At 68.8% G+C, this 47,727-nt stretch carries 45 protein-coding genes; 17 read left to right on the top strand and 28 right to left on the bottom strand.

Annotated features, from left to right (window positions below):
* Positions 1-167: 167 nt before the first annotated feature.
* A complete protein-coding gene (gene amiA, locus ACFVDI_RS21070) occupies positions 168-266 on the bottom strand; it encodes a streptamidine family RiPP (protein WP_246321463.1) in 99 nt (32 codons plus the stop codon).
* 110 nt (positions 267-376) lie between these two features.
* On the opposite strand from amiA, the gene ACFVDI_RS21065 reads away from it, so the two are divergent.
* From ACFVDI_RS21065 to ACFVDI_RS21045, 5 genes are read left to right on the top strand one after another with little or no spacing between them, the layout of a single operon-like run.
* The gene (locus tag ACFVDI_RS21065; protein ID WP_378909590.1) at positions 377-1,579 is read left to right on the top strand and encodes a hypothetical protein; all 1,203 of its coding nucleotides are present in this window, start codon (positions 377-379) and stop codon (positions 1,577-1,579) included.
* Positions 1,576-3,252, top strand: a complete 1,677-nt coding sequence (locus ACFVDI_RS21060; RefSeq protein ID WP_378909587.1) for a prolyl oligopeptidase family serine peptidase — start codon at positions 1,576-1,578, stop codon at positions 3,250-3,252. Before ACFVDI_RS21065 ends, ACFVDI_RS21060 begins: the two co-directional genes overlap by 4 nt.
* On the top strand, positions 3,252-4,388 hold the full coding sequence (locus ACFVDI_RS21055; protein WP_378909584.1) for a FecCD family ABC transporter permease: 1,137 nt from the start codon (positions 3,252-3,254) through the stop codon (positions 4,386-4,388). Before ACFVDI_RS21060 ends, ACFVDI_RS21055 begins: the two co-directional genes overlap by 1 nt.
* On the top strand, positions 4,385-5,176 hold the full coding sequence (locus ACFVDI_RS21050) for an ABC transporter ATP-binding protein (RefSeq protein ID WP_378909579.1): 792 nt from the start codon (positions 4,385-4,387) through the stop codon (positions 5,174-5,176). The genes ACFVDI_RS21055 and ACFVDI_RS21050 overlap by 4 nt, the downstream gene beginning before the upstream one ends.
* Positions 5,173-6,186, top strand: coding sequence for an ABC transporter substrate-binding protein (locus ACFVDI_RS21045; RefSeq protein WP_378909575.1), 1,014 nt, complete (start codon positions 5,173-5,175; stop codon positions 6,184-6,186). The genes ACFVDI_RS21050 and ACFVDI_RS21045 overlap by 4 nt, the downstream gene beginning before the upstream one ends.
* 54 nt (positions 6,187-6,240) lie before the next feature.
* Here the strand turns inward: ACFVDI_RS21045 and ACFVDI_RS21040 are convergent, their stop codons facing one another.
* The 4 genes from ACFVDI_RS21040 to ACFVDI_RS21025 all read right to left on the bottom strand — a co-directional run bounded on the left by ACFVDI_RS21040 (position 6,241) and on the right by ACFVDI_RS21025 (position 11,214).
* A complete protein-coding gene (locus ACFVDI_RS21040) occupies positions 6,241-7,983 on the bottom strand; it encodes an ABC transporter ATP-binding protein (RefSeq protein WP_378909572.1) in 1,743 nt (580 codons plus the stop codon).
* A 76-nt stretch (positions 7,984-8,059) separates the two neighbouring features.
* Positions 8,060-9,760 (bottom strand): ABC transporter ATP-binding protein, encoded by a 1,701-nt coding sequence (locus tag ACFVDI_RS21035; protein ID WP_378909564.1) that lies wholly within the window; start codon positions 9,758-9,760, stop codon positions 8,060-8,062.
* Between the two features lie 120 nt (positions 9,761-9,880).
* Entirely contained in the window at positions 9,881-10,552 is a 672-nt protein-coding gene (locus tag ACFVDI_RS21030; protein ID WP_378909559.1) for a potassium channel family protein, read from the bottom strand.
* On the bottom strand, positions 10,552-11,214 hold the full coding sequence (locus tag ACFVDI_RS21025; protein WP_378909556.1) for a potassium channel family protein: 663 nt from the start codon (positions 11,212-11,214) through the stop codon (positions 10,552-10,554). Before ACFVDI_RS21025 ends, ACFVDI_RS21030 begins: the two co-directional genes overlap by 1 nt.
* Positions 11,215-11,335: 121 nt before the next feature.
* Between ACFVDI_RS21025 and ACFVDI_RS21020 the strand changes: the two genes are divergently transcribed.
* The 3 genes from ACFVDI_RS21020 to ACFVDI_RS21010 all read left to right on the top strand — a co-directional run bounded on the left by ACFVDI_RS21020 (position 11,336) and on the right by ACFVDI_RS21010 (position 16,207).
* Positions 11,336-13,348, top strand: coding sequence for an APC family permease (locus ACFVDI_RS21020; RefSeq protein WP_378909553.1), 2,013 nt, complete (start codon positions 11,336-11,338; stop codon positions 13,346-13,348).
* Entirely contained in the window at positions 13,345-14,535 is a 1,191-nt protein-coding gene (locus ACFVDI_RS21015) for a class I SAM-dependent RNA methyltransferase (RefSeq protein ID WP_378909550.1), read from the top strand. The genes ACFVDI_RS21020 and ACFVDI_RS21015 overlap by 4 nt, the downstream gene beginning before the upstream one ends.
* A gap of 448 nt (positions 14,536-14,983) precedes the next feature.
* Complete coding sequence (locus ACFVDI_RS21010) at positions 14,984-16,207, top strand: IS256 family transposase (protein ID WP_378909548.1); 1,224 nt, start codon at positions 14,984-14,986, stop codon at positions 16,205-16,207.
* Between the two features lie 511 nt (positions 16,208-16,718).
* Here ACFVDI_RS21010 and ACFVDI_RS21005 read toward each other — a convergent pair.
* The 8 genes from ACFVDI_RS21005 to ACFVDI_RS20970 form a co-directional block, all read right to left on the bottom strand.
* Entirely contained in the window at positions 16,719-17,156 is a 438-nt protein-coding gene (locus tag ACFVDI_RS21005) for a MaoC family dehydratase (protein WP_378909544.1), read from the bottom strand.
* Positions 17,153-17,599, bottom strand: a complete 447-nt coding sequence (locus ACFVDI_RS21000; protein ID WP_378909541.1) for a hypothetical protein — start codon at positions 17,597-17,599, stop codon at positions 17,153-17,155. The genes ACFVDI_RS21005 and ACFVDI_RS21000 overlap by 4 nt, the downstream gene beginning before the upstream one ends.
* A 2-nt stretch (positions 17,600-17,601) precedes the next feature.
* Positions 17,602-18,783 carry an acyl-CoA dehydrogenase family protein gene (locus ACFVDI_RS20995; RefSeq protein WP_378909539.1) on the bottom strand — a complete coding sequence of 394 codons (1,182 nt, stop codon included), beginning with the start codon at positions 18,781-18,783 and terminating at the stop codon, positions 17,602-17,604.
* A gap of 38 nt (positions 18,784-18,821) precedes the next feature.
* A complete protein-coding gene (locus ACFVDI_RS20990) occupies positions 18,822-19,445 on the bottom strand; it encodes a TetR/AcrR family transcriptional regulator (protein ID WP_378909537.1) in 624 nt (207 codons plus the stop codon).
* 81 nt (positions 19,446-19,526) lie between these two features.
* Positions 19,527-20,267, bottom strand: coding sequence for an SDR family oxidoreductase (locus ACFVDI_RS20985; RefSeq protein ID WP_378909534.1), 741 nt, complete (start codon positions 20,265-20,267; stop codon positions 19,527-19,529).
* Positions 20,264-21,445 (bottom strand): thiolase family protein, encoded by a 1,182-nt coding sequence (locus ACFVDI_RS20980; protein WP_378909531.1) that lies wholly within the window; start codon positions 21,443-21,445, stop codon positions 20,264-20,266. Before ACFVDI_RS20980 ends, ACFVDI_RS20985 begins: the two co-directional genes overlap by 4 nt.
* 116 nt (positions 21,446-21,561) lie before the next feature.
* Positions 21,562-22,293: an SDR family NAD(P)-dependent oxidoreductase gene (locus ACFVDI_RS20975; RefSeq protein ID WP_378909527.1), complete on the bottom strand. Its 732-nt coding sequence runs from the start codon at positions 22,291-22,293 to the stop codon at positions 21,562-21,564.
* Positions 22,290-23,051, bottom strand: a complete 762-nt coding sequence (locus ACFVDI_RS20970) for an SDR family NAD(P)-dependent oxidoreductase (protein ID WP_378909525.1) — start codon at positions 23,049-23,051, stop codon at positions 22,290-22,292. The genes ACFVDI_RS20975 and ACFVDI_RS20970 overlap by 4 nt, the downstream gene beginning before the upstream one ends.
* A 322-nt stretch (positions 23,052-23,373) precedes the next feature.
* Here ACFVDI_RS20970 and ACFVDI_RS20965 point away from each other — a divergent pair, with 322 nt between their 5' ends.
* Complete coding sequence (locus tag ACFVDI_RS20965; protein ID WP_378909521.1) at positions 23,374-24,120, top strand: SDR family NAD(P)-dependent oxidoreductase; 747 nt, start codon at positions 23,374-23,376, stop codon at positions 24,118-24,120.
* 5 nt (positions 24,121-24,125) lie between these two features.
* On the opposite strand, the gene ACFVDI_RS20960 is transcribed toward ACFVDI_RS20965, so the two are convergent.
* The 4 genes from ACFVDI_RS20960 to ACFVDI_RS20945 form a co-directional block, all read right to left on the bottom strand.
* On the bottom strand, positions 24,126-25,619 hold the full coding sequence (locus ACFVDI_RS20960) for a helix-turn-helix domain-containing protein (protein WP_378909517.1): 1,494 nt from the start codon (positions 25,617-25,619) through the stop codon (positions 24,126-24,128).
* A gap of 360 nt (positions 25,620-25,979) precedes the next feature.
* Positions 25,980-26,459, bottom strand: a complete 480-nt coding sequence (locus tag ACFVDI_RS20955; RefSeq protein WP_378909514.1) for a Zn-ribbon domain-containing OB-fold protein — start codon at positions 26,457-26,459, stop codon at positions 25,980-25,982.
* Between the two features lies 1 nt (position 26,460).
* Positions 26,461-27,642 (bottom strand): thiolase family protein, encoded by a 1,182-nt coding sequence (locus ACFVDI_RS20950; protein WP_378909512.1) that lies wholly within the window; start codon positions 27,640-27,642, stop codon positions 26,461-26,463.
* Positions 27,642-28,775: a hypothetical protein gene (locus tag ACFVDI_RS20945; protein WP_378909510.1), complete on the bottom strand. Its 1,134-nt coding sequence runs from the start codon at positions 28,773-28,775 to the stop codon at positions 27,642-27,644. The genes ACFVDI_RS20950 and ACFVDI_RS20945 overlap by 1 nt, the downstream gene beginning before the upstream one ends.
* Before the next feature lie 137 nt (positions 28,776-28,912).
* On the opposite strand from ACFVDI_RS20945, the gene ACFVDI_RS20940 reads away from it, so the two are divergent.
* From ACFVDI_RS20940 to ACFVDI_RS20920, 5 genes are all read left to right on the top strand, one after another.
* A complete protein-coding gene (locus tag ACFVDI_RS20940) occupies positions 28,913-30,097 on the top strand; it encodes an acyl-CoA dehydrogenase family protein (protein ID WP_378909507.1) in 1,185 nt (394 codons plus the stop codon).
* Between the two features lie 5 nt (positions 30,098-30,102).
* A complete protein-coding gene (locus tag ACFVDI_RS20935) occupies positions 30,103-31,203 on the top strand; it encodes an acyl-CoA dehydrogenase family protein (protein ID WP_378909595.1) in 1,101 nt (366 codons plus the stop codon).
* A gap of 2 nt (positions 31,204-31,205) precedes the next feature.
* Positions 31,206-31,958 (top strand): SDR family NAD(P)-dependent oxidoreductase, encoded by a 753-nt coding sequence (locus ACFVDI_RS20930; RefSeq protein WP_378909503.1) that lies wholly within the window; start codon positions 31,206-31,208, stop codon positions 31,956-31,958.
* A gap of 135 nt (positions 31,959-32,093) precedes the next feature.
* A complete protein-coding gene (locus ACFVDI_RS20925) occupies positions 32,094-32,930 on the top strand; it encodes a PaaI family thioesterase (protein ID WP_378909499.1) in 837 nt (278 codons plus the stop codon).
* On the top strand, positions 32,927-33,385 hold the full coding sequence (locus ACFVDI_RS20920) for a MaoC family dehydratase (protein ID WP_378909497.1): 459 nt from the start codon (positions 32,927-32,929) through the stop codon (positions 33,383-33,385). The genes ACFVDI_RS20925 and ACFVDI_RS20920 overlap by 4 nt, the downstream gene beginning before the upstream one ends.
* Before the next feature lie 115 nt (positions 33,386-33,500).
* Here the strand turns inward: ACFVDI_RS20920 and ACFVDI_RS20915 are convergent, their stop codons facing one another.
* The 9 genes from ACFVDI_RS20915 to ACFVDI_RS20875 all read right to left on the bottom strand — a co-directional run bounded on the left by ACFVDI_RS20915 (position 33,501) and on the right by ACFVDI_RS20875 (position 42,335).
* On the bottom strand, positions 33,501-34,664 hold the full coding sequence (locus ACFVDI_RS20915; RefSeq protein ID WP_378909495.1) for a flavin reductase: 1,164 nt from the start codon (positions 34,662-34,664) through the stop codon (positions 33,501-33,503).
* 40 nt (positions 34,665-34,704) lie between these two features.
* On the bottom strand, positions 34,705-36,225 hold the full coding sequence (locus ACFVDI_RS20910) for a class I adenylate-forming enzyme family protein (RefSeq protein WP_378909493.1): 1,521 nt from the start codon (positions 36,223-36,225) through the stop codon (positions 34,705-34,707).
* A 140-nt stretch (positions 36,226-36,365) separates the two neighbouring features.
* On the bottom strand, positions 36,366-37,544 hold the full coding sequence (locus ACFVDI_RS20905) for an acyl-CoA dehydrogenase family protein (RefSeq protein ID WP_378909490.1): 1,179 nt from the start codon (positions 37,542-37,544) through the stop codon (positions 36,366-36,368).
* A 7-nt stretch (positions 37,545-37,551) separates the two neighbouring features.
* A complete protein-coding gene (locus ACFVDI_RS20900) occupies positions 37,552-38,343 on the bottom strand; it encodes an enoyl-CoA hydratase/isomerase family protein (RefSeq protein ID WP_378909487.1) in 792 nt (263 codons plus the stop codon).
* Positions 38,344-38,436: 93 nt separating this feature from the next.
* Complete coding sequence (locus ACFVDI_RS20895; RefSeq protein WP_378909484.1) at positions 38,437-39,486, bottom strand: alcohol dehydrogenase catalytic domain-containing protein; 1,050 nt, start codon at positions 39,484-39,486, stop codon at positions 38,437-38,439.
* 53 nt (positions 39,487-39,539) lie between these two features.
* Positions 39,540-39,866: a putative quinol monooxygenase gene (locus tag ACFVDI_RS20890; RefSeq protein WP_378909481.1), complete on the bottom strand. Its 327-nt coding sequence runs from the start codon at positions 39,864-39,866 to the stop codon at positions 39,540-39,542.
* A 78-nt stretch (positions 39,867-39,944) separates the two neighbouring features.
* Positions 39,945-40,835 carry an alpha/beta hydrolase gene (locus ACFVDI_RS20885; protein WP_378909479.1) on the bottom strand — a complete coding sequence of 297 codons (891 nt, stop codon included), beginning with the start codon at positions 40,833-40,835 and terminating at the stop codon, positions 39,945-39,947.
* Between the two features lie 46 nt (positions 40,836-40,881).
* Positions 40,882-41,937: an LLM class flavin-dependent oxidoreductase gene (locus tag ACFVDI_RS20880; RefSeq protein ID WP_378909477.1), complete on the bottom strand. Its 1,056-nt coding sequence runs from the start codon at positions 41,935-41,937 to the stop codon at positions 40,882-40,884.
* Between the two features lie 185 nt (positions 41,938-42,122).
* Positions 42,123-42,335, bottom strand: a complete 213-nt coding sequence (locus ACFVDI_RS20875) for a dodecin (protein ID WP_378909474.1) — start codon at positions 42,333-42,335, stop codon at positions 42,123-42,125.
* Between the two features lie 199 nt (positions 42,336-42,534).
* On the opposite strand from ACFVDI_RS20875, the gene ACFVDI_RS20870 reads away from it, so the two are divergent.
* Both ACFVDI_RS20870 and ACFVDI_RS20865 read left to right on the top strand, forming a co-directional pair.
* A complete protein-coding gene (locus tag ACFVDI_RS20870) occupies positions 42,535-43,740 on the top strand; it encodes an acyl-CoA dehydrogenase family protein (RefSeq protein ID WP_378909471.1) in 1,206 nt (401 codons plus the stop codon).
* A complete protein-coding gene (locus ACFVDI_RS20865) occupies positions 43,737-44,762 on the top strand; it encodes a phosphotransferase family protein (RefSeq protein ID WP_378909468.1) in 1,026 nt (341 codons plus the stop codon). Before ACFVDI_RS20870 ends, ACFVDI_RS20865 begins: the two co-directional genes overlap by 4 nt.
* 129 nt (positions 44,763-44,891) lie before the next feature.
* Here ACFVDI_RS20865 and ACFVDI_RS20860 read toward each other — a convergent pair whose 3' ends face one another.
* Entirely contained in the window at positions 44,892-45,509 is a 618-nt protein-coding gene (locus tag ACFVDI_RS20860) for a VWA domain-containing protein (protein WP_378909464.1), read from the bottom strand.
* A 347-nt stretch (positions 45,510-45,856) separates the two neighbouring features.
* The gene (locus ACFVDI_RS20855; protein ID WP_378909462.1) at positions 45,857-46,750 is read right to left on the bottom strand and encodes an AAA family ATPase; all 894 of its coding nucleotides are present in this window, start codon (positions 46,748-46,750) and stop codon (positions 45,857-45,859) included.
* Between the two features lie 110 nt (positions 46,751-46,860).
* Between ACFVDI_RS20855 and ACFVDI_RS20850 the strand changes: the two genes are divergently transcribed.
* Positions 46,861-47,700 carry a mycofactocin-coupled SDR family oxidoreductase gene (locus ACFVDI_RS20850; protein ID WP_378909593.1) on the top strand — a complete coding sequence of 280 codons (840 nt, stop codon included), beginning with the start codon at positions 46,861-46,863 and terminating at the stop codon, positions 47,698-47,700.
* Positions 47,701-47,727 lie beyond the last annotated feature (27 nt).

Here is a 47,727-nt window from a genome sequence, read left to right as displayed (position 1 = left end):
GGGGGGTTGTGGCCCCCTGTGTTGTGTGGGTTACTGGGGGGCTGGGGGGGGCTGGGTGGTCGTGGGTGGGGGTGGGGCGGGGGGCGCCGGGCTCGTCAGCCCGGCGCCCCCGCGATCAGACGGTGGCCAGCTCGCCCGAACGGCACGTGGTGCTCACCCGTCTGCGATCAGTCGAAGGGGTTCTCGACCAGCGCGTTCGAGTGGGAGGCGGACAGGTGCGCCAGCTGCTCGGTGTCCTCGATCTCGCTCACGATGTCGTTGTTCATCGGTTTCTCCTCTGTCGGATCGTTTCGACCCGGCATCGCCGGGGCCCGCTGGTGCGGACAGCGGCAAAACGTATATGAGAATCATTCCCAATACCAGTAGTGTTCCGCCCATGAACCCCACACTGGTCCTCGCAGACCACCGCGCCGGCCGCTGGCGGACCTTCGATCCCGGCGCGTTGCCCGGCCCCTGGGCGAGCGCCACGCTGGCCGAGCACGCGGGCATCCTGACGCTCCCGGCGGGCGCCCCCGGGGGCGCCCGGGCGGTGTTCGCCGACGACGCCCTCGGCACGCTGGTGGTGCTCGACGGCGCAGGTCAGGCCCGCAGAGTGCCGATCGCGATCCCCGCCGAGCACCTCGCCTGCGACCCGACCGGTCGCTACGTCGTGGTCACCACCGGCCTCGGCGCCTCGTGGGAGCCGTGGAGCGATCTGGTCACGGTCGTCGACCTGGCCGATGCGAGCGGCACGACCGCGGTGCGGTCGCGGGTCCGCACCGGCGAGCCCGGCGTCGTGATCGTTCCGGATACCGGAACAGGCGAGCCCATGGTCGTGCTGCGGCACCGCGAGCCGGGCGAGGCTGAGGTGATCGCGCTGAGCGACCTGCTCCGGGCCGGCCCGCACTGCCCGGTCGTACGCGGCGAACGCCTGAAGCTGGCCGGAGACCTCGGCCACGGCGACGCAGCCGACCACCGGTCCGGCGTGGTCCACCTGTCCACCGAGGCAGGCATCGAGCGGCTCCGGGTCGCCGGAGGACGGCCCGAGCGTCTGGAGACCTGGCCGTGGCCGGTGCCGGGGCGCGCCTACTTCCTCCGTCTCGACCCGGCCGCGGGGATCGTCGCCGCGGTCCGTGGTGCCGACGCGGACGCGGCGCAGTGGCACACCTGGACGAACCACCTGGTGCGCTGGAGCCCGGACGGCTCCGCCGAGGTGACCCGGACCGGTGACGGTCTGGTGTTCCGGCCGGACGCGCTCGAGGGCACGCTCGCCTGGACGATCGTGCACCCCGACGGAGACCGGCTGGCGATGCTCGCCGACGGCCGGCTCAGCGAGGTCGAGCTGCCCCCGATGAGCGCCGCACCGCGGCCCGGGGTCGCGCCCTGGGACCCGGTCGGCGACAGGTCCGCGCAGCGACGCGCGCTCGCGCTGGTCTCGCGCGACCTGGCCGCGGTCACCCGCGGGGGCGACGGCCAGCTCCATCTCGTCCGTGGCTCGGGCATCGAGTCGACCCTGGAGCTGGGATCTGCTTTCGACGAGGGCGGCCACCTGGGCGTCATCAGGGCGCCCGAGGCACAGGTCGACGGGGTCGGCCGGTGACCCGCGCGAGCGTGCATGATGCGCTGCGTCGTGCCGAGCGGGTGGGGCGCCCGGGGCTGCCGCTGGGCCCGTTCCGGCTCTCGCGGCGCCCTGGTGACCTGCTGCCGGTCCTGGTGGACGAGGAGGGCGCGGTCGTGTTCGACCCGGATGCTCGGATCCAGGGCGCGGCACCGTCGCCGGACGGGCGCCTGATCGCCGTCGAGATCAGCGACGACGGCTCCGAGAACGGGCGCGTCGTCCTCGTGGACACGGCGTCCGAAGAGACGACCGAGGTCGACGGGGTGGCCGTCAGGCACGCGCGGATGGCCTGGGACGGCGAGGGCCTGGTCCTCGTCGACGCCGCGGGTCGCTGCCTGCGGGTCCGGCCCGGGGAGCCCGCCCGGACGCTGTTCGGCACCGCCGGCGAGCGCGCGACACCGATCGGCGTCGGCGACCGCGTGGTCGTCGCCCGGACCGGAGAGGAGCGGACCCTGCTCGTCGGCACCGACGGCGCGCAGGTCCTCGAGCTTCCCCTGGTCCGCAGCATCACCGCCGCCGGCGACACGGTGCTGGCGGTGACCGGCGAGGAGCTGGTGAGCCTCCGTCTGCCCGGTCGTGCACCTGCACGGTGCCGGCTCGAGACCCTGCCAGGAGTGCCGGTGCACGCCCAGGCCGTTCCCGGCGGCGGCCTGGTCCACCTGGTCCGGGGCGGCCACTCGGTCCTGATCCGCCTCACCGCCGATGGCGAGCTCCTCGTGCCGGTGGAGACCGTCGCGATCTCGCAGCAGCAGGAGGTGCGTACCGTCTCGGGGCTGGCCTGGGCTCAGGAGCGCGCCTGGGCGCGGATCGAGTCGCCGGCCGGGGCACCGCGGTTGATGCCGGTCGAGGAGGCCGCGCGCTCGACGGACCACGGCCCGCGGTCGCGGCTGACCACCGTGACCGCGGAGGACGGCGCCGAGATCGAGCTCGTCGTGACCGGAGAGCCAGGCGGCGCGACCCTCCTCGAGGTCTACGGGGGCTTCGGGGTGGTCGACCTGCCTCGCTTCGAGCCCTCGGTCGCCGCCTGGTGCGCGCTCGGCGGGCTGCACGTGACCGCCCGGCTGCGCGGTGGCGGCGGCGCCGGCACCGCGTGGCACATCGCCGGACAGGGCGCGGGCAAGGCACGTACGGTCGCCGACGCCGTCGCCGTCGCCCGTGAGCTGGTACGCCTCGGCCTGACCCGTCCGGAGCGGCTGGTGCTCGCCGGCGGCTCGCTCGGCGGGCTGGTCGCCGTCTCCGCGGCGCTCGCCGAGCCGGGCCTCGTCGCCGGGGTCGCCTGCACGGCCGCGCCGCTCGACCCGCACCGCATCAGCGAGCACCCCGCCGCGCGGCACTGGACCGAGGAGTTCGGCGACCCGGGCGACGCCGCGGTGCGGGCCGCGATGGACGACTACTCGCCGTTCGCGCGTGCCGACCGGTATCCGGGCCAGGAGTGGCCGCGCTTCCTGCTGACCACGTTCGCGGAGGACTCCCGGGTCGCCGCCGCGCCCACCGACCGCCTCGCCGAGGTGCTGACGGCGCGCGGCGCCGAGGTCGTACGCAGCCACCGCCCGCGGATGGGCCACGGCGGCAACCCCCTCGACTCCGTGCACGACTTCGCCGCCTCCGTCCTCGACTTCGCCCTCGACTCAGCTCACGAACCCACAGGAGTGTGATGACCCCCACCGATACCGCCTCGACCGCGGACGAGGCACCGCCGCAGCTGTGGCAACGGCCCTCCGGCCAGGTCCCCGCCGTCGTCGCTCGGCGCCGATGGCGCGCCCGGCTGCTGACCGTCGGCCTGGCGGCCGCCCTGGTGGTGGTCGTCGCGTTGTCCGCGTCCTCGGGCACCGTCGACCTGAGCGCCCTCGACGCCGCCCGGCTGGTCACCGGTCACCTGCTGCCCGGGATGCCGTGGATGAGCGACGGCACCTACACGGTGCTCCAGGACCAGGTGGTGTGGCAGTTCCGGCTGCCTCGTGCGCTCCTGGCCGCGCTGGCCGGCGCGGCACTGAGCCTGGCCGGGGTGTTCATCCAGGCCGTCGTACGCAACCCGCTGGCCGAGCCGGCGATCATCGGCGTCTCCTCGGGCGCGGGCGTCGGCGCGGTCTCCGTCGTGGTCCTGGGCGCGGCGGCGGTCGGCGCCTGGATCGGGACGGCGGCGTTCCTGGGCGCCGCGGTCGCGACCGCGGCGGTGTTCGCGGTGGCGTACAAGAACGGCAGCATCGCCCCGCAGCGGTTGGTGCTGACCGGGGTGGCGCTGGGTACCTTCTTCAGCGCGATCACGAGCTATCTGACGCTCACGACCGAGGCGCAGAACGTGTTCAGCGTGATGTTCTTCCTGCTGGGCTCCGTCTCCGCCGCCACGATGACCGACCTGGCCGGGCCGCTGGTGGCCCTCGTGGTCGCCCTCGTGGTCTCCCTCACCACCGGACGCGCCGTCAACGCGCTGCAGGTCGGCGACGAGACGGCCACCGCGCTGGGCGTCCGGGTCAACCGGCTGCGGGCGGTCCTGCTGCTCGCAGCCGCCCTGCTCACCGGCACCGTGGTCTCCGTCGCTGGCGGGATCGGCTTCGTCGGCCTCGTGGTCCCGCACATCGCCCGGGTGCTGGTCGGCTCCGACCATCGGCGCATCGTCCCGGTGGCGGTGCTCGGCGGTGCGCTGTTCCTGTGCGGCGCCGACCTGATCGCCCGGACGGTCTCGGCGCCCGCCGAGGTGCCGCTGGGCATCATCACCGCGCTGATCGGGGTGCCGTTCTTCCTGTGGCTGATGCGCGGCCGGGCCGCCGACGAGCAGGGGATGGCGCGATGAGGCTCGAGACGCTGGACCTCACCCTGAACCGGGGCAGCCGCGAGGTCGTCACCGCGGCCTCGGTCGCGGTCGAGCCGGGCGAGGTGCTCGGTCTGCTGGGGGCGAACGGCAGTGGCAAGTCGACGCTCCTGCGGGCCTGCTTCGGCGCCCTGCGTCCGGCCGCGGGCCACGTCCACCTCGACGGCACCGACGTGGCCACGATGAGCCGCCGCGACATCGCCCGCCGGGTCGCGGTGATGGCTCAGGAGCCGCCGGACGAGTTCGGGCTCACCGTCGCCGAGAGCGTGCTGCTGGGACGCACCCCGCACCGCGGCGTGCTCGGCCGTGACACTGCCGCGGACTGGCTGGTCGTGGACCGGGCGATGGCGCTGGCGGGCGTCTCCGTGCTCGCCGACCGGCCGGTGCACCGGCTCTCGGGCGGGGAGCGGCAGCGTACGTTGCTCGCCCGGGCGATCGCGCAGGAGGCCGAGCTCCTGCTGCTCGACGAGCCGACGAACCATCTCGACGTCTCCTACCGGTTCGAGCTGATGCACACCGTCGCCGAGCTCGGTATCACGACCGTGGTCGCCCTGCACGAGCTCGACCTCGCGCTGGCCTACTGCGACCGCGTCGCCGTGCTCGACCGCGGACGCGTCGTCGCGCTCGGCGAGCCCGCCGACATCCTCACGCCGGACCTGGTGCGTGAGGTCTTCGGTGTCGAGGCCAGCCGGATCACCGATCCGGAGGCCGGCACCCCACACCTGCTCCTGCGCGGGACGTCCGCGCGGGCCCGAGAGAGGAACACATGAACACCACCCCACTGCTGCGCACCGTCCCGGTCGCGGCGCTCATGCTCCTGGCGGCTACCGGATGCGGCGGCACCGGCGTCACGAACGACGCTGCGGCTGCCGGTGAGGCCGCCGAGGGCTACCCGGTGACCGTGGAGAACTGCGGACGCCAGGTCACGGTCGAGTCCGCACCCGAGCGGATCGTCGGGCTCAGCCCGGCCCAGACCGAGCTGCTCGTGCGCCTCGGGGTCGCCGACCGGCTCGTCGGGCAGGCGCAGACGGCCATGCACGAGCTCCCCGAGGACGTCGCCGCGAAGGCGAGCGAGGTGCCGGAGCTGAGCGCGGACTCGCCGCCGGCCCGTGAGCAGCTGCTCGACGTGCGGCCCGACGCCGTCGTCGCCCCGACCGAGTACGAGTTCACCGCCGAGCAGGGCTTCGCCACCATCGACCAGCTCACCGACGCCGGCGTCGCGACGTACGTCGCCGCCGGCGGCTGCCCCGAGCGCCGCGCGACGGGCGAGGTCACGGACCTGTTCACCGACCTGGAGGCGCTCGGCAGCATCCTCGGGGTGCCGGCCGCCGCCGACGAGCTGGTCGCCGAGACCCGTGCCGACCTCGAGGCCGTCGAGAAGGCCGTGGCGGACCGCCCGCGGCCCACCGTCGCGCAGCTCTACGTCGAGGGCAAGACGCTCTCCGCGATCGGCGCGGGGGTGGAGTACGACATGATCGAGCGCGCGGGCGGTGAGAACGTCTTCAGCCCGGACGAGACGCTCTTCGAGCAGTTCTTCTCCGCCGTCGTCTCCCCGGAGGAGATCGCCGCGCGCAACCCGGACGTCATCGTCTTCGCCGTGCGCGAGCAGGCCGAGGCCGAGCGGGTCGAGACGTACCTGCGCCAGACCTTCCCCGACGTCACCGCCGTCAAGGAGGACCGCTTCGTCGCCCTGCGCACCCCGGACACCTTCCCGGGCACGCTCGGCAACGTCGCCGCGGTGCGGACGATTGCGGAGGGCCTGCACCCCGACGCCTTCTGAGCCGGGTGGGCGCCGGCCACCGGGTCGTTCTCGGGTCGACCCGGCGGTCGGCGTCTACTCTTCGGCGAGAAGCCGCCAGCCCTCGGCCTGGGTACGCTCGCGCCAGAAGTCGAGGTAGCGTCCGCCGTGCGCCAGCAGCTCGGCGTGGGAGCCGCGCTCGACGATCCGGCCGCCGTCGAGGACCACGATCTGGTCGGCGGCGACCACGGTCTGGAGACGGTGGGCGATGACGATGACCGTACGGTCGGCCGAGAGCGCGGTGAGCGCCTCCTGGACCGCGGCCTCGTTCTCCGCGTCCAGGGCGGCGGTCGCCTCGTCGAGGAGCACGACGGGGGCGTCCTTCAGCAGCGCCCGGGCGATCGAGACCCGCTGCTTCTCACCACCCGAGAGCGTCGAGCCGGCCTCGCCGATGCGGGTCTGCCAGCCATGGGGGAGGCGCTCGACGATGTCGTCGACGCGGGCCAGCCGGGCGGCCTCCCGCAGCTCCTCCTCGGTGGCGTCGGGCCGCGACATCATCACGTTGTCGCGCAGGGTGCCCTCGAAGAGGTAGACGTCCTGGAAGACGATCGAGACGCGCCGCATCAGCGCCTCCGTCCCGAGATCGCGTACGTCCACCCCGCCCAGCATCACCGAGCCCGCCGTCACGTCGTGGAACCGGGCGACCAGCCGCAGCAGGGTGCTCTTCCCGGAACCCGAGGGCCCCACCACCGCCGTCAGCGAGCGCGGCGGCGCGGTGAGGGAGACGTCGTCGAGCACGCGGGCGGTGCCGTCGTAGGAGAAGGCGACCTCGCGCAGCTCGACGCCGCTGTCGGCCGGCTCGCCGGGCGTGGCCGGCTCGGGCAGTGGAGGGAGAGCGAGCACGTCGAGGACACGTCGCAACGAGCCCTCGGCGATCCGCAGCGCGCTGGAGAGCTCGCCGTAGTCGATCAGCGACTCCACGAACCGCACGGTGAGCACGAGCAGGCCGATGGCCGTGGTCGGCGCCAGCGTGCCGCCGAGGCTGAGGTGGACGGCCAGCGCGATCACCAGGGTGAGCAGCGCCTGGATGGAGAGCAGCTGGATCCCCAGGCCACCGAACCCGGTGACCAGCAGCCGTCGCGAGGCCCGCTTCTGCTCCTTCAGCGCCGCCTCGACCAGCTCGTTGCCGTGGACGGTGCGCCCGAAGACACGCAGCGCGGGCTGGTTGAGCGCGAACTCCACCACCCGGGCCGAGCCCTCCGCCATCGCGGCGTCGTAGGCCCCTTCGCCGCGGCCGACGATCACGGCCAGGAGCCGGGTGGTGGCCAGCACCGCGGCGACGCCGACGAGCAGCGCGAGCGCCAGGCGCCACTCCAGGAACGCCATCGCGACGACCACGGTGACCGGGCTGACGACGGCGGCGATCAAGGGCCGCAGCAGATGCCCCGGCACCGAGGCGATGTCGGTGGCGCCCTTGGAGGCCATCCGGGAGAGCTGCCCGGTGCGGTCCTGGTCGTACCACCCCAGCGGCAGCCGCACGGTGTGGTCGCCGAGGCGACTCAGGGTGATGTCGAGCAGGTCGCAGGCCAGGTCGTAGCCGTCCAGGTTGCCGACCGTCAGGGCCACGTGATGGGCCACGAAGAGCCCGGCCAGCACACCGAGCCAGGTGGTCGCGGCGTCCCAGTCCTGACGCAGCGCGGCGTCCAGGACCGGCACGACGCAGGCGAAGGCCAGGCCCTGGAGCACTCCCGTGGCGACGAACATCGCGACCACCCGGGCGAGCTGGCGCCGGTGCGGGCGGTCCACGAGAGCGGCGAGCAGACGGACGATGGCGATCACGCCGCCGCCTCCGTAGCGCAGGCGCGAGAGTACGGAAGCGGCGGCCTGATGCCCGCTGTCGCTCGCTGTCGCTCGCTCATGCCGACTCCTCCCGCGTCCAGCCGTCGGCCGGGTGGGCGCGCTGGTCCGCGGCCCAGAGCCGGGCGTAGCGCCCGCCCCGGGCCAGCAGCTCGTCGTGGGTGCCGAGCTCCGCGATCCGGCCCTCGTCGAGGACGACGATCTGGTCGGCCGCGGTGACCGTGGAGAGGCGGTGGGCAATCACCAGCAGCGTACGTCCGGCGACGAGGCGGGACAGCGCCCGCTGGACGAGCGCCTCCGACTCGGGGTCCGCCGCCGCGGTGGCCTCGTCGAGCACCAGGATCGGGGTGTCGGAGAGGAGCGCTCGGGCGATCGCGACCCGCTGCCGCTCGCCGCCGGAGAGCTGGCCGTCCTCGCCGACGACCGAGTCGTAGCCTCGCGGGAGCTCGTCGATGCGATCGGCGATCTGTGCCGCCTCGGCCGCGCGGCGTACGTCCTGCTCGGGCGCCTCCGGGTGGGCGAGCCGGATGTTGTCCCGGATCGAGGTACGCAGCAGCCCGGTGTCCTGGAAGACGAAGGAGACCTGCTCGTAGAGCTGAGCGCTGGTCATCTCCCGCAGGTCGATCCCGGCGATGGTGACCCGGCCCGTGGTGGGGTCGGCGAAGCGGGGCAGCAGCTTGGCCAGCGTCGACTTGCCCGACCCGGAGTGACCCACGAGCGCGGTCACCGTGCCGGGCTCGAGCACGAGGTCGATGTCGTGGAGGACCGACGGTGCGTCGGGAGAGTAGGCGAAGGAGACGTCGTGGAGCTCGACGCGGGCCGAGGCCGGGGCCGGCGCCGGCGCGGCCGGCTCGGGGAGCTCCGGCTCGGCCAGCAGCCGCTGGATCCGCCGGGCCGCCTCGGTCGCCTCGCGCAGCTCGCGGGCGGCGTAGCCGGCGACGGTGACGGGTGCTGTCATCGCCAGTCCGAGGACGAGGAACGGCACCAGGTCAGGCCCGGTGATCCAGGAGGCCCGAAGCATCCAGACGCCGCCTCCGAGCACCAGGACCAGGGTCAGCGCCGGCGTCAGCGCGAGCTCCATGAGCAGCATCCCGAACGCGGAGTGGCGCATCCAGGCCCGGTTGAACCCGCCGAAGCGGGTCGCGACCTCGGACAGCCGCCGGTGCGCCTGTCCGGTGGCGCCGAACGTCTTGATCTCGGCGATCCCGCCGGTGTTCTCGACCGTCGCCGCGGCCAGCTCGGCCAGGCCGGCGTCGTAGTCGCGGTAGAGCGCTCCCGCACCCCGCATCGAGATCCGGAACCCGACCAGTCCGAGCGCGAGCGGGACGAGCGTCACCAGTGCGAGCGGCGGGGAGACCACGAAGAGGTAGACGGCGACGACCGCGGGCAGCGTGATCGCCGCGGTGAGCTCCATGACCGAGTGGGCCACCAGATGATGCAGCGCCGCGACGTCGTCCTGCACCGCCTTCTTCACCGTGCCGGAGTTGCGCTCGGTGAACCAGGCCAGCGGCACCCGGCCCAGGCGGGCGACCAGCAGCCGGCGCAGATGGATGGAGAGGTCGAGGTCGGCCACGTGGGAGAGCCACGAGGAGCCGAGCACCGTCGCCAGGCGCACCAGCAGCGCCGCCACGCTGCCCCAGACCACGACCCAGGCACGGGCCCCGTCGACGGGCGACCCGGAAGCCGCCGGCAGCAGGATCCGGGCGAGCTCGACGATCCCGATCAGCGGTACCAGCCCGGCGACGGTCGAGACGACCATCAGCAGCAGGCTGGCGACCAGCCTTACCCGGACAGGACGAAGCGTCCGGAGGAGGGGGGAAGCGGGCAAATCAGGGGTCCTGCCGAGATCGAGGGTCTGCTGCGTACGAGAGCTGCGGCGTCAGCCGCCGTGACCGGTGGGGGCGAGGAGCCGCTCGAGCTCGTCCTCCTTCTCGGTGGGCACGACGAAGAGGAGCTCGTCGCCCTGCTCGAGAGGCTGCTCGGGCGTGGGTACGTAGACCTGGCCGTCACGCAGGAGCGTGACCAGCGCGCAGTTCTCCGGGAACGGCACCAGGCCGGTGGCCTTGCCGACATAGGGCGAGTCGGCGGGCAGGGTGATCTCGACCAGGTTGGCCTGGCCCTGCCGGAAGGTGAACAGGCGCACCAGGTCACCGACGGTGACGGCCTCCTCGACCAGCGCGGACATGATCCGCGGGGTGGAGACGTTGACGTCGACGCCCCAGGCCTCGGTGAAGAGCCACTCGTTGTTGGGGTGGTTGACCCGGCCGACGGTGCGCGGCACCCCGAACTCGGTCTTGGCCAGCAGCGAGCAGACCAGGTTGGCCTTGTCGTCGCCGGTCGCGGCGATGACCACGTCGCAGTTGTCGAGCCGGGCCTCCTCGAGCGAGGAGAGCTCGCACGCGTCGGCGAGCAGCCACTCCGCGTCGGCCACCCGCTCGGGCTTGATCGAGCCCGGGTTCTTGTCGATGAGGAGCACCTCGTGGCCGTTGGCGATCAGCTCGCTGGCGATGGACCGGCCGACAGCCCCGGCCCCGGCGATTGCGACGCGCATCAGTCTTCCTCGGGCCCGTTCTTGATCGTCTTGTACGCCTGCGCCGTGTTCTCCTCGCGCATCACGATGTGGAGCACGTCGCCTTCCTGGATCACGCTCTCGCGGACCGGGATGATCCCTTCGCCGAGCCGGTCGATCCAGGCGATCCGGCTGCCGGACTGGCGCTGGAACTTGATGGTCCGCTCGCCGACCCAGGGCTCAGGCATGATGACCTGGTCGATGCGGATGTTGCCCGACATGTCGCGGAAGTCGGGCTCGGCGCCGGCCGGGAGCAGCCGGCGGAGCACCTGGTCGGCGGTCCACTTCACCGTCGCCACGGTGCTGATCCCGAGGCGCTGGTAGACCTCGGCGCGGCCCGGGTCGTAGATGCGGGCCACGACCTGCTGGATGCCGAACTCCTCGCGGGCCACCCGGGCGGAGATGATGTTGGAGTTGTCACCGCTGGAGACCGCGGCGAACGCCTCGGCCCGCTTGATGCCGGCCTTGAGCAGGACCTCCCGGTCGAAGCCCATCCCGGAGACCTTGTCGCCGTTGAACCCCGGCCCGAGCCGCCGGAACGCGTCCGAGTTCTGGTCGATGACCGAGACCGTGTGGTTACGGTCCTCGAGGCTCCTGGCCAGGGTCGAGCCGACGCGGCCACAGCCCATGATCACTACATGCACCGTGTCATGATTGCACTCGCCCGCCTTGCGCGTCGCCTACGCCCTCGAAGTTGGCGTGTTCGGCACCCGGAGGCGGTCCGAAAGCGCACGGAAGCAGTCATGTGCCGTAGCGTCTGCGGTTGTGGGTGTTGGTGATGTATCGAAACGGCTGCTCATCGGCCGTAAGCTCCGGAGCTCGCAGCTGGGCGAGACACTGCTGCCGAAGCGCATCGCGCTACCGGTGTTCGCCAGCGACCCGTTGTCGTCGGTGGCCTACTCGCCCGACGAGATCTTCCTGACCCTCGCGCTGGCGGGCGTAACCGCCTACACGTTCTCCTGGAAGATCGCGATCATCGTCGGGTTCGTGATGCTGGCGGTGGTGCTGTCCTACCGGCAGAACGTGCAGGCCTACCAGAGTGGTGGGGGAGACTTCGAGGTGGCCGGTGCCAACCTCGGGGCGAAACCGGCCCTGACGGTCGCGAGTGCGCTGCTGGTCGACTACGTGCTGACGGTCGCGGTGTCGATCTCCTCGGCGGCCCAGTACCTGGCGACCACCGTCGATCTGGCCCGTGGCCATGAGGTCCTGATCGCGACGCTGGCGGTCCTCTTTCTGGCCGCGATGAATCTGCGTGGCGTGCGCGAGTCCGGAACAGCTTTCGCCATCCCGACCTACATCTTCATCTTCTCCATGCTCGGCATGGTGGCCTGGGGCCTCGGGCAGCACTTCCTCGGCGGCGGCCTGGGCAGGGCGGAGAGCGCAGACCTCCAGGTGGTCGCCGAGCCCGAGTTCGCCGACGGGTTCGCGGGGGTGGCCGCGGCCTTCCTGCTGTTGAGGGCGTTCGCCTCGGGATGTGCGACCCTCACGGGAGTCGAGGCGATCGCCAACGGCGTACCCGCCTTCCGCAAGCCCAAGGGCAAGAACGCGGCCACCACGCTCGCGCTCCTCGGTGCGATCGCGATCACCCTGGCGATGTCGATCGTGGCGCTGGCGAACATCATCCACGCCCAGGTGGTCGAGGACCCCGCGCACCAGCTGCGCGGCCCCAACGGCGAACAGCTGGTGGACTACCACCAGGCGCCGCTGGTCGGCCAGATCGCCCATGTGGTGTTCGAGGGCTTCCCACCCGGGTTCTTCCTGATCACCCTGTCCACCGGCCTGATCCTGCTGCTGGCGGCCAACACCGCGTTCAACGGCTTCCCGGTCCTTGCCTCGATCCTGGCCAAGGATGGCTACGCCCCGCGGGCCTTCGCGGCTCGCGGCGACCGGCTCGCCTACAGCAACGGGATCGTGATCCTGGCGGGCTTCTCGATCCTGCTGATCGTGGCGTTCAACGCCGAGGTGACCCGCCTGATCCAGCTCTACATTGTCGGTGTCTTCGTGGCCTTCACGATCGGCCAGACCGGCATGGTGCGGCACTGGACCCGGCTTCTCCGCGATGAGCGGGACCCGGTCGTCCGGGCGAAGATGCAGACCAGCCGGCTCATCAACGCCTTCGGTCTCTCGGTGACCGGTGTCGTGCTGGTTGTCGTGCTGATCACCAAGTTCACCCACGGCGCGTGGATCTCGATCGTGGCGATGGCGATCGCCTTCCTGCTCATGACCGGTATCCGCCGTCACTACGACAACGTCGCCCTCGAGCTCGCGGCTGACGAGCGTGACCGCGTGCTACCCACTCGTGTCCACGCGATCGTCCTGGTCTCCAAGCTCCACAAGCCGACCCTGCGGGCGCTGGCCTTCGCGCAGGCGAGCCGCCCCAACGTGCTCGAGGCGGTGACGGTCTCGACCACCGACTCCGACACCGCCGAGCTGCTCAAGCAGTGGGACGAGCGCAACCTGCCGATGCCGCTGAAGGTGCTGCACTCTCCCTACCGCGAGCTGATCCGCCCGGTCGTGGAGTACGCCTCGGCGATCCGTGACGCCAACCCGCGTGGTGTCGTGGCCGTCTACATCCCCGAGTACGTCGTGGGCCGCTGGTGGGAGCAGTTCCTGCACAACCAGACCGCGCTGCGGCTCAAGGGCCGGCTGCTGTTCACCCCGGGCGTCATGGTCATCTCGGTGCCCTACCAGCTCGCCTCTGGCAAGGAGCGCGCCGAGGAGATGCGCGAGGAATACTGGCTGGCTCCGGGTCTGCGCCGCGGAAGCGGCCGGCGATGAGCCGGTCCCAGGCACGCCGCGGAAGGCGGCCCCGCCCGAAGGCGTCCAAGGGCGAGTCGTACGTCGGCCGCCGGTTCGAGGTCGAGGTCGGCCCGGTCGCCCACGGTGGTCACTTCGTCGCCCGGGTGCCGGTCGACGACACGTCCCGCGTCGTCTTCGTACGCCACGCTCTGCCCGGCGAGCAGGTCGTCGTCGAGATCACCGAGGGAACCGCCGGGGACCGGTTCTGGCGCGGCGACGCGGTCTCGGTGCTCTCGGCCGCCGCGGAACGGGTGGTTCCGCCCTGCCCGTACGCCGGCCCCGGGCTCTGCGGCGGCTGCGACTTCCAGCACGTCTCGCTGTCCGCGCAGCGCGACCTGAAGGCGACGGTGCTGCGCGAGCAGCTGGTCCGGCTGGGCGGCCTCTCCGCCGAGGACCCCCTGGTCGCCGGGCTTGTCGTCGAGGCGGTTCCCGGAGACGTGGACGGGCTGCGGTGGCGCACTCGTCAGCGCTACGCGACCGCCCCAGGCGGCGGCCGCGGGATGCGGCGCTACCGCTCCCATGACGTGATCGCGATCGACGACTGCCTGATCGCCGCCGAGGACGCCCGCGAGGCGGGTGCCGGGACTGTCGTGGAGAAGGTCGAGATCGGGGGAGCGAAGCACTCCTTCGAGGTCGCCTCCGACGGCTTCTGGCAGGTCCACCCGGGTGCGCCGACGGCCTTGGTCTCGGCGGTGCTGTCCGCGTTGGAACCGTCACCGGGCCAGAGCGTCCTGGACCTCTACGCCGGCGTCGGGCTCTTCTCCGCCTTCCTCGCCGACGAGGTCGGTCCGTCCGGTCGGGTCGTCGCCGTCGAGGGCGACCAGACCGCCTCCGCGCTCTCGGTCGGCAACGTACCCTCGGCCGAGGTCACCGCGGGCGACGTCGCCACCGTTCTGGCCGGCCTGGCGGAGGGTCCCTTCGACCTCGTCGTCCTCGACCCGCCGCGCGAGGGCGCGCGCCGGGCTGTCGTCGACGCCGTCGCCGCGCGTTCGCCGCAGAAGGTCGCCTACGTCGCCTGCGACCCCGCCGCGCTGGCTCGCGACGTCGCGATCTTCGCCGAGCACGGCTACCGGCTGCGCACGCTGCGCGCCTTCGACCTGTTCCCGATGACGCATCACATCGAATGCGTCGCATTGCTGACGAAAACGGGCTCTGAACAGCAGTGATGCGATTCGGGATTTCGCGGTCAATCTCCGAGGACATGCCTTAAGGCTCACTTTGGGCTCGGTTTCCGCAAAGCGAGCCCGGCTCAGGCGCCGGGGAACCCCGCGCGCGTCAGCAGCCCCGACAAGTACGGGAGCGCGCAGAACATCCCCGTTGACGAACGAGGAGCGCGTCCATGGGATCGGTCGGGGAGCCGTTCGTGGTCCCCGGGGCCTCTCAGAGCCCGACCGCTGGGCCGCCGCTTGTCTCGGAGCCGGGTGCGAGGCGCTCGGTCGCTGCCCGGTAGTGGGTCTGTCAGGAATTCTGTGTAACCGGCTCGGCGTGATGCCACGGATCTGGTCCGTGGTGGAAGGAACATCACGTCATGAACGACATGGACGATCACGGTCCGCGTGAGCGGGCAGGAGGACCGGCCGGGCGGTCGGTGGTGCCGGCCGTTGCGGGCCGGACATGGCCACCCTGGCTGAGCAGCTGGTGGCTTCTGCCTCGGAGCGTGGGATCGAGCTGACCGGCGAGGATGGCTTGTTGACCGCGCTGACCAAGCAGGTGCTGCAGTCGGCGTTGCAGGCCGAGATGGATCACCACCTCGGCTACGGCAAGCACGAGATCACCGGCCGCGGTACCGGGAACTCACGCAACGGGACGAGCCCGAAGACGGTGACCACCGAGATCGGTCAGATCGAGCTCGATGTGCCGCGGGACCGGGCCGGTACGTTCGAGCCGCAGATCGTGCCCAAGCGCAAGCGCCGGCTGACCGGGTTCGACGACGCGGTCATCAGCCTGTACGCGAAAGGGATGACCACCGGCGACATCGTCGAGCACCTCGAGGAGGTCTACGACACCACCATCAGCCGCGACCTGGTCTCTACGGTGACCGAGAAGGTCACCAAGCAGATGCAGGAATGGCAGTCGCGACCGCTGGACCCGGTCTACCCGGTGGTCCTGATCGACGCGCTGTTCCTCAAGGTCCGCGACGGATCGGTAGGCAACCGGCCGGTCTACGTCGCCATGGGCGTCAACCTCGAGGGGGTCCGGGATGTGCTCGGGATGTGGATCGGACCGACCGGCGGCGAGGGTTCCAAGCAGTGGGCCACCATGCTGTCCGATCTGAAGAACCGGGGCGTGGCCGACGTCTGCATCGTGTGCTGCGACGGACTCAAAGGGCTGCCGGACTCGATCCGCGCGATCTGGCCCGAAGCAACGGTGCAGACCTGCGTGGTCCACCTGGTCCGCAACAGCCTGAGGCTCTCGTCGCGTAAGGACTGGCAGAAGGTCACCACCGGACTGCGGCGGATCTACACCGCGCCCACCGTCACCGCCGCGGAGGCCGAGTTCGCCGACTTCACCGAACGCTGGGAAGAGCGCTACCCCGCGATGATCGCGACCTGGCGCAACGCCTGGGACGAGTTCGCCCCGTTCCTGGAGTTCCCGCCCGAGGTCCGCAAGCTGATCTACACCACCAACGCGATCGAGTCCCTCAACGCCCGATTCCGGGTCGCGACCAAACGACGTGGACACTTCCCCGACGAACAGTCGGCCATGAAGGTCCTCTACCTCGCGATCCGACACCGCGAGAAGAACAAGGGCAACAACCCGACCGGTCGAGTCAATGGCTGGCAGCCCATCCTCAACGTACTATCGATGACCTACGGCGACCGCCTAGGACTCAACTGAGCCGATGACCGTTTACACAAAAAATCGGACAGACCCAACAGCTCGAGGGTGTCGCCGCCAAGGTCAAGGCGCCGCAGAAACTCGGTAGCGACTGAGATGCGTTGCTCGTCGGTCATCGTGCTTGTCGTAAGCGAGCTCTTGCATCCTGTCGCTCGCTGCGTGCCGATAGCGCATCGCGGCACCCGGAGTCGAGTGGCCGGCGAGCGCCATAAGCTCCGCGATGGTCGATCGGACTCGCCGTTTACCTTGGTTCCAACGTGAGCATGTTTCTCCCCCGGCGGAGCGACGGGGGAGAAACACGCGTTCTTGCAGGTCAGCGGGATGCTCCCGGAGAAACTGCCTAGAGTCTCAGCCCGGCTCTTGACGGGCCCGATCGGCCGAGGTCGTATCGAGCCGCGTGGCGATCCGGTCTCCCGCGAGCCGGTCCGCGGTGAATGTGTGGCCCAGTTCGCGGGCCGGCGATCAGGGGCGCTCGGTTGCACTCCATGGATGGCCGCTCGCGTTGTGGCCGTCAGGGCGTCGGTGCGCCCGGCAGAAGAACCGTGGCGGTGCCGGCGATAGCGCGTGGACCGCCCACGACGTCGGCCCAGACATCGCACTCGACAAGGACGCCTGAGTCGGTGTCATGGGCTTCGGTGACGGTGCCGCCGACCTCCACATCGTCACCGGCGAAGACGTTGCTCCTGAACGTGCAGGAGATCCGGCGGATCGCGCTTCGGGACCCGGCCCACGCGATGAGCATGTTCATCACGTAGGCCATTGTTGAGCCGCCCTGGTTGACGGGCCGGTCGCCGAGTCCGGCGCGGGCGACGGCATCGAGGTCGAAGTGGATCGGGTTGGGATCGCGCAAGATGAGGGCGACGGTGGTGATGTCCTCGGCGCGGACATTCTCGACAAGGAGACCGGGCAATGGACTGCCAGGCGCGGTCGTCACAGGAGCGGTGGTCACAGGCGTGGTCCTCTCTTGAACAGGTAGACCGAGGTCACGGCCCCGGCGCGTGAGCCGTCACGGTGCAGCTCGACGACGACCTCGACGCTGTCGAGCCGCGAGCCGTCGCGGGTGGTGCGCGATCCGACCTCGCCGATCCTCGCGGTAGTCACGTACTCGGCTCCTGGAGTCAGCGCGACGTCCTGGACGACCTCGCAGCTGCCGAAGAGGAGAGTGTCGCCCTCGCTCTTGTGCGCGAGACGGCACAGGTCGTCGACGGAGATCCCCATGCCTCGAAGCGAGGCGATGACGTACCACAGCGGATGGGCCTGGTCGCTCGGGGCATCTTTCGCTCGCAGCGCCCGGTCGCCGATCACGCTCTCGTGCGGCTCGATGACGATGCTGCCGCCGGGCAGCTCGCGCCCCGCGAGCTCGGCACGGAGATCATTGTCGCTGATAGTCATGATCAGTACGACCGGGGCAGGCCCAGCGTCTGCTGGGCGATGTGGTTGAGGACCATCTGCGTCGATACCGGCGCCACCTGCTGGAGCCGCACGATGCCCCAGAGATCGGCGAGGCCGTACTCGTCCGCGAGCCCGTTGCCGCCATGCACCTGGATGGCAGTGTCGAGGACCTTCATGCCCGCCCTGGACGCGAGGAACTTCGCCATGTTGGCCTCCTCGCCCGCGGGCAGTCCGGCGTCGAAGAGCGCAGCAGCACGCCAGGTCATCCCACGCGCGGCTTCGAGCTCGATGGCAGCCTCGGCCAGCGGATGCTGCACACCTTGATGGGTGGCGATCGGGACACCCCAGACCTGGCGCTCCTTGGTGTACGCCACGGCCTTGTCGAGTGCATATCGGGCGACACCCGTGCAGATGACCGCGCTCAGCACGCGCTCGGGGTTGAGGCCGTCAAAAAGGGGACGTAAGCCGTGCCCGACCGTCCCGACAACGGCATCGGCCGGCAATCGCACGTCATCGAAATAGAGCGTGAACTGCCGCTCCGGTGCCTGCAGCGCGGTGGGGATCAACTGCCGGGAAAGGCCCGAGACCTCGGGGTCGTCCACAATGAACAGGGTCAGCTCGCCGCGCCCCGTCGTCTCGTCGGTCCCGGTGCGCGCGACGAGCAGGAAGTGGTCGCAGTGGTCCACCCCGGAGATGTAGTACTTCGTGCCACGGACGATCCATTCCTCGCCGTCGCGCCGAGCAGTGGTGGTGATGTTGTGCGAGTTCGAGCCCGCGTCGGGCTCGGTGAGGGCGAAGACGAACTTCTCGGCGCCGCTGGCGATCCCTGGCAGATAGCGCTGCTTCTGCTCGTCGCTGGCATGACGTGCCAGAACACTGCCAGCGATGCCCTGGGACAGGACCATGGCCAGTTCGGGACAGCCGCCGGCGGATAGCTCCTCGAGGACGATCGCCAGCTCGGTCAGACCGGCACCGCCGCCGCCGTACGCCTCAGGGATGTTCAGACCGAGGAACCCATGACGGCCCAGCTGGTCCCACAGCTCCTGCATGGGCTCGCCGCTTTGAGAAGTCTTCATGTAGTAGTCGTGGCCGTAGCTGCCCACGATGGCGCTCACTGTGGAACGCAGGACGCGTTCCTCCTCGCTCGGCTGAAGGGGGAGGGCGGCAATGCTTGACAGCGTCATGGTTGCTCCTTTCGGCAAACCCGGGGGCGGGGATGCTGTTAGCCGACGGCAGGGCCGTCGGGCGAGATCTCTTGGGCCGCGTCGCCGAGGCCGACGAGGGTGTGGGTGAGCAGTGCGTGGACGGCGGCCTTGTCGAGCTGGCCGTGCACCAGCCACTCCGAGGTGGACGATGTGACCATGCCCTGGAAGGAGCGCACCATCGCCCGGTGCGTCGAGTTCGCCGGATCGACCCCGACGATGGTCGCCAGGTGTGTCTCCCAGGCTTGCATGCTCGTACGGAGGACACCGCTCACCTGCGGGTCTTGGCTCGACGAGCCATGGAGCATGGTGAGGAAGACCTCGGAGTTGCGTTCTACGGCGTCCAGCCACCGCCCGAGGACCCTGTCCACGAGCGTCATCACTGGGAGATCTTCCTCGGCAAGTGCGACATTGAGAGGGATACGGGCGAACTGCTCCACGACTTCGAGGAAGAGGTCGCGCTTGGTGCTGAAGTAGTAGTGGATGTTCGTACGCGTCGTGCCGGCCGCGGCCGCGATGTCGCTGGTGGAGACGGTGTCATAGGGCTGCTGTGCGAACAGAGCGCGGGCGGCGGCGACGATCTGTGCTCGACGGTCGCCTGCGTCGAGACGAATTCTGCGTACGGCATCGTGCGGGGTGGTCACGGACTTCACCCTAGATCCTCCCCGTACGGATGGACGCGGCGCGATTTACACGCTGGCGGTTCATTGGTCGGCACGGGCTCATCACATCGCCAGCCCCCCGTCGACGGGGAGCACGACCCCGGTGATGTAGCCGTTCTCCTCCGCGGCCAGAAACCCGACAGCGGTTGCCATCTCGGCCGGTTCGGCGAAGCGACCGACGGGGACAGTCGCGGTCATCTCCGCCAGTCGTTCCTCACCGACCGCGAGGACCATGGCGGTGGCAGCGTTGGGGGAGATGGCATTCACGGTGATGCCGAAACGGGCGGTCTCCTTCGCGACGGTCTTGGTGAAAGCGACGATCCCGCCCTTCGCGGCCGCGTAGTTGGCCTGCCCAATCGTTCCGTGGAGACCCGTGTAGGAGGTCACGTTGATGATCCGGCCGAACCCGGCTGCCCGCATCGTGGGGATCGCGGCCCGGGTGAAGTTGAAGGTTCCACCCAGGTGTACGTCGATCACGGCGCGCCACTGATCGTCGGTCATCTTCCACACCACGGTGTCCCGGGTGATGCCGGCGTTGTTGACCACGACGTCGATCGATCCGGTGGCAGCCACGACGTCGGCCACCGCGGCCCCGACCGCGTCGGCGTCGGTGACGTCCAGGGCATGGGTGCTGACTCGCTCGGTTCCGGCCGGCCAGGATTTGGCAAGCGCTTCGGGGTCCCGGTCCACCGCGGCTACGTGGGCGCCGGCGCGGTGGAACATCGAGGCGATCTCGAGGCCGATCCCCTGAGCGGCGCCCGTTACCACGACCGTCCGTCCGGTGAAGTCGAACGTGATGCTCATCCGAGGCGCTCGATAATCGTCGCGTTGGCCATGCCGCCGCCCTCGCACATCGTCTGCAGGCCGTATCGCCCGCCCGTGGCCTCGAGGTTGGTCAGCATGGTGGTGAGCAGGCGGGTGCCCGAGGCGCCCAACGCGTGTCCGAGCGCGATCGCGCCCCCGGAGGGGTTGAGGCGCTTCTCGTCCGCGCCGGTCTCGGCGAGCCAGGAGAGAGGCACCGGCGCGAAGGCCTCGTTGACCTCGAAGGTGTCGATGTCGTCGATCCCGAGGCCGGCACGGGCGAGTACCTTCTGCGTCGCGGGGATGACACCGGTCAGCATGTAGAGCGGGTCGCTACCCGTCACGGCGAAGGAGTGGAAGCGGGCACGCGGGGTCAGGCCGAGCTCGTTGGCGCGCTCCTCGCTCATGATGAGCACGGCCGACGCGGCATCGGTGAGCGGCGAGGAGTTCCCCGCGGTGATGCTCCAGCTGATCTGCGGGAAGCGCTTCTCGAACTCCGGCGTGGCGAACGAGGTGCGCAAGCTCCCCAGACCTTCGGCCGTGGTCGAGTCCCGGAGGGTCTCGTCGACGGTGTGCACCGAACCGTCCGGCAGGGCGATCGGCAGCAGCTCGCGGTCGAACCGCCCTGAGGCCACCGCAGCAGCGGCCAGTTCATGGGATCGGGCAGAGTACTCATCGAGCGCCGCGCGGGACAGCCCCCACTTGGCGGCGATCAGCTCGGCCGAGATGCCCTGTCCGATCAGGCCGTCCGGGTAGCGCTGAGCCAGCGGCGCGGCAGGATCGCCCCCGTGCGAGCTCGCGCCCATCGGGACGCGGCTCATCGACTCGACACCGCATGCGATGACGATGTCGTACGCCCCGGCCATCACTCCCTGCGCGGCGAAGTGCGCCGCCTGCTGGCTGGAGCCGCACTGACGGTCCACCGTGGTGCCGGGCACGGACTCCGGAAGTCCCGCGGCCAGGGCCGCCGTACGGGCGACGTTCAGGGCCTGGTCGCCCACCTGCGAGACGCAGCCGGCGATGATGTCGTCGATGCTCGCGGGATCGACATCGTTGCGAGCCAGTAGCCCTTGGAGTGTCTGGGCGAGCAGGTCGGACGGGTGGACGGAGGACAGGGCGCCTCCCGGCTTGCCTTTGCCGGACGCAGTGCGGACGGCATCGACGATGACAGCGGTGCTCATGATTCTCCTCGGAGGAAGGGCTGGGTGGATGGGGATGTCGCGTCGACCACGCTAGGTCGGTGCTCGGGGTCAGGTGTGTCCCGTTCCGCTACTCATTGACGGCCGAGTGGGCCACTTCAGGCACGCCAGATGTGGGGGCCGGGACGGGCCAGCACCAGTCGGGGCACGACCGTCCGCGACGAGAGCCGGGTCAATCCGATGACCGCCTCGGCGACGTCCGCGGGCGGGATCATGTCGTCCTGTGCGACCTTGTCGCCAAGGCCCTCTGTCATCGCTGTAGCGACGTATCCGGGGCAGACGGCGGTCGCGGTGACCCCGTCTTGCGAGTGCTCGGTGTCCAACGTCTCGCACAAGGAGATGAGGGCCGCCTTGGTGGCGCCGTACGCCGAGTTCAGGGGTTCACCCACCAGGCCCGTCGTGGACGCGACCGCGATGACCTTGCCGCCACGCTCGGTCTCGCTGCCGGCGGCAAGGAGCGCAGGCAGCAGCTGCTGCACAAGGACGTAGCCCGAGCGGACGTTGACGCTGAACATCTTGTCCAGCCGGTGGACGGGGTAGTCCGCGAAGGCTCCGATGGCTCCCATCCCGGCGTTCAGGACGAGCACATCCAGTCGGTCATGAGCCGCCAGGTGAGTGGAGGCCAGGGCGACGACGTCGTCGTGGGACGACATGTCGGCCGTCGCGACCTCGACGCGCACACCGTGCTGGGCGTGGAGCTCCTTGGCCAACGAGTCGAGGGAGTCTCGGCCACGCGCGCTGATCGTCAGGTCGTGTCCTTCGGCTGCGAGTCGGCGCGCGATCTCCTCCCCGATGCCACGCGACGCGCCGGTGATCAGAGCCGCCGTCATCGGGGGGCCATCCGGATGGCCCCGTCGAGACGGATCGTCTCGCCGTTGATCATGGCGTTGGAGACCACATGTGCAGCCAGCGCGGCGTACTCGTCGGGTCTGCCCAGACGTGCTGGGTGCGGCACCTGCTCCTCGAGCGAGCGGCGAGCTTGGTCGCTCAGACCCTCGAGGATCGGGGTGGAGAACATGCCCGGCGCGATCGTGACCACGCGGATGAGGTGTTGGGCGAGATCACGCGCCACTGGCAACGTCATGCCCACGAGGCCGCCCTTCGACGCCGAGTAGGACGCCTGGCCGATCTGGCCGTCGAAGGCAGCGACGGATGCGGTGTTGATGATGATGCCGCGCTCGCCGTCGACCGGTTCGTTGGATGCCATCGCTGCTGCGGCCAGCCGGATGACGTTGAAGGTTCCGATGAGGTTGATGTCGACGACGCGACGGAAGCGGTCGAGGTCGAGCGGCCCGTCCTTGCCGAGAGTACGGGCGGGGTCGCCGACACCGGCGCAGCTGACCACGATCCTCAGCGGTCCCATCTCGGTGGCCAGCTGCACAGCGTCCGCGATCTGCTCGGGGTCGCGGACGTCTGCCGGGGCGAACCGGACCGCGTCGCCCATTTCGGCGGCACGCTCGGCGCCGGCCGAGCCGGGCAGGTCGACCAGCACGACTCGGGCTCCGAGGCCAGCGAGTGTCGTGGCTGTGGCAAGCCCCAGCCCGGAGGCTCCTCCGGTGATGAGCGCGACGGATCCTGCGGGATTCACTGGCTGCTCCTGATCTTTCCCGGTGACCCGGGTTCGTCGGTTCTGTGTTGTCGGATCGGTGTACGCCGCACCTCGTGCGACCGACGACCTGATGAACCCCGCACGCTGGACCGATTCACGTCCACAGCCCAGCGCACGGGTTGCTTGTGTGGTGACTCGCACGCTACGAACCGACCGCGGTTCCTGGATGTCCCAGTTCAGGACAAGCCCCGCCGTACGAGCCTCGAGGAACGTGCCCCGTTTCGAGACAGCCGAAGGGCGTCAGCATCGGGCACGCTCGAATCGACGGCCTTGCCTGGGCCGCGATACCTAAGGAGCGACGATGAACGATGACGTCATGTCAGGACGGGTGGCACTGGTTACGGGCGGAGGATCCGGCATCGGCGCCGCGTGTGCTCGCAGACTCGCCGCTCTCGGGGCGACGACGGCGGTAGCCGATGTGGACCTCCAGGCCGCCAAGCGGGTCGCCGACTCGCTGCCCGGTGCGTTCGCCGTACCACTGGACGTTCGTGATGCTGCCTCGGTCTTGGCCGCTGTGGACGACGTTGAGTCGCGCGGCGGTCGACTTGACATCGCGGTCAACGCCGCGGGCGTCGGGGTGCCCGACAAGGCGCCAGTCGGCGACATGACGTGGGAGCAGTGGCGCCGAGTCCTCGACATCAACCTCGACGGAATCTTCCGTTGCCTCACGGCTGAGATTCCCGCGATGCAGCGCGCCGGCGGCGGGTCGATCGTCAACCTTGCTTCGGTGATGGGGCACGTGGCCGCTGGGGCGAGTGCCGCGTACGTCGCTTCCAAGCACGCCGTCGTCGGCCTCACCAAGGTGGCAGCGCTCGACTACGCGGCGGCGGGCATCAGGGTGAACGCCGTGGGACCTGGTTTCATCGACACGCCGCTGCTCGGCCACCAGGACGAGGAGGTGCGAGCCCGGACCGAGGCGGCGCACCCGGTCGGTCGGCTGGGCACCGCCGACGAGGTCGCCGCCATGGTCGTCTTCCTCTGCTCGCCGGAAGCCTCGTTCATCACCGGTGCCCACTACCTCGTTGATGGTGGCTACACGGTCGTCTGAGGAGGTCAGAACGTCGAGTCACGGTCGAGACCGAGCGCCTGCATCTTCCGGTAGAGGGTCGACCGGGCGATGCCCAGTGCCTCGGCCGCCTTCTGCTTGTTCCACGATGCGTCGCGAAGCGCCTGCAGCATCGCCTCGGCCTCGACGCGTTCGAGACCGCTGAGCTGGCGGCGCCCGGTTCCACTCGTGACGTGGGCAGGCAGGTCCTTCAGGCCGATGTAGTCATGGTGCACGCTTGCGACGACGTGCTTGACCAGGCGGTCCAGCGAACGTACGTTCTCCGGCCACCTCCGGCGCGTCAGTGCCTGGATCGCATCCGGCATCCAGTGGATGGTCCGCGCCGTGTCCTTGTGGCGCTCCGCGAGCTCGGCCACGATGGCAGGAACGTCCTCGGCTCGATCACCGAGGTTGGGGACAGGGACGATCTCGTGGAAGAACTCCAAGAGACGCGGATCGATCGCGCCGCTCGCCGGCGATCTGCGCGACGTGGCGACCAGGCGGACTCCCGCTGGGACGGCTCCGAGAATCGCGACGAGCTCCTCGACGTCCTCTGCCGGCACGTCGTCCAAGTGCAGAACGACCAGCCCACCTGACAACGTAGGCAGCGACGCACGCACAAGCTCGGCAGCCGCGCACCCGTCGGCACCGTCGACCTGTACGTTGTCGGCTCCTGCCAGGGCGCGGGCGATCGATCCCTTGCCGACACCGGCGTCGCCAACCAGGAGCAACGGAGCCGTACCGAGATTGGTCAGCCGCCGCCGCATGTCGGTCCATCGTTGGCCGTCGCCGACCAGCCGCGGGAGTTCCACCAGCGGACCGGAACGATGCCTCTGCTCGTTGGAGATCCGGGCCAGGCGAAGCACGACTCCGAGGGAGTCACCTGCGCCGACGACGGCCGACCGATGAACGCGTACTCGCGCCCCGTCGGTCATCGTCACGATCGGCGCAGGAGTGTCGGGCTCGGCCAGGATGGCCGACGCGTAGGCCCAAAGCTGCGCCTGGTCGACACTTCCCATCAGCTTCGCCGCAGCTGCGTTGGTCATGGCGGTCTGGGCGTTGACCGCCACCACAGCGTGTCGCGCGTCTCGGTTCTCGAGGAGGAAGCGCCGTAGCAGCAACTGCTCGGCCGTCGTCGCGGCGTCCAGCAGCTTGCGCTCGATGTCAGTGACGATCTCACAGACCCAGGACAGGGCCATCGGTGAGGTCTCCTCGTACAGGCAGGTGAGGTTCAGGCTGCCCACCACCCGCCGGCTGGCCGGGTGAGTGATGACGGTGCCGGCCGACGTGAAGTCGGCGAACTGCGGCGCGAAGTGCTCAGGCCCTCGAACGATGGTGGGCCGGCGCGTGATCAACGAGCTGCCGCTGCTGTTTCCGACGACGGTCTCTGCGACACTGAACCCCGGGACGACGTCGATCTTCTCGAAACCACGCATGATGTCGTTGTTGCCGACCCACTGACGCAGCACAACGCCATCGGCATCGGTGAGAGACAGGCACACGCCAGATCTCCGCACGCTCTCGAGACGGCTGTCCAGGGCGTCGGAGACGACGTCGATCAGGCGCGCATCAGCCTCTCGGTCTCGGGCCGGCGCTGGCGTGACTGCCTTGGGCTGGAGCCCGTATCGAACGCATCGTGCCCACGACTCGATGACGTCCGGCGAGGCCTGATGGTCGGGCAGTGTTACCTGACGATCGTGCATGATCCGCGTGACCGTCGTCCGGATGGAATCGGCATCGGCACGCGAGGCGCGGAGGGGTGTGGTGGCTGTCACAATCCTATGGTGCGACGTTCCTGACACCCTGTCAATAGGAAGTGGCCGCCGGCTTGATGCCGGCGGCCACCGTGAGCGCTCGAGAACTCAGTCGACGGGGACGAAGTGCGCGATATCGAGGATCTGACCGCTGCGCTCTTCTGCCCAGACCGCTTTGACACGGGTGCCGAAGGGCAACGCCTCTCGGACGTCGGCCTCGGGCGTGAAATCGACGCCGACGATCCAGTGCATCAGGAGCGTCGAGGCGCCGTCGAGCCGGATGCCGCCGATCGCGTACGGCGGTTTCGGGCCACCGGTGAAGCCGTGCCAAGCGACGGTGAAGACCTCGAGAGTTCCCTCTCCTGAGAGCTCGCGCCAGTTGTCCGTCGGCTCGAAGCAGGACTCACAGTAGGCCTGGGGAGGGACGAAGACGCGCTCGCAGACGGTGCAGGAGTTGGCCAGGATCTTGCGGTCCTTGAGCCCGTCCATGAACCGGCTCCACGTGCTTCCGAGGTGGATGTCGTAGTGCAGGTCCCAGCGCACCGCCTGAGTCGTGACCCCGGTGTTGGGAGGCATGGTCGTCGTCATGTCAGTTGCTCCTCGCGAGAGATTCGAAGACGGCAAGATTCTCGAACTGGAAGAAGGAACCCCCGGTGCCGTGACCGAGAGACCTACGGGCGCCCTCCACCTGGATGGCATCCGGGGCGTCACCCATGACCTGCAAGGCGGCGTACGCATAGGGCGCGAGCTCGCCGGCAACGCCGGCGTTGGAGCACTTCGGCCCACCCGACATGTTGACCGGAAGCTGCCCGCTACGGTCGGTGGCGCCGCTGCGGATGAGGTCGACACCGCCACCGGGTCGTGCGAATCCGAGCGCCTCGAGCTGCATGGGCTGCATGTGGGCGTACGGGGCGAACAGCTCGGCGACGTCGATCTCGGCAAGCGGGTCCCGGATGTCCGCCTGGGCGAAGACCCGTCGGGCCAGGTTGGCGAGGTTCTCCATCGTGGAGAAGTCGCCCTTGCCGCCGCCGAGATATGGATCGGCAGACATCCCCATCGCCTTGATGAGAGCGGGAGTTGTGCGCAGTGGGCCGCTGTCCTCCGGATCGGCGACCAGCATCGCGACCGCGGATGTCGACACCGGGCACACCATCGGCTGGGTGAGCGGGGATGCCAGAGGGCGGCCGGCCAGGACCTCCTCCCGCGTCATCGTGTAGCGCAGGTGGGCGTACGGGTTGCGGGAGGCTTTGTCGTGATCTGCCACGACCACGGTGGCCAGGTCATCGGCGCTCAAGCCGTAGCGTGCCTGGTAGGCGCTCGCGGCGAAGGCACCCATGTGGTACGCGCCCATGCCGAGCGGCTGCTCGATGATCATGGGGGAGTTGGTGTTGATGGCACTCTGCAGGTCGGTCGCGCCGAAGAATGTCGGGCCCCCGAGGCACAGCACCCGTCGGTGGGTCCCAGATCGAACCATTCGGGCTGCGACCTGCATCAGATTGCCGCCTGTCGTGCCTCCGGTGTTGATGATGATCAGTGGTACGTGAGGGCCGAGGCCGATCAGGCGGGTGATGTGTTTGCCGCCGAGGACGGTGCCTTCGAAACCGTCGATGTTGCCGGTGACGACGGCGTCGATGTCGGCGGGATCGAGTCCGCTGTGCTCGAGTGCTCGCTGGGCGGCGACCTGGCAGAGCTCGACCGTGGACATCGTCTGCTTGCGGGGTGAGGTGGCTTCGGTGAGTCCGACTCCCACCACGGCTGCGCGATAGGACATCAGGCTGCCTCCACGATCAGGACGGTCGCGTCCTCCGAGACGATGCCTGTCTCGGTGTCGACGGAATGACTCAGGCCGACGGTGCCGGCCTCATGACGCTCGAGCTGTTCGATCACCTCGAGCAGGCGCAGACCGCCGTTCGCCAGGCCGGGGTAGTTGCTGCGCAACCCGCCGCTGGCGTTCACGCTCTGCGGCGCGGCACCGAGTGCATCGAGGTAGCACGCGTGCAGCGCAGGAGTGGGCGCCGAGATCTCGGCCAAGCGCACCTGCTCCGGCGTCACGCGTGCTTGTGCGTATGCCATCTGGGCGGCGCGCCTGGTCGTGGCCTCCGGCCCTGTGAGCCAGTTGCCGGACCAGGTGTACTCCCCAGTCGCGTGCCCCAGCCCGGTCAGGCGGGCGTCGCGACCGAGGCATCGGCCCGCGCGTGCGGGTGACGCCAGGACGACAGCGACGGCACCGGTCGACTCAGCCGGAAGCATCAGCTCATGCAGCGGCCAGCTGATGGGCGTCGACGCGAGAACCTCCTCGACGGTCGTGGCCGAGGGACGTATCGATCGTGCCCGTCCCGCCCCCTGGTTGATCTCTGCAGCGGCGAACTCCGCCATCGTCGTGACGTCCGTGCCGAGACGACCCAGCTGGTGGCTCGCGTGCAAGGCGTACGTCATGTTCGCCGTGAGCCCGACGGGTCGGTCGAAGTGCGGTTCGAAGCCGAGGTTCGAGATCTGCTCGACGAATGCGCGCCTTGCCAAGGCGTCTCCGGACGTCTCCGGGTTGTGGACGCCGACTGCGACAGCGACCTCGACGTCCCCTGCTGCGATGGCTTGCGCCGCCGCGATGATGGCAAGGCCGGCATCGCCCTCGACGCGGAAGGAGTCCGCGAGGTAGCCGCCGGCGGCGGAGTTGGTGAGCCCGCTGGAGATGCTTCGGCCGTCGAGAACGTCCATCGACGCGATCACTGAGAGGCCGAGGTCCTGCTTGCGCAGACCGCACTCCCGGAGAGCGCCGTACACGGCGTCGAACACGAGTTCGTCGAGCATCGCGTCCTGCTCCGGCAGGAACGCCGTCGCAGCGGCTCCGACGACGTTGACCGGAGCCACCCGCCGAACGGGTGGTTGATCAGTCAGTGGGTCCATGTGACCTCCTTCGTATGGATGCTGCGAAGTTACGGCCGCCTCGACGGGATCGGGTGTCGCATGACGCAACACGGCCAAGGCGCGGTGACTCAGGTTGCGACACCGCTCCCGCGGCTCTCTGCGCCAAGGTCGTCGATATGAACGACGTCGCGATCGACCTCGAGCGGAGGATCGACGAACTCCTCACCGCGAACCCGCCTGACCAGACCGACCGCTTGGACTTCCTGCGCGCCCGCTTTGCCGCGGGCCTTGCCTGGGTCCAGTACCCGAAGGGTCTCGGCGGACTGGACGTGGATGCCTCGAACCAAGCACTCGTGGACGCCGCTCTCGCGGCTGTGGGCGCACCGGACAACAGACCCCAGGGCAACGTAATCGGTCTAGGCATGGCTGCTCCGACGTTGCTGCGCTATGCGACTCGGGAACAGCAGGAACGCTGGATTCCCCCGTTGTGGACAGGGGAGGAGATCTGGTGCCAGCTCTTCAGCGAGCCCGGTGCGGGATCGGACTTGGCCGGCGTCTCGGCCTCCGCCCGCCTGGATGGCGACTCCTGGATCGTCAACGGACAGAAGGTGTGGACCTCGCTCGCTCACGACGCGCGATGGGCCCTCCTGCTGGTCCGCACGGACCCATCCCTGCCCAAACATCGGGGCCTGTCCTATTTCGTGCTCGATCTGACCACTGCCGGGGTCGATGTACGTCCCTTGCGGCAGATGACGGGTGAGGCCGAGTTCAACGAGGTCTACCTCGATGACGTCCGAGTTCCGGACGCCAATCGCCTCGGGGAGGTCGGTGAGGGCTGGAAGGTCACGCAGGCGACCTTGATGAACGAGCGCGTCGCCATCGGTGGTGGCGTCGGCGCGCGGGAGGACGGACCCATCGGCGCACTGGCGCGGTTGTGGCGAAAAGAACCCGAGGCACGTCGGCCGGAGTGCTTCGACGACTTGATGCGTCTCTGGGTGGACGCGGAAGCGCTGCGACTGACGAGCGCACGCCTGGCTCAACAGCTCGAGGTCGGTGCTCCTGGCCCTGAAGGATCGGGTCTGAAGCTGGCCTACTCTGCGCTCGCCCAGGAAGCGGCATCGCTGCATCTGGACCTCCTCGGTCCTGAATCGATGAGATACGACGACTGGTCGCTTCGCCGCCCGGACTTCACGACGCCGCTGGATCGCGTGCCGGCCTACTGGTATCTGCGCAACCGCGCGAACTCCATCGAGGGTGGTACCTCGGAGATCATGCGCAACATCATCGCCGAGCGGGTGCTGGGCCTTCCGGCCGAGCCACGCTCTGACAAGGACACTCCCTGGAAGGACCTGCCGAAGTGACCCAGATGCCGTCGCTGCTCTACGGGGAGGTCGAGGAAGACCTCCGCTCAGCGGTCCGTGACCTTCTCGCCGATCGAACTCCCATCGACTCCGTGCTGACACGCAGTGATCAGGCGGAGGCCTTCGACGCCGCTGCGCGAGAGGTCTGGTCATCTCTCGTCGACGAACTGGGCATCGCCGCACTGGCGGTGCCGGAGGAGTTCGGTGGCGCAGGCGCGACGTGGCTCGAGGTGGCCACCGTTCTCGAGGAGCTGGGCCGCGGCGTGATCGACGTGCCGTTCTTCACCAGCGCCGTGCTGGCCACCGCGTTGGCGCAGGAGGTCGGTGCTGTCGAACTGGTCGGCGAGCTCGCTTCTGGGGCAGCCGTCGGAGCCGTCGTATGGCCGTTCGCCTCGCCGCTGGCGCCGGTCCCCGAACTGACCTGGGACGGTCAGGTGCTCTCGGGATCGGTCAAGACGGTCGCAGGTGCCCTGGAAGCAACCCACCTTCTGGTTCCCACCAGCGACGGTCTCGTGCTGGTTGAAGCCGCGCGAGCTCAGATCACGCCCACGCCCTCGTTGGACATGACGCGTCGCGTTGCCGACATCGTCTTCGACCACGTCGAGGGGCAAATGATCGTGGCACGCGCGGAGCTCGACCGCGGCCTCGAGCGCGCGGCCCAGCTGGGGGGAGCCCTGCTGGCGTCGGAGCAGCTCGGCATCGCCGAGCGCATGCTCGAGATGACAGTGGACTATCTCAAGCAGCGACGTCAGTTCGGACGCACCCTTGGCTCGTACCAGGCGCTCAAGCATCGCCTCGCCGATCTCTGGACCGCCATTGCGCAAGCGCGAGCGGTCGCCCGCTACGCGGCCGCCTGCGCAGGGTCGTCCGACGAAGGAGTCGCGGCTGACCTTCCCGTCGCGAGCGCGATGGCTCAGGCCGTCTGTAGCGAGGTTGCGCTGCTCGCGGCCGAGGAATCCGTTCAGATGCATGGCGGGATCGGCTTCACGTGGGAGCATCCCGCCCACCTCTATCTCAAGCGAGCCCGAGCAGATGCACTGGCCATGGGCAGCCCCGCCTGGTACCGCGGCGAGCTGGCCGGGCTGGTTGGAATCGGGAGGTCGTGATGGTGGACCTGACAGGCCGTACCGTCGTCATCACTGGCGGCAACAGCGGACTAGGCCTCGGGATGGCGCACGGCGTCGGGGCAAACGGTGCTTCGGTCGTGATCTGGTCGCGGACGGCATCTCGCAACGAGCAGGCTGTGGCCGAGCTTCGGGAGGTGGGCATCGACGCGTCGTCGATCGCCTGCGATACCGCCGACGAGTCGTCCGTGCATGAAGCGATGCAGGAGACGGTCGCTCTTCGCGGCCGGGTCGACAGCCTGTTCGCCAACGCTGGCATTGCGTCCGCCGCGCCACTCGTCGACACCGACCTCGACGAATGGCACCGAGTCCTGCGCACCAACCTCGACGGCACGTTCCTGTGCGCCCGCGAAGCAGCCCGCCACTTCATCGAGCGGGGCGAGGGGGGCAGCATGGTCGTGGTCTCGTCGATGATCTCGCGGTACGGCGGGGTCGGGCAGGCGGCGTACACCACGAGCAAGAACGGGCTTATCGGGCTGGGCCGGACGATGGCCGTCGAACTGGCACGGCACCGGGTTCGCGTGAACATCCTCGTTCCAGGCTGGACGGCGACGGCGATGAACACCCACCTCCGCGAGGACGAGGCGTTCATGAGAGCGACGACCGCACGTACGCCCGTACGACGCTGGGCCGAGCCCGAAGAGTTCCACGAGGTCGCCGCCTTCCTGGCGGACCCGACGCTGACGTTCCACACGGGCAACGAAGTGGTCGTGGACGGCGGCTACACGATCTTCTGACGAGTAGGGCGCACCTCGTCTCGTATTGCAACACCTGCGTCCGACTGCTCGTCCGAAGCTGCTATCGGCACCGAACTCGCCGCCATTTGCACCTGCGCCGCCTGAGCGACGCCGATACCCCGAGGAGAATCTCTGATGACGACCGAGACGACAAGTGAACGGGACCCCGACTTCTCAGCGCTTCTGAAGGCGACTCAGGGGCACCCGGAACGCGCGTTCGGTGTGGAGCTGGAGGAACGTGGCGACATCGTCACCGGGCGCACCCGGGCGGGAGTTCTGCCCCTGGGCGCTGACGGGAAGCTCGCCGCAGGAGCGCTAGGCGTGCTCGTCGACGACACGCTGGGCTTCGCGCTGGTCGGTGCTGCGCGGCGCCCGTCATGGTCGGTGAGCGTCGAGATCGCCCTCGACTTCGTAGGCCCTCTGACGGGGGCCAGCGGTCTTCATGCGACCGGTCTCGCCACCGACCTCGATGGCACAGCCGGCTTTGCCCAGGGTGAGGTGCGGGACGACCAGGGCCGCATGCTGGTCAGCGCACGCCAGCACGGTCGCTACGTACCACTTCCGACGCCCGATCGAATGGCGCCAAGACTCGAGCGCCTGTTGACAGGCTCGGACGTGCTCGATCTTCTCGGCGCGACCGTGTCGACAGAAGCCGCTGCCACGACGCTGACCATCGATGACCCGGCGCCATGGCTCAACAACCTCGAGACTCTGCACGGAGGCATCGGGATCTGCGCCGCCGAGGCAGCCGCAACGTGTGCCACACTTGACGGCGCCGAGGCGCTGCGTACCACCTCCATCTCCGCCGCGTTCGGCCGGCCGATGCGGGGCGATGGAGCGTTCGCCTTTGTCGCCAAGACGCTGCAGGCTGGTCGAACCCTGCGAGTCGTCGAGGTGGTCGGTAGCGCCCAAGGACGTGCTTGCATCTTCGCCAGGATCATCCGGCAGGCCTCGGCGGGGGTTGCGCGATGACCGGGCCGCGGGTCTTCAGCGGCATGGACGCCGTGCAGGCGGCGGTCGGCACCGTCCTCGGGACCAGCGAGTGGGTGATTGTCGCCCAGGACCGCGTCGATCTGTTCGCTGATGCTACTGGCGACCATCAGTGGATCCACGTCGATCCTGTCCGTGCCGCAGAGGGCCCGTTCGGGACGACGATCGCCCACGGGTACCTCACCCTGTCGATGATCCCGACGTTCCTCGCCGAGACGTACGCGGTCGAGGGGATCTCGTCCGTCCTCAACTACGGGCTCGACTCGGTCCGCTTCCCGCACCCCGTAAGGGTCGGGTCACGAGTTCGCGGCACGGTCACCCTCGAGACCGCGGAGAAGGTCGAGCTAGGACTACGCATCGTTCTCAAGGTCGTGGTCGAGCTCGAGAACGTGGCCAAGCCGGCATGCGTCGCTACGATCATCCACCACTTGACCTGATCCCCGCCACGCTGCGCGTGGCGGGGATCCTGGGTTGGGCTGCCGGTAGGGCAAGCCAACTCACCTCACCCGGCCCTTGATCCGGCTCGTATCGAGTCCGTCGGGCATACCCCGGTCAGCTTGGGACAGGGGTGCGCCCGCCCAACAGCTCGGATGCGTGCTGACCCGCCTTCACGATCCGGGCAATGCGCGCCTCCACCTCGTCGGCATCCGCAGGCCGGGGAAAGCCGTAGACGGTGAGGGCGATGGGCACCTTGCCGCCGTCACCGAACACGGGCACGGCCACCAGCCTGATCGCCTCTTGGCCCCGCTGGTCGAGAACCACAGGATCGAAGGCCTGCTGGCTGGCGAGCCTGAGAAGGCCCTCCTGATCGACTGACTCCGGATCCTCGACCATCTTGTCGACCATCACCGCGAAGTCACGCTGTGCCTGGCTCCACAGCCCGATGGAGTACCCGCGCTCACGGACGACATCGAGCCGGCGGCGCTGTTCGTGCTGCGCAGATTCATCCGGAAGCAAACCCACCCACCGGTCGACGGCTGCGTCATCGGACCACGCCGCGAATGCCGCGCCGTACGGCGGGGCAAAGGGCAGGTGGACGCCGACCGGAGTCGGACGCGACCGTGTAACAGGGCTGCTGGCGCTGGCGAGGACGATGAGCTCGTCGTCGACAACAGTCGTGGCGACGCAGCGGGCGGACAGCTCGTCGGCGAGCGACTCCATCTCGGTACGCAGCAGGTCGACCTGCTGGAGCTGCTCGCTCAGCGCGCCGCGACCGGAGGCCGCGAGCGACAGCGGAGAGAACCGACCATATCCGCCCTGGTAGAAGAGGAGCGGCAGCGCAGGGCTGGCGACATCGAGCTCGCGCACCCTTCCGAGGACGATGTAGTGGTCACCGGCTTCGGTGACCGACTCGAGGTCGCACTCCACCCAGGCCACGACGCCGTCGATGAGCGGCGACCCGCCCGGGGTGGTCGAGGTCTTCAGGCCCTTGAACTTGTCGTGACCCGGGGTGGCGAACTGGCGGCAGACATGCTCCTGCTCCGCGCTCAGGATGTTGACGCAGAACCGGCCCGCGCGCTCGATCTTGGGCCAGCTCGTGGAGCGCTTGTCCGGGAAGAAGGCCACCAGCGGTGGGTCGAGTGACACCGAGGTGAAGGAGCCGACGACGAAGCCTGCTCGCGCGCCGTCCGTGTCAGCGGCGGTGATCGCACACACGCCGGTCGGATACTGGCCCAGCACCTCGCGGAACCAGCTGGAATCGGTTGGATCGGGCATCACAAGCCTCCAGGTTCAGTCTGTCAGGGGTGAGCGGCGGTCACACGTACAGCCGCTTGAGCTGCGGACGGTCGATCTTGTTCGTTGCCGTCCGCGGGATCTGGTCGACGATCTCGATCCTCCGGGGTCTCTGCAGGCCCCGCAGATTCGGATCGGTGTCGCAATAGGCAGCGATTGACTCGGCGGTCACACCCGCCTGGCGAGGTACGACGATGGCGGTCACCTGCTGCGAGAGACGCTCGTGCTTGGTGCCGATGACCGCAACCTCCGCGATCAGCGGGCACGCCGCGAGATGTCCCTCGACCATCTGGGGATACACGTTCTCGCCCCCACTGATGATCATGTCGTCGGCCCGGTCGACGTAATAGAGGTAGCCGTCCTCGTCGGCTCGCACGAGATCGCTGGTCCGCATCCAACCGTCAACGAACCGCTGCTCGTTCACCGCGTCGAGCTGCCAGTACCCGGGCGTGACGGCGTCTCCTCGGACCCACAGCTCGCCGGTCTGGCCAGGGGCGACTTCCTGTGCCATGCCGTCGTCGTCTGTGTTGAGGATGCGGACCTCGGTGATCTGGCTCAGCGGTTTCCCCAGCGATCCTTCTCGCCGGTCCTCCTCGAGCGGCTCGCTGATGGCGAGGCCCATCTGCTCGGTCTGGCCATAGATGTTCACCGCGACGATCCCCGTCAGATCAGTCAGCTGTTGCAGCCGCTTCTGTGGCAGGGCCGACCCGCCGATGGCGCACACGCGGATCGAGGAGAGCGTCCGAGTCGAGTCCTGGAGCTCGTTGATGATGTCGATCATCATGGCCGGAACCAGCGCAACCACCGTTGGGGACAGGCTCTCGGCGTCGTGCAACCATTCGCGCACCTTCCAGCGACGCAGGGTCACGGTTCCGCCGGCCAGGAGCAACGGCAGTGTGATCAGATGCAACCCGCCCACGTGGAACAGGGGAGTGCAGACCAGGGCATGGTCGGTCTCGTCGATGGACCACCAGTCGTTGGTCGCCTCACAGACGGCGCTGATGTTCCGGTGGGTCTGGCGTACGCCTTTCGGGCTGCCTGTCGACCCGCTGGTGTACATGAGAACGGCATCGTCATGATCGAAGCGAGGCACTACATGACCGAGCGGGGCAGTTGCCATGACCGCGTCCCAGGTGTCCGCGACGCCGTCGGCGGGTCCGACCGAGACGATCCGGTCCGCCGCCGGGTGACCCACGAGCGCCTCCTCGAGGCGAGGAACGTCCTCCGCCGGGGCCACGACCAGGGTGACCCCGGCGTCGTCGGTGGCGTGCCGAAGCGCCGCCGGGTGGAAGAGATAGTTGTACGGCACGAGGCATGCCCCGGCCTGCCAGATCCCCAGCATGGCCACAACCCACTCCTTCTGGTTGTGCATGAGGATGCCGACTCGTTCCCCGGGAGCGACGCCCTGGGCGACCAGGTAGCCGGCGAAGCGATCCGCCTGTTCGAGCAGTTCCTGGTAGCTCAGACTGGCGTCACCCTGTCGAAGCGCCAGCCGATCCGGGTGTCGCTGTGCGGTGCGACGGAGTGCGTTGGCGATGTTCACGTCGGTCCCTACCTCTCAAGTGGAACGTGGAGCCGGTCTTGCAGGCTGCCGCTCTTGTCGATGACCCCAGCATCGGCGTCATTGCCGTGTGATGGATGTCTCACAATCGGACGTGCCGGGAGCCAGGTGCGATCAGTCGCTCAGCTGCGGGGCAGTCCGAGCACCCGCTCTGCGATGTAGTTGAGGATCGACTCGTTGTTGAGAGGAGCGATCTGCAGGATCCGCACCATCGGCCACAGAGTGACGACGTCGGTCTCGTAGACGAAGGCCGAACCGCCGTGGGTCTGGATCGCGGCCTCGACGGCCGCCAGGGCTGCCTTGGTCGCCAGCAGCTTGGCCATGTTGGCCTCGGCGCCGGCGTCGCGCCCCTCGTCGTACGCCGCGGCGGCGGCGTACATGACGGTCCTGGCCGCTTCCATCTCGGCCTTGGCCAGAGCGAGCGGGTGCTGAACAGCCTGGTTGGCTCCGATCGGCTTGCCGAACGGAGCACGCTCCTTGGCGTACGTCACGGCCTTCTCGAGTGCATAGTTCCCCAGCCCCAGCGCCCAGGCCGAGATGACGATGCGTTCCTGGTTGAGCGAGGACAGCAGGTAGTCGAAGCCGAGTCCCTCCTCGCCGATCAGGGCATCGGCAGGCACATCGACATCGTCGAAGAACACTTCGTACTGGTTCTCGGGTGCATACCACTCGATGTCGAGCCGGTTGAGCGCCACGCCTGGCAACGAGAGGTCGACGAGGAACAACCCGAACCCGCTCGTACGCGTCACCTGCTCTCCCGGGGGTGCAGTGCGGGTGAGCAGGAGGATGTGATCGGCCTGATCGGCGCCCGAGATGAACACCTTCTGGCCCTTGATGCGGTAGCCGCCCTCGACCGGACGCGCCGTGGTGCGCAGGGCGAAGGAGTTCGTTCCGGCCTCCGGCTCCGTCACCCCGAAGCAGATCTTGCGGGTGCCGGACACCGTGGGTGCCACATGCTTGGCGATCTGGTCGGCGTTGCCGAACTTGAGGATCGCCTCACGCGAGAAGGAGGTGAGGGAGTAGAGGAGGGGTGGGATGCCCGCCCGGGCGAGCGCTTCCATGACCGCGACGTTGCCGGTGAGCCCGCCGCCGGCACCGCTGTGCTCCTCGGGGATGCCGACAGCGAGCAGGTCGCTGTCGACCAGTGCTTGCCACAGCTCGTCGGCGTTGCCCTTCTCCCGTGCGCGGGAGAGGAAGAGCGAACGAGGGAATGCGGCCGCTACGCCGTCGACGGCGTCGAAGATCGACTCCACGAGCTCTCGGCTCGGCCCGTGGACGGTGGCGGGAAGTTCGGTGGTCATCGTTGTCCTATCTGTTCTGGTAGTCGGGCGAGCGGCGTTCCATGAACGCCGCGGGCCCTTCGCGGGCGTCGTTGGTGGCGAGCACGCGTTCGTTGAGCGCGGTCTCGAGCTGGAAGCGAGGTTCGTTGGCCAACGCCTTGACGGCGATCTCCTTGGCGGTGCGAACGGCGATCGGGGCGTTGGCGGCGATCGCGTTCGCCACAGTCATCGCACGGGCGTGGACGTCGGCGGGCGGCAGGATCTCGTTGATGAGACCGAGCCGTAGCGCTGTCTCGGCGTCGATGGTCTCGCCGGTCAGCAGCAGGTGCATGGCTGCGGGCCATCCGATCTGCTGGGGGAGCCGCACGTGCGAGCCACCCCCTGGGATCAGGCCCCACTTGACCTCCGGGAGCCCGAAGACGGCGTCCGCGGACGAGATCCGGATGTCGGTGCCCAGAAGGACCTCGAGGCCACCCGCAACGCACAGGCCGTTGACGGCGGCGATGACCGGGACGTACACGTCAGAGAAGAAGCGCTTCGAGGGATCGGGGATGAGGACCTCGAGTTCTCCCGCGGTGAGGTGCGGGATGAGCTCGCCGAGGTCACCGCCGGCCGAAAAGGCTCGGTCGCCGGCGCCGGTGATCACGACTGCTCGCAGATCGGGGTCTGCACGTACGGCGGCAGTGATGTCGGCAAGCTGTCGAACCATCCGGATCGACATGGCGTTGTGTGCGTTCGGTCTGTTGAGCGTGATGACCGCGACCGGACCGTCGTGGTCCAACGTCACCTCGCCGTGATCGGGGTCTGTGCTGGCACCCATTTCCCGCTGGCCTCCTCTGTGTCGTGTCCTTGAGACGCTAGGCGAGGTAGGGCTTGCCGGGATGTCGCATCCTGCTACGACGTCCGGATCAACTCATGGAACGGCCACCGCGCGGCCCTGGACCTCTCCGCGCGCGAGTCGGTCGTAGGCGGCCGGGACCTCATCGAGGCCGAACCGTTCGGTGTGCACGCGGATGGCGCCGGTCTGTGCCAGGGCGATGACCTCGTGGAGTTCCGGGAGACTGCCCCAGTACGGGAACCGAGCCCCCACATCGAACGCTGTTGTGCGGTAGCCGATCCGAACCGCTCCGGGCCCGGCCCCGATCACCCTGACTTCGCCGCCCCGTGCCGCGACGGCGCCGGCGAGCTCTGTGGTCGCTGCCGACCCGACGAAGTCGAGGACCAGGGCCGCGCCGTCGGGACCGATGATCTGCAGGACGTCCTGAACCGCAGTCTCCCCGGCGGTGACGGTGGCGGCGGCACCGAGGCGGCGGGCCATGCCCAGCTTCTCCTCGTCGACGTCGACGGCCACAACTCGCGCCGCGCTGAGCGCCCGCAGGATCTGGATCGCGACGTGCCCAAGCCCGCCGACGCCCACCACCACCGCGCTGGTGCCCGGCGTGAGTACCGGCGCGGCGGAGGTGATCGCGTGATACGAGGTGAGTCCGGCATCGGTCAGGCTGACGCTCGTGACCGGGTCGAGGTCGCCGAGGGGAACGAGGTGCCGGGGGGTGTCGACCAGCTGGTAGTCGGCAAGGCCGCCCGGACCACCGAGACCAGGGGCACGGATGCCGAGGCCGCCCGCGTGAGGGCAGAGGTTCTCTCTCCCGTGCGCGCAGGACACGCATCGTCCACATCCCCACGGTCCGTAGACCGCGACGCTCTCGCCGATCTCGATGCCGCGTACCCCGGCGCCGAGCGCTGCAACGCGCCCGGCGCTCTCGTGCCCCAGAGCGAGTGGAAGCGGACCGAAGGGAAATGCTTCCGGACCGCGCGACATCACAGCCAGGTCGGAATGGCACAGCCCTGCCGCGGTCACCTCGATGAGGACCTGTCCAGGACCCGGCTCCGGGCGTGGGACCTCGACCAGTTCCGGCCCGGCACCGAACTTGCGGTAGACCACCGCCCGCATCGTCGAGCCCATGATCGCCTCCTAGGTGGTTGTCTGGCGGTTCGTCGCCCGTGCTGTGCGTTCTGTCAGAGCTTGCCGAGGGCGCTGTCACCCTCGGGCAATGGTTCGAGCAACACCACCTCGAGCGGCTTGGCCAGCAGCTCGTCGAAGCGAGAGGCGAGTTCGGCGAACGCCTCGGCGCGACCATGGGTCGTGAGGGCGTCGGCGGACTCCCAGTGCTCGATGATGACCATGCCGGTGCCGCCGCGCGAGATCGAGTGCAGGGCGTAGCGCAGGCAGCCGGGCTCCTGGTGGACCTTCTGTACGGCCGTACGCAGGACTGTCTCGAGCAACTCCTCCTGACCCGGCCGCGGGACGAAGGTGGCGACGGCGATGACGTCGTTGGCAGACATGTTGGGCTCCTTCGGATATGGATACAGCCGTGGTCCCCGCGGTCTGTGGGGACCACGGCTGTATGTCGTGTGGTCGGGTCAGGACGCGCTGAACTGCTTGGCGAGGAAGGTGCCGATGCGCTCGAGAGCACTGTCGGCCTCGGGGAGGAAGTTGAAGACGGGCCAGATGTGGACCATCGACTCCCCGATCTCGAGATCGGCCTGTCCACCGGCACTCTGGATCTTCTCGACAAGACGGACCGCGTCGTCGTGCAGGCCCTCGTCCGTGCCGACGAGAACGAGGAACGGAGGCAGTGATGCGAGGTCGGCGTAGAGCGGAGACGCCAACGGAGTCTCCTTCGGCTCGAGCCCGGCCAGGAAGGCGGCGCCCATGGCTCCGACCAGCGCCGCGGCCGGAAGGGGGTCGAGATGGGCTCGTTCGGTCATGGAGGCTCCCTCGCCGGCGAGGTCGACGAGCGGGGAGATGGCGACCACGCCCGCGGGCGCCGGGTCGGCGGCCTCACGGAGAGCAACTGCAGCCCCGGTCGCCAGTCCACCGCCGGCCGAGTCGCCCGCGAGCGCGACCTGACGGACGCCGTCGAGCGCGCGGGCCCAGCGGTAGGCGGTGAGCACGTCGTCGAGCGGAGCCGGGAAGGGATTCTCGGGAGCGAGACGGTAGTCGACCACCAGAACCCGACCGCCGGAGGCTTGCGAGATCCGGTAGGCGAGCTCGCGGTAGCCATGGGCGTTGCCCATGGTCCAGCCGCCGCCGTGGACGTAGACGGTGACCAGGCCTGGGTCGCTACCAGGAGCGGCGACCCAGATGCACGGTACGCCATTGGCGTCGACGTTCTCGATGGCTGCATCGGCGGGAGGGACGAAGTTGGCGAGCACCTCGTCGTACAGGGCGCGGTAGTCGTCCATGGTCGCGTCGGGTTTCGAGACGAGGTGGCTGAGCAGGTCTCGTGCTCGGGTGAGTTCGGGAGACATGGGTTGCTCCTTGCTGTGGGCTGAGGGAGTTGTCGTCATCGCCTGCTCAGAGCTCCTTCAGCGCGGGAAGGACTTCCTTGCTGAACAGGTGGAAGCTCTCCTCGGCCTGCTCGCCGTGCAGGCCGCCGTACTGCCAGACCATGATCGGCTCGTAGTCGCCGACGATCGTCTTGCGCTCACGGTGCTTCTCGATGATCTGCTCGGGCGTGCCCCAGATCTGGGCGTCGGCGTAGACGTCGGCGACGGTGTCGAGGCCCATGGAGTCGAGCGCCTTCTTGGCTTCGGCGTAGGAGGCGTACCCCTTGGTCTCCTCGAAGTGGCGGTTGCCGAACTCATAGTGCTCGACGCAGGTGATGTAGTAGTTGCGCCCGGCCTCGCGAGCGATCTCACGGGCAGTGTCCGCGTCGGGGTGGCAGAAGGTGAGGTCGATCATCATCGGCGGCGGCGCGTCGGTGCCGTGGGTGTCCTTGAAGACCTTGCGGTACTGCTCGATCATCGGCATGTGCATGGTCTCCATCGGACCCTGGATGAACGCCATCATCTGGGCGCCGAGCCGGCCGGCGGCCTCGGCGGAGTCGGGGCTCATCGCCACCATGGAGTAGCGGTCGGAGAACGTACGCAGCGGACGGGGGTGGATCGCTACGCGGGGCTGCTTGTAGTAGGTGCCGTCGTTCTCGGCGTAGCCCTCCTCCAGACCCCGCAGGATCATCTCTGCCGACTCGTCGAAGCGGTCGCGCGACTCGCCCATGTCGAGGCGGAAGCCCTCGAACTCTCGGCGGGCCAGACCACGGCCCATGCCGAAGATGAGGCGGCCGTCGGTGAGGTTGTCGAGCAGGGCGATCTTGGAGATCACTCGCAGCGGGTCGTTCCAGGGCAGGATCACGGCGGTGGTCTGCAGCTTGATGGTGTCGGTGCGCGCCGCGAGGTAGGACAGGAACATGGTGTTGTCCGGGCACATCGAGTAGCCCGGGTCGAAGTGGTGCTCGACACATCCGATGCTCTCGTAGCCGTACTGCTCGGCCATCTCCGAGATCTTCAGGTGCTCCTTGAAGACCTCGTGGTCGGTCTGCTCGTTGTGGTAGTTCTGCAGAAGGTTGGTCATGTGGACCTTCACGGTGATCCTCCGGTGCTCGGCCGTTCCGCGTAAGCGCAGTACGGGTGCGTGTGACTTACACCACTGACTATTCGTGGGGTGACTGGTGGATGGATGTCCCACAGTGAGACAGAGAGAGGTCGTTCGCGCTCCGGGATGCCGGGCTGCGGTCTGACGATGGCCGATGGTGAGCCTCAGGCGTCTTCCAGACGGAATCCGATCTTGAGACCGACCTGGAAGTGGTCGACGTGGCCGTCCGTCGTGACTCCTCGTACCTGGGTCACCTCGAACCAGTCGATGTGCCGGATGGTGCGAGAGGCCCGCTCGACGCCGTTCTTGATGGCCTGGTCGACACTCTCCGGGGAGGTGCCGACGATCTCGGTGACGCGGTAGGTGTGGTTGGACATGTCTGACGCTCCTGGCCTAGATGGTTTCGGAACTACAGATTGAGATGCACGGCGCAGGAGGGGATGTCGCATCGCGCGACGCTTTCGCGCCGGTGCTCAGCCGTCGCCACTGTCGCGCGATGCGACAACTGGAGGGCGCGCCTCGGCCCTAGCGTCGGCGGAACCCACGCGGGGGCATCCCGCACCCAGGAGGAGAGTCGTGCCAGACGCAGCATCATCGCATTCAGAGGGCCACAGCCGGTCCCTGACGATCGCAACCGAGGACTTTGTTCGCCGAGAGGTCCTGCCGGTCGAAGACGAGTGGGACGGTGATGTCCACGCCGCCGGTGGTGAGCAGCTGCGCCGCGAGCTCCAGGCGAAGTCCCGCAAGGCGGGGCTGCTCGCTCCGCACGGGCCGGTGGACTGCGGAGGTCTCGGGCTCGGGATGGTCGACCGTACGCCGGTCTTCGAGGCGGCGGGATATGGACTGTTCGGTCCGATGGCGCTCAACATCAATGCGCCCGACGAAGGAAACATTCATCTGCTCGACCACGTCGCCAGTGCCTCCCAGCGTGAGCGGTATCTGCGACCTTTGGTGCAGGGGGAGGCTCGGTCGGCGTTTGCGATGACCGAGCCCGCCCCGGGCGCGGGTGCCGACCCGTCGATGCTTACCACCCGGGCCAGCAAGGTCGACGGAGGATGGCTGATCAACGGGAGCAAGGTCTTCATCACCGGCGCAGACGGCGCCAGCTTCTACATCATCATGGCCCGCACCAGCGGGGACCCAGGTGACCCGGGCGGTGCGACGATGTTCCTGGCCCCGTCCGACGCGGAAGGGATCGAGGTCGTACGTCACATCGAGACCATCGACCGGTCCATGCTCGGCGGTCACTGCGAGATGCGGTTCACCGATGTCTTCATCGCCGACGACGACGTTCTGGGCGGGGTGGATGAAGGATTCCGCTATGCCCAGGTGAGGCTAGGCCCCGCCAGGATGACTCATGTGATGCGATGGTCCGGTGCCGCCCGCCGAGCGCATGAGACCGCGGTGCGGTACACCGCCGAACGCTCCGCCTTCGGCGGCCGCCTGGCCGACCTCGGGATGACGCAGCAGATGATCGCCGACAACGTGATCGACCTCGCCGCGACCCGTGCACTCCTGCTCGAAGCCTGCCATGAGCTGGATGCGGGCCGGCGGGCGTCGGAGTCGACCTCGATCGCGAAAACCTTCGCCGCCGAGGCGCTGAACCGTGTCGTCGACCGGGCAGCCCAGATGTGTGGGGGCCTCGGTGTCTCGCGGGACCTGCCGGTGGCGCGCATCGCGCGCGAGCTCCGGCCGTTCCGCATCTACGACGGGCCGTCGGAGGTCCATCGATGGTCCATCGCGAAGCGCGCCGTACGACGTCTCGCCGGGGACGCGCAGTGACCGGGCTGTCGGCCGAGCAGCTCGGCGGCGTCGCGGCCCGGATGACCGACGCGGGAGTCGAACCGGCGGGACCGCTCGCGGCGACGCTGATCACTGGCGGCCGGTCCAACATGACGTACGCGATCACCGACGGCACCACCCGCTGGGTACTGCGCACGCCGCCGCGCGCCGGACGAACGGCATCTGCCCACGATGTGGTCCGCGAGTACCGCGTTGCCGCCGCGCTTGCGGAGACCGACGTGCCAGTCGCAGAGTCCATTCTGCTCTGCGAGGACGAGGACGTGCTCGGAGTCCCGTTCACCGTCTCCTCGTTCGTCGAGGGCGTGGCCGTGCGGACGCAGGCCGACCTGGCGTCCTACGATGACCGGGACCTCGACGTCGTCATGGGGAGCCTGCTGTCGACCCTCGCCGCGCTGCATCGCGTCGATCACGTCAAGGTGGGGCTGGAGACGTTCGGCCGCCCCGAGGGGTACGCCGCCCGGCAGTTGCGCCGGTGGGCCGGCCAGTGGGAGACCGTCGGCGATCGGCTCTTGGAGCCGCTCGCCAGCGAGGTCGTGGACAAGCTCACCGCCGCCATCCCGGAGCAGCGGGACGTTGCGATCGTGCACGGCGACTACCGGATCGACAACACGCTGCTTGCCCCTGCTGGCATCTCGCGCGCGGACACGGTGGCCGCGGTCGTGGACTGGGAGCTGTCGACCATCGGCGACCCGGTCGCCGACGTCGCCATGATGTGTGCCTACCGACACGAGCCGTTCAACCTGGTGGTTGGCGCGCCGAGTGCATGGACCAGCCCACGCCTGCCCGCCGCCAGAGACTTGGCAGCCGGATATGAACGGCTGGGCGGCGTGGTCCTCGAGAACTGGGAGTTCCACGAGGCTCTGGCGTGCTTCAAGGTAGCCGTCATCTCGGCGGGAATCGACCACCGCCGTCGTGCAGGATCAGGGTCGGGGCCCGGCTTCGACACCGCCGGCCAGGCGGTCGAGCCCTACCTCGAGCTGGCCCGGACAGCTATCGGCTGACTGGTCAGATGAAGGTGGGCTGACGGTCGCTGCTGCGCGATGACACGGTCCAGGACAGCTGGCATACCGGTGGACTCCACACCTCGGACTTCCCGGCTCTGCAAGACGAGCGGATAGTCGAGCGGCCGATCAGAAGGCGAACGCGCGGTTCAAGGCCTCGGGCACGTCGCGGTACGTGCGTACGGTCGCCAGGCGGCCGTGCCCAAGACGGGCGAGGTCGACGGCCAGGGGTGCATCGTGCTCACCGTCCGTCTGAAGGAGGACGTGCAGCCTAGGGATCTTCCTTGCGACGTCGCGCGGATCGGGCCCGGCGTTATGAACGGCATCGCTGAGAAGCACGACTGTCCGACGCGGTGCAGCACATCGGGCGAGCTCGGACCGCGCCACCTCGAGGCCGAAGTTCAGATTGGTCAATCCTCGAGCTGGGATCCGGAGCATCCGTTCCAGCATCTCTGGGCCGGACGCACGGTCGCCTGGCGAGGAGATCACCGCTGCATCTGACCAGAACGCAACCAAGCCCAGTTCGTCATGAACCAAGTCAGCGGCCAGGGCTGACACAGTCGCCGCGACGATCCGCGCCTTCTCGCCTCGCATCGATCCTGACACGTCAACCAAGAGCACCACCGCCTCAGGTGTCCGGCTGCGCTCCCGCACGATGACGTCAGTATGGTCGGCATCCGGTTTAGCGGTGAGCACCTCGAGGGTCCGATCGAGGTCCACGTCGTCGCTGCGAAATGCGTACGGCATCGAAACGAGCCTGCCGGACCCCGAACGCCTGCCGTCCCGGCGTGCCTGGCGACGCATGGCCAACCGGCGAGCGATCGCTCGCGCCATCTGGGCTGCGTCAGGGTCGGGTTCGCTGCTCTCGAGGAGTGCTGCGAGGTCGCGGAGCTCGGCCTGCTGCCCGGTCAGCAGCCGACCTTGCCCGCCAGCCGGGTGACTGGTGTCCGAGTCCCCGCGCTGGCCGTGTACGTCAACGACCAGCGGCGCCGAGCCCGCTTGGCTGTACAACGCAGGGGCGCTTGTCAGCACCTTCGGACGTCGGCTCAGCGGAGCGAGGCCGCGGGTCGCAGCGCCCAGCGGACCGTCAACAGCTATGCAGTGATTTCCCGACGCCGCGCGTCGGGGCGTGAGAAAAAATGGGACTCCCAGATGCCGGTGATCACCTCCTCCGCCGTGGCCTCGCTCGCGTCGTCCACGCTGACACGGCCCGATAGGGCGAGGAGAGCGGCGGCAAGAACGGACTGCTCGTGATCACGCCCGCCCATCCGCCGAAGCTCGGCTGCGATGGCTGCGAGGTCGATGGCTCCGCGGACGCTCGAGCCGCGTCTGAGATCCGGATGGGAACGGGTGGCTCGCGTGATGGCCACCGCGTCGGCTGCCAACCGCGGATCCTCGCAACCAGCACGCTCGGCCACGATCACCTCCTCCTCGGCGGCGGTCTGGTAGTCGACGACCAGTCGACACCAGCGGTCGTAGACAGAATCAGAGATCCGCGCCGTCCCGACGTTGTCGAAGGGGTTCATGGACGCGATCACGCGGAAGGACGGCGCGGCGCGGACGAGGCCCAGGCGCGGGACCATGATCTCTCGTTCGGCCATCGCTGCAAGGAGCACGTTCAGGGTGTCCTCGGGAACACGATTCAACTCTTCGATGTAGAGAAAGCCGCCAGCCTCCATCGCCTCGAGCAAGGGGCCGGGTACGAAGTTGTCGTGGCTGTAGTCCTCGCGGAGAACGCGAGCGGGGTTGTGGTGCCCGATCAACCTGGCAGGGGTCAATTCTGCGTTCCCCTCGACGAGGTGGAAGGCCACCCCCCAGTTGTTCGTGATCGCTCGGAGCATCGTCGACTTCGATGTCCCGGGAGGGCCCTCGAGCATGATGTCTCGCCCAGACGACACCGCCGCCAGGACGAGGTCGAGCTCCTGCTGGCGCCCCACGACCGCTTGCGCCACAGCCTTGCGTCGGTCCGCCGACGTTATCGCAACCATGTCGAAAGCGTTTCATTGCGGGACGAGAGTCCAGTGTCCGAATTCGAGACATCCGTCACATGCAGACGTCTTTGATGATCGCCGGACCATCATTCGACAAAGGAGTTACCATGGGCAGGTTGGACGGCAAGGTCGCACTCATCACTGGCGCGGCTCGCGGACAGGGACGATCCCACGCGATCCGTCTCGCAGAGGAAGGCGCGGACATCATCGCCGTCGACATCTGCTCACAGATCGAGTCGGTCCCGTATCCGATGGCGACCGAGGAGGACCTCCAGGAGACTGCGAGGCTCGTCGAGGAGCACGACCGTCGCGTCACGACGCATGTGGCCGACGTCCGCCATTACGCACAGATGGAGGACGTCGTTCGCCAGGGGCTCGCCGAGTTCGACCACATCGACATCGTGGTGGCCAACGCGGGCATCGGCACGTTCGCCCGTGTTTGGGAGGTGACTCCCGAGATGTGGCAGGAGATGATCGACGTCAATCTGACTGGTGTCTTCAATACTGTCCGGACCGTGCTGCCCTCGATGATCGAGGCCGGTCGGGGCGGGTCGTTGATTCTCATCAGCTCGGCGGCTGGCATCGACAACGCCTTCCCGAATCTCCCGCACTACTCCGCCGCCAAGCACGGGGTGACCGGCCTCATGCATGCGCTCACCGTGGACCTGTCTTCTCTCGGGATCCGGGCCAACTCGATTCACCCGACGACCGTCGACACCCCCATGGTGCAGAACTCGGCGTTCTACGGCCTCGCCGGCGCCGAGACGCGTGACCAGGCAGCTGCGGCGTTCAAGACCTTCAACGCGCTCCCCATCCCTTGGGTCGATCCGATCGATGTCAGCAATGCCGTGCTCTACCTGGCATCGGACGAAGCGCGGTACATCACCGGTGTTGCACTGCGTGTGGACGCTGGCGGCTCGCAGGCCTACAAGATCCCCAACGCCTGACGGCCCTCCGACGAAGCGGTGGCCGCC

The organism is Nocardioides sp. NPDC057767, from assembly GCF_042798275.1.
GTDB lineage: Bacteria > Actinomycetota > Actinomycetes > Propionibacteriales > Nocardioidaceae > Nocardioides.
This window is presented reverse-complemented; position numbering and strand designations above follow the sequence as displayed.

Coding starts and splice junctions, on each gene's coding strand:
- amiA (WP_246321463.1), bottom strand. CDS start 266: ATGAACAACGACATCGTGAGCGAGATCGAGGACACCGAGCAGCTGGCG.
- ACFVDI_RS21065 (WP_378909590.1), top strand. CDS start 377: ATGAACCCCACACTGGTCCTCGCAGACCACCGCGCCGGCCGCTGGCGG.
- ACFVDI_RS21055 (WP_378909584.1), top strand. CDS start 3,252: ATGACCCCCACCGATACCGCCTCGACCGCGGACGAGGCACCGCCGCAG.
- ACFVDI_RS21050 (WP_378909579.1), top strand. CDS start 4,385: ATGAGGCTCGAGACGCTGGACCTCACCCTGAACCGGGGCAGCCGCGAG.
- ACFVDI_RS21045 (WP_378909575.1), top strand. CDS start 5,173: ATGAACACCACCCCACTGCTGCGCACCGTCCCGGTCGCGGCGCTCATG.
- ACFVDI_RS21035 (WP_378909564.1), bottom strand. CDS start 9,760: ATGGTCGTCTCGACCGTCGCCGGGCTGGTACCGCTGATCGGGATCGTC.
- ACFVDI_RS21030 (WP_378909559.1), bottom strand. CDS start 10,552: ATGCGCGTCGCAATCGCCGGGGCCGGGGCTGTCGGCCGGTCCATCGCC.
- ACFVDI_RS21015 (WP_378909550.1), top strand. CDS start 13,345: ATGAGCCGGTCCCAGGCACGCCGCGGAAGGCGGCCCCGCCCGAAGGCG.
- ACFVDI_RS21010 (WP_378909548.1), top strand. CDS start 14,984: ATGGCCACCCTGGCTGAGCAGCTGGTGGCTTCTGCCTCGGAGCGTGGG.
- ACFVDI_RS21000 (WP_378909541.1), bottom strand. CDS start 17,599: ATGACTATCAGCGACAATGATCTCCGTGCCGAGCTCGCGGGGCGCGAG.
- ACFVDI_RS20995 (WP_378909539.1), bottom strand. CDS start 18,783: ATGACGCTGTCAAGCATTGCCGCCCTCCCCCTTCAGCCGAGCGAGGAG.
- ACFVDI_RS20985 (WP_378909534.1), bottom strand. CDS start 20,267: ATGAGCATCACGTTCGACTTCACCGGACGGACGGTCGTGGTAACGGGC.
- ACFVDI_RS20980 (WP_378909531.1), bottom strand. CDS start 21,445: ATGAGCACCGCTGTCATCGTCGATGCCGTCCGCACTGCGTCCGGCAAA.
- ACFVDI_RS20975 (WP_378909527.1), bottom strand. CDS start 22,293: ATGACGGCGGCTCTGATCACCGGCGCGTCGCGTGGCATCGGGGAGGAG.
- ACFVDI_RS20965 (WP_378909521.1), top strand. CDS start 23,374: ATGAACGATGACGTCATGTCAGGACGGGTGGCACTGGTTACGGGCGGA.
- ACFVDI_RS20955 (WP_378909514.1), bottom strand. CDS start 26,459: ATGACGACGACCATGCCTCCCAACACCGGGGTCACGACTCAGGCGGTG.
- ACFVDI_RS20950 (WP_378909512.1), bottom strand. CDS start 27,642: ATGTCCTATCGCGCAGCCGTGGTGGGAGTCGGACTCACCGAAGCCACC.
- ACFVDI_RS20945 (WP_378909510.1), bottom strand. CDS start 28,775: ATGGACCCACTGACTGATCAACCACCCGTTCGGCGGGTGGCTCCGGTC.
- ACFVDI_RS20940 (WP_378909507.1), top strand. CDS start 28,913: ATGAACGACGTCGCGATCGACCTCGAGCGGAGGATCGACGAACTCCTC.
- ACFVDI_RS20935 (WP_378909595.1), top strand. CDS start 30,103: ATGCCGTCGCTGCTCTACGGGGAGGTCGAGGAAGACCTCCGCTCAGCG.
- ACFVDI_RS20925 (WP_378909499.1), top strand. CDS start 32,094: ATGACGACCGAGACGACAAGTGAACGGGACCCCGACTTCTCAGCGCTT.
- ACFVDI_RS20920 (WP_378909497.1), top strand. CDS start 32,927: ATGACCGGGCCGCGGGTCTTCAGCGGCATGGACGCCGTGCAGGCGGCG.
- ACFVDI_RS20915 (WP_378909495.1), bottom strand. CDS start 34,664: ATGCCCGATCCAACCGATTCCAGCTGGTTCCGCGAGGTGCTGGGCCAG.
- ACFVDI_RS20905 (WP_378909490.1), bottom strand. CDS start 37,544: ATGACCACCGAACTTCCCGCCACCGTCCACGGGCCGAGCCGAGAGCTC.
- ACFVDI_RS20900 (WP_378909487.1), bottom strand. CDS start 38,343: ATGGGTGCCAGCACAGACCCCGATCACGGCGAGGTGACGTTGGACCAC.
- ACFVDI_RS20895 (WP_378909484.1), bottom strand. CDS start 39,486: ATGGGCTCGACGATGCGGGCGGTGGTCTACCGCAAGTTCGGTGCCGGG.
- ACFVDI_RS20890 (WP_378909481.1), bottom strand. CDS start 39,866: ATGTCTGCCAACGACGTCATCGCCGTCGCCACCTTCGTCCCGCGGCCG.
- ACFVDI_RS20885 (WP_378909479.1), bottom strand. CDS start 40,835: ATGTCTCCCGAACTCACCCGAGCACGAGACCTGCTCAGCCACCTCGTC.
- ACFVDI_RS20880 (WP_378909477.1), bottom strand. CDS start 41,937: ATGACCAACCTTCTGCAGAACTACCACAACGAGCAGACCGACCACGAG.
- ACFVDI_RS20875 (WP_378909474.1), bottom strand. CDS start 42,335: ATGTCCAACCACACCTACCGCGTCACCGAGATCGTCGGCACCTCCCCG.
- ACFVDI_RS20860 (WP_378909464.1), bottom strand. CDS start 45,509: ATGCCGTACGCATTTCGCAGCGACGACGTGGACCTCGATCGGACCCTC.
- ACFVDI_RS20855 (WP_378909462.1), bottom strand. CDS start 46,750: ATGGTTGCGATAACGTCGGCGGACCGACGCAAGGCTGTGGCGCAAGCG.
- ACFVDI_RS20850 (WP_378909593.1), top strand. CDS start 46,861: ATGGGCAGGTTGGACGGCAAGGTCGCACTCATCACTGGCGCGGCTCGC.